This is a genomic window from Kitasatospora sp. NPDC036934, from assembly GCF_055608425.1.
Genome location: NZ_JBVJQR010000017.1, coordinates 133,538 through 186,043, shown reverse-complemented (window position 1 = coordinate 186,043; position 52,506 = coordinate 133,538). Strand labels below are relative to the sequence as shown.

The window sequence follows — 52,506 nt, the reverse complement described above, 5'->3', positions numbered from 1 at the left end:
CGATCCGACAACCGCTCACCCGCAGGCGACTTGACCTGCCCCACCCTCGCCACACCACCATCAACGAGGCAGAGACAGCAAAGTCACCGGCATTGAGTCTAGGGCCTGTCCGGCGGGCCCGGGCGCGCCTACGGCACCCCGTACTCGTCGGGCCGGTTCGTCACGCCGGTCCTTGCGATCGGTTCATCGGAGTGCGGCGTCGAACGGTAGCGGATCTTGGTCCGGGTGGGCGTGGCAATTTCGGCGGGCGGGAGTCACGCGCTCTCCGGGGTGCCGTCGACCACTCTCGCGACCGTGATAAAAATACCGGTATAAGAATTGGATCCAGGGGAGTGGTTCACCATGGTCGAACTCAAGTCGGACGCCGGCCTCGCCGCGATGCGCGAGGCCGGGCGGGTGGTCGCCAACGCGCTGGCCGCGGTGCAGCGGGAGGCGGCGGCGGGCGTCAGCCTGCTGGAGCTGGACGAGGTGGCGCGGGGCGTGCTCGCGGCGGCCGGGGCGACCTCGCCGTTCCTCGGGTACCGCCCGTCCTTCGCGCCGGTGCCGTTCCCCGCCGTGATCTGCGCCTCCGTCAACGACGCGGTGGTGCACGGCATCCCGAACGGCTACCGGCTGCGCGACGGCGACCTGGTGAGCATCGACTGCGGCGCCGTGCTGGACGGCTGGTGCGGCGACTCCGCGGTCAGCTTCACCGTCGGCACCGCCCGCCCGGAGGACACCGCACTGATCGCCGCCACCCGGCGGGCCCTGGAGGCCGGGATCGCCGCCGCCGTGGTCGGCAACCGGATCGGCGACATCGCCCACGCCGTCGGCACGGCCGCCCGGGCCGGACGCTACGGGCTGCTCGACGGCTACGGCGGGCACGGCATCGGCCGCCGGATGCACGAGGACCCGCACGTTCCCAACGAGGGCCGCCCGGGCCGGGGTTACCCGCTGCGCCCGGGCCTGGTGCTGGCCATCGAGCCGATGCTGACGGCCGGCGGCCGCGACGACTACGCCACCGACCCGGACGGCTGGACGCTGCGCACCACCGACGGCAGCCGCGCGGCCCACATCGAGCACACCGTCGCCGTCACCGAGGACGGCCCGAGGATCCTCACCCTGCCGTGACGGACGTTACGCGGTGCCCGTCGCCCGGCCGGAGTAGCGTGCGGGGCATGACCGATCAGGACTTCAGCACGCGGGTCACCGTACGCGGCTACGAGACCGACACCCAGGGGCACCTGAACCAGGCCGTCTACCTGCAGTACGCCGAGCACGCCCGCTGGGAGTACCTCCAGGCGGCCGGGATCCGCCAGTCCGAGCTGCTCGCCAAGGGCGTGGGTCCGGTGGTGCTGGAGACCACGGTGAAGTACCTCCGGGAGCTGCGCGCCGGGGACACGGTGGAGATCAGCTGCGCGTTCAGCTGGCGGGAGGGCAAGACCTTCCGGGTGGTGCAGCGGCTGACCCGCGAGGACGGTGTGCCGGCCGCGGAGATCACCGGGGTGGGCGGCATCCTCGACCTGGCGGCCCGCCGGCTGGTCGCCGACCCGCGCGAGCCGCTCCGCGCCCTCGCCTCGGACCCGGGGCTGCTCGGTCTCTGACCCGGTGCCCCGCGCAGACCCTAGACGCGCTGATACTGCCCGTGCTGCCCGTGCTTCCCCGTCGGCCCGGCGGGCGCGGGAGCCGGGCGGCGGGGGAGGTCGGCGGCCGCGATCAGGGCGGCCAGGCCGGTGGTGACGGGCACGGCGGCGACCAGGCCGATGCTGCCGACCAGGGTGCGGGCGATCTCCTCGGCCACCAGTTCGCTGGTGGCCACCGAGACGACCGTCCGGTGCGCGACGGAGAACAGCAGCAGCAGCGGCAGCGCGGCGCCCGCGTACGCGAGCACCAGGGTGTTGACGGTCGAGGCGATGTGGTCGCGGCCGATCCGCATGCCCGTCCGGTAGAGCCGGCCGGCGCCCATCGTCGGGTCGGCCTCGTGCAGTTCCCAGATCGCCGAGGTCTGGGTGACCGTCACGTCGAAGAGCACGCCGAGCGAGCCGATCACGAACCCGGCCAGCAGCAGGCCGCGGATCTCGATGCCGGGGTAGAGGTCGTGCACCAACCCGGTCTCCTCGGAGGTGTCGCCGGTCAGGTGCGCCCAGGCGGCGAAGACCAGGCTGAGCACCCCGATCAGCACCAGGGACACCAGCGTTCCCAGCACCGCCACCGACGTCCGGGCGGACAGCCCGTGGCACAGGTAGAGGGCGATCAGCATGATCGCGCTGGCGCCGACGATCGCCACCAGCAGAGGGTCCGAACCGCGCAGGATGGCGGGCAGGATGAACAGCGACAGCACGGCGAAGCTGATCGCCAGCGCGAACAGCGCGGCCACCCCCCGCCAGCGCCCGATCACCACCACGACCACGGCGAACAGCCCGGCCAGCACGCCCATCGGCAGGTTCCGGTCCACGTCCGCCACGCTGTACCGGAGGTCCGCCGGGGCGTTCGGGGCGTACGTCAGGACGACCTGCTGGCCGACCTCGTACTGCCGGGGTTCGGCCGGGTGGACGACCACGGTGAAGGTGCGGCCCCGGTCCGGACCGTCGGTGACCTCCACGGTGTCCTGCCGGCAGGTGCCCCGGTCGGCGGGATCGGGGGCGCCGCAGGGCAGTTCCCGGACGGCGGTGACCCGGCCGTGCCGGATCTGCTGGTCGAAGCCGACCCCGGTGTGCTGGTGCCGCGGGACGCCACCCGGCCAGAGCACCACCAGACCGACGGCGACGGCCACCGCGAACGGGATCAGCACGGCCGCGATCACCTTCCGCAGGTGTGCGGAGACCGGCGCGGCCGGCCCGTGGGCGTGCGAGTGCGAGTGCGCGGGCGGGTGCGAGGGCCCCGCGGACCCGCCCGCGCCGCCGTGATCGTGTCCGTCATCCGGTGTCCCGGCTTCCACCCTGACGCCTCCTCGCTTCTCCTGCACAGCATCCGAAATCATCGGCGCCCGACCGGGCGCCATCCCGCAGGGCACGAACCGTGGGCGCGCCGCAACCGGCCACCGGGGGATTGCCCCACCCCCGACCGACCGGCTGCCCGCATGGGCCCAAGTCCACTGCCGCAGCAGACTCTTGGGCATGCCGAACACCATGCGCCGCACCGCCGCCGCCACCGTGGCCGCCGCTCTCGCCGTCACCGCGTTCACCGCCCTGCCCGCCGCGGCGGACCAGGGGCACCCCCGCCGCGACCACCTCGACTGGTCCGCCTGCCAGGGGCAGGTCGACCCCCGCCAGGAGTGCGCCACCGTCACCGTCCCGCTGGACTACAACGACCCGGACGGCCAAGGGATCACGGTCGCCGTCTCCCGGATCGCCACCGCCAAGCCGGGCCAGCGCCGGGGCGTGCTGCTGATCATCCCCGGCGGCCCCGGCGACAACGGTCTGGACCGGCCGAGCGGCGCCGTCGGCCGACTGCCGCAGCAGGTGCTGGACGAGTTCGACCTGGTCGGCTTCGACCCGCGCGGCGTCGGCCGCTCCACCCCGGTCAGTTGCGGCCTGGACCACGCCGACCTGGCCATGGTCAGGCTGCGCCCCTGGCCCGCCGCCGACGGCTCGATCGACGGGAACACCGCCACCGGCCACCGCTTCGCCGACGCCTGCGCCCGCAACGGCGGCCCGGTGCTGCGCAGCCTGTCCACCGCCAACGAGGCCCGCGACATCGACAGCATCCGCCGCGCCCTCGGGGAGCGCCGGCTGTCCGCTTGGGGCACCTCGTACGGCACCTACGCGGGCGCCGTCTACGCCACGATGTTCGCCGGGCACACCGACCGGATCGTGCTGGACAGCAACGACGACCCGGACCCGATCCGGGTCGGCCGCGGCTGGCTGGCCGCCTTCGGCCAGGGTGCGGAGGACCGCTTCCCGGACTTCGCCAAGTGGGCCTCGGCGCCGGGCAATCCGGACCGCGTCGCGGACACTCCCGAGCAGGTGCGCCCGCTGTTCCTGCAGCTCGCCGCCCGCCTGGACGCCGCACCGCTGCCCTGGCCCGGCGCCAACCCGGCCGAGCTGGACGGCAACGGGCTGCGCGAGTCCATGCTGACCAGCCTGTACGCGGACGCCCAGTTCCCCGGGCTGGCCCGGCTGATGCTGGCCGCCCAGGGGCTGCGCCCGCTGCCGGCGCCGCAGGCGGCCCCGGACGAGGTGCTGCAGAACCACATCGCGGCCTCGGCCGGAACCCTCTGCAACGACGTCAGCTGGCCCTCCGACCCGGCGGGCTACGCCAAGGACGTCGCCGCCGACCGGGCCGCCCATCCGCTCACCGCGGGCATGCCGGTGAACGTGATGCCCTGCGCCTTCTGGCCGTTCGCGCCCGCCGAGCCGCCGGTGCGGGTGACCGGCCGCGGCCCGGCGAACGTCCTGTTGGCGCAGAACCTGCGGGACCCGGCCACCCCGTACGGGGGCGCGCTCAAGCTCCGAGCGGCCTTCGGGGACCGCGCCCGGATGGTCACCGTGGACTCCGGCGGCCATGACGTCTACCGTGCCAACGGGAACGCCTGTGGGGACGCGGCGGTGACGGACTTCCTGGTGACGGGCCGTCGCCCGGCCGAGGACGTGTTCTGCCCGGCGAGTCCGGCGGCCCCGGCGGGACCAGCGGCGGGCTGAGCAGGACGGGCACGGAGACGAAGGTCACCCGTGGGCAACCGGCACCCGGAGGCAACCGGCCGTGGACGAACGGCCGTTGCTTCCGCGTGTACCTCCATTCGACCCTCGCACATGAGTCGAACCTGTCGCGATTTTGTGACAATAGTTCGCCAACAGGCCCTCCACGGTGGGGATTCACGGCCGTAGTGTTCGATCTATGTCACCGAAGAGCCGCATACCTGCCCGGGACCCGGGCGACACCTGGGTGCCACGCCCGAGGCGCCGTGAGACCCCGCTCGGAATCCTGCGCCATGCGGCCACCTTCCTCGGCTCCAGCGTGCTGGGCGGCGTCCTGCTGGCGGGCCTGATCCTGCCGGCGGCGGGCGCGGTCGGACTGGGCGCGAAGAGCGGTGCCGAGAGCTTCGAGAGCATCCCCGACGACTTCAAGACCCCGCCGCTCACCCAGGCCACCCAGATCTACGACGCCAAGGGCGGCCTGATCGCCAAGGTCTACGAGCGCGACCGCACCGTCATCACGGCGGACCAGATGTCGCCGCTGATCCGCCGGGCCCAGGTCGACATCGAGGACGCCCGGTTCTACGAGCACGGCGCCGTCGACCTCAAGGGCGTGCTGCGGGCGATCACCAAGAACGCCGAGAGCGGCGCCGCCGTGCAGGGCGCCTCCACCCTGACCCAGCAGTACGTGAAGAACGTCAACGTCGAACTGGCCGGGGACGATCCGGTGGCGGTCCGCGAGGCCCAGCGCAAGACCCTCGGCCGCAAGATCCAGGAACTGCGCTACGCCATCAAGCTGGAGGAGGACCTCCCGAAGGAGCAGATCCTCACCAACTACCTGAACATCACCTTCTACGGTCACCAGGCGTACGGCATCCAGGCCGCCTCCCAGCGCTACTTCGGCAAGGACGCCAAGGACCTCACCCTCCCCGAGGCGGCGACGCTCGCCGGGCTGGTGCAGAACCCGTCGCAGTACGACCCCAAGCTGCACCCGGTGGCCGCCCAGAAGCGCCGGGACACCGTCATCGACAAGATGCTGGAGAACAAGCACATCACCGCCGAGCAGGCCAAGGAGGCCAAGGCCGCCCCGCTCGGCCTCGACTACCGGGACCCGCAGAACGGCTGCATCACCGCCCAGGCCGGCATGGGCTTCTTCTGCGACTACGTGCGGCACGTGGTCAAGCAGGACCCGGCCTTCGGCAAGAGCGCCGCCGAACGCAAGAAGCTGTGGGACACCGGCGGGTTGAACATCTACACCACCCTCGACCCGGACAAGCAGGCCGCCGCCCAGAACGCCGTCTCCACCAAGGTGTACGTCACCGACCCGGTCTCGGCGGCCATGACGATGGTCGAGCCCGGCAGCGGCAAGATCCTCGCGATGGCCCAGACCCGCCCGTACGGCCTGGCCAAGGAGAAGAACCAGACCGTCGTCAACCTCAACGTGGACGCGGCGATGGGCGGCGGCATCGGCTTCCAGCCCGGCTCCAACTTCAAGCCGATCGTGGCCGCCGCCGCCCTGGAGGCCGGGCTGCCGCCCACCCAGCAGTACGACTCGCCGAACCGGATGGACTGGCCGACGATGACGACCTGCGGCGGCACCTGGAAGAACCTCAGCAAGGGCAAGAAGGACGGGGTCATTCCCAACGAGAGCCCGAGCGAGAAGGGCCCGTACGCGCTCAAGCAGGCGATGGCCCTCTCCGTGAACACCTACTTCGTGCAGATGGAGCAGGAGATCGGGCTCTGCGCCGTCAAGCAGATGGCCGACAAGCTGGGCGTGACCGGCAAGGCGAGCGGCGACCCGCTGCAGGAGGTGCCGGCCCTCGGCCTCGGCACCCAGGAGGTCAGCCCGCTGACCATGGCCAACGTCTACGCGACCTTCGCCGCCCGGGGCAGCTACTGCGCGCCGCTGGCGATCAACCGGATCACCACCGTGGACGGCAAGGACGTCCCGGTGCCGCCGGCCCGCTGCAACCAGGTGATGTCCACCGACACCGCGGACGTGATCAACAGCGTGCTGCTCGGGGTGACCGAGAAGGGCGGCACCGCCCGGGACCTCCGGCTGGACGACGACCGCCAGATCGCGGGCAAGACCGGCACCACGGACGAGAAGAAGTCCGCCTGGTTCACCGGCTACACCGGCAACCTGGCCGGCTCGGTCTGGCTCGGCAGTCCGGGCACCAAGGTGCCGATGCGCAACATCCGGATCGGCGGCCAGTACCAGGCCGAGGTGTTCGGGGCGACCGGCCCGGGGCCGATCTGGCAGCAGGCGATGAGCGCCGCCGTCCGGACCATGCCGGAGAAGGACTTCGCCACCGTCTACATCCCGGACCCGGTCAAGCGCGATCCGGGCTGCGGCACCGCCACCGGCTCGCCGGGATCGGCCACCTGCACCGGGTCGCCCACCGCGGGGAACACCGGCCGGCCGCGCGGCACCAACCCGCCGGCCGGCGGTGTGATCGGCGGCGGGTACGGAGCCCCGGCCGGCGGTCCGACCAGCGGTCAGACCTGGGGCCAGACCGGTGGCGCGATCGGCGGTCTGATCGGCCGCTCGGCCCCGTCCACCACTCCGCCGGGCGACCCCGGGGACCAGTGACGGGCCAGTGACCGAGCCCCGCCCGCGGCCCCGCCCGAGTACCCGTGCTCAGGCGGGGCCGCGGCCCGTCGGCGGACGATGGGCGCCGTGCCGCACAGCTTCCTCGGACTGTCGCAACCCCGCGCGAGCCACCGCCGCCCCGCCCTCGGGCTACCGCGCCTCGACCGGCTCGCCGCTGTCCTGGTCGAGGTTGAACACCCGACGGTAGGAGTCGGTGACCACGGTGATCTGGGTCCGCCCGGTCCAACTCGCCTCCAGCAGCCGGGCGTCGTCCGGAGTGCCGCCGACGTCCACCAGCAGCCAGCGCCGGGCCGACCAGCCCTGGCCGCTCTCCAGCAGCACCTGCCAGTGCTCACCGGCCTGCGGCCCGGAGGCGTACGAGCGGTGCACCACCACCAGGGAGCGCTCCGCGCCGGCCGGGGCCTCCTCCCGGCTGCGGGTCTCGGCCGCCGACACCTTGTGGGCGGCCAGCACGCCGAGCAGGAACACCACCCCGGCGGTCACCGTTACGGCCCGGGTGGCGGCCCGTACGGCGGTGCGGCGGTCGCTCAGCCAGGCGGCCGCGATCAGCGCGGCCAGCGCGCCGCCGAGCAGCAGCTCCGGCCGGTTCAGGAGGTCGGCGACCAGCATCAGACCGCCCGAGCGGCTCTCCCACTGGCCCTCGGTGTACAGCAGGACGGCCGCCGCCCCGGTGGCCAGCAGCACCCGGATCAGGGTGCGCCGGGCCCGCCGCGGCCGGTTGTGCGCTCGCTCGTTCATCGTCCCCCCGGTCATCCGGTCACAGCTCTGCAAGGAGCTTCCTGCCCTCCGGCCAGTCGCCCAGTCCGGAGTCCGAGTTGAGGTGCCCGTACGCGCCCGGCTCGACGTGGCGGGCGCCCCAGGCCCGGGCGAACTCCCGGGCCCGCTCGGGGCTCACCCACGGGTCGTCGGTGGAGGAGACCACCACGGTGGGGAACGGGAAGCGCTCCAGCGCCACCGGCCGGAAGCCCAGCAGCTCCGGCACCTCGGCGGTGTCGACGTCGGCCGGGGCGACCAGCAGCGCGCCCCGCACGGCCGCCGTCCGTCCGGCCGGGGCCCCGGCCGCCCAGCGGGCCGCCGTGACGCAGCCCAGGCTGTGCGCGACCAGCACCACCGGCCCCGCGGCGGCGGCCGCGGCCACCGCCGCGTCCACCCGGGCCACCCAGTCCCGCTGCTCGGGGTGGTCCCAGTCGGCCTGTTCGACCCGTCGGAAGGCCTCCGGCTCGGCGGCCTCCCAACGGGTCTGCCAGTGCGCGGGGCCCGAGTTCTGGTAGCCGGGAAGGACGAGGTAGGTGGTGCGGGCGGGCATGGGCTCCTCCGGAGCGGGTCGGACCGGCCGGTGCCGAGGCAGCGGTGGGGCAGTGGCGCGGCGGTTCGGCCGCGTTCGGTGGACGGGTCGTGGACGGTCGGTGGGCAGCACGAGAGTCTAGGCCTCGGGCACGAGGGCTTCGCAGCCGGGCGCCGCACCCCGCACCGGGCCCAGCGCGCACGGATCCCGACCGGCGCGCGATCCGGATCGCGCGCTGCCGTACGCCCGGTGCGCCCTGTTGCCAACGGTGCGGCCGGTACGGGAGGTTGGACCGGGCCCGGGGCTCGGCCGCCACCGCCCCGGGCCCGCCGCCAGGACCGCCCATCGATCACGTGGAGGGATGTCGGGGATGACATCGAAGATCCTGCTCGTCACCGGGGACGCCGCCGAATCGCTGGAGGTGTTCTACCCGTACCAGCGGTTGCGCGAGGAGGGCTACCAGGTCGACATCGCCGCCCCGACCAAGAAGCGCCTGCAGTTCGTGGTGCACGACTTCGTGGACGGCTACGACACGTACACGGAGAAGCCCGGCTACACCTGGCCCGCCGACATCGCCCTGGCCGACGTCGACCCGGCCGACTACGTGGCCCTGGTCATCCCCGGCGGCCGCGCCCCCGAGTACCTGCGCAACGACCCGGACGTCCAGCGGATCGCCCGGCACTTCTTCGCCGGGGACAAGCCGGTCGCGCAGATCTGCCACGGCCCGCTGATCACCGCCGCCGCCGGAGTCCTCGACGGCCGCCGCACCTCCGCCTACCCCGCGCTCGCCCCCGACATCAAGGCGGCCGGCGCCGAGTTCGTGGACGGCGAGGCGGTGGTGGACGGCGTGGTGGTCTCGGCCCGCGCCTGGCCCGACCACCCGGCGTGGCTGCGGGCGTTCATCGAGGTGCTGCGCGGCAAGGCCCCGCTGGCCTGACGTGAGCCGGCCTGCCCGGCCTGCCCAACCGGCCCGGCGGTGACCCGGCCCCGGCGGTGACCCCGAGGCCTCTCGGGGGCACCGCCCTCCCTGAGGGTGACGCCGGCCGCCGGCCGTGCTGCCAAAGTGTCAACAGCCGTGCACAGCACGGACGTTGATCACCTCGCAAGGCCAGGGAGGATGGCATGACCGCCACCGACCGCACCGCCCGGAGCCGCAGGCCCGCCCGGCGCGCCGCCGTCGTCACCGCCGTCGGCGCGGGCCTGCTGGCCATGCTCGCCACACTCGCCCCGGCCGCCCTCGCCGCGCCCGCCGACCGCTCCTCGTCGGCCGGCTGCCACGGCTCCGTCCACCGCACCGCCGCCGACGGCGCCGACCGGACGAGCAGCGCCGAGGGCCGGGCCGAGTGGTCGGCCGCCGACGCTGCCCTGGGCGGCCTGACCGGCCCCGGCTACGCCACCTCCGCCCTCGGCGCCGTCCGGGAGGACGGCCGGCTGGTCTGGCGCAACGCCACCGGCGTCGCCGCCCTCGGCGGCCTGCCCGCCGACCCCGAGGGCCGCTTCCGGATCGGCAGCGCCACCAAGACCTTCGTCGCCACCACCCTGCTCCAACTGGTCGGCGAGCGGCGGCTGGGCCTCGACGACAGGCTGGAGTGCCTGCTGCCGGGAATCGTCCCGAACAGCACCGCGATCACCGTCCGTCAGCTGCTGAACCACACCAGCGGCGTCGCCGACTACACCCAGGACCCGGCCTTCGAGCCCACCGCTCCGGACTGGCAGGCCGCCGGCCGCTTCCGGCCGTACTCCCTCCGGGAGCTGGTGGACATCGCCGACACGTACCCGCCGGCCTTCCCGCCGGGCCAGGGCTGGGGGTACTCCAACACCAACTACGTCCTGATCGGGATGGTCATCGAGAGGCTCACCGGCCGCAGCTGGCAGGAGGAGGTCACCCGCCGGATCATCCGCCCGCTGCACCTCACCGGCACCTCGATGCCCGGCAACTCGCCCTTCGTTCCGGGCTCGCACGCCCACGGCTACCTCAGGACGGCCGACGGCCCGGTGGACGTCACCCTGCTCGACCCCTCGATGGCGGGCTCCGCTGGCGCGGGCATCTCCACCACCGCCGACCTCACCGCGTTCCTGGCCGCCCTGCTCGGCGGCCGGCTGCTACCCGCGGCCGAACTCGCCGAGATGCAGCGGACCGGTCCCTCCGGCGGCGGGCAGTCCTACGGCCTCGGCCTCCAGCGCGTGGACACCCCGTGCGGCACCTACTGGGGCCACTCCGGCGGCATCCCCGGCTACACCACCCTGATGCTCGGATCGGCGGACGGCAAGCGCCAGTTCGCCTCGGACGTCACGGTCTACGACGTCCGGAACTCGGGCGCCGCCCGCGCCGCCTTCAACCGGCTGACCGTCACCGCCCTGTGCGGCCCGCAGGCCGCGACCACCGCGACCGCCCTGCCCGACCTCGCCCACCTCGCGCCCTGACCGGCCGCCTACGCTGACCGGCGGCAGTGCAGCCGATCACCAACAGGAGGACGAGCCATGGCAGAACCGCTGATCGCCACCGTCGGGGGCAGGGCGCCGGACGTCGACCCGGGTGCCTTCCTCGCCCCGAACGCCGTCGTGGTGGGGGACGTCACCGTCGCCGCCGGCGCGAGCGTCTGGTACGGGGCGGTGTTGCGCGGCGACGCCGAGTCGATCGCCGTCGGCGCGGGCAGCAACATCCAGGACAACTGCACCCTGCACGCCGACCCCGGCTTCCCGCTGGTGGTCGGCGAGCGGGTCTCGGTCGGCCACAACGCGGTGCTGCACGGCTGCACCGTCGAGGACGACGCCCTGGTCGGGATGAACGCCACCGTCCTCAACGGTGCCCGGATCGGGGCCGGCTCGCTGGTCGCGGCGGGCGCGGTGGTCACCCAGGGCACGGACGTGCCGCCCGGTTCGCTGGTCGCGGGCGTCCCGGCGAAGGTCCGCCGGGAGCTGACCGAGGAGGAGCGGGCCGGCATCAAGGCCAACGGCGAGGGCTACCTGCTGCTCGCCGAGGCGCACCGCCGGACCTGACCTGTCACCCGTCGCCCGCCCGCCCGCCGGACCTGACCCGCCGCCCGCCGGACCTGACCCGCCGCCCGGCCTAGAGCCGGTCGTAGACGGCGGACAGCCGGCGCAGCACCTCGGCGGCCCGGTCGAGGGCGTCCTCGTCGTAGTCCTCCAGGTCGGTGTGCAGGGCCTCGGCCAGCGCCTGCTGGCGCTGCCGGTGGCGGTCGCGGCCGGCGTCGGTGAGGGAGACCAGGACGGAGCGCTTGTCCTCGGGCGGGCGGGTGCGGGTGACGTAGCCGGCGCTGACCAGGCCGTTCACCAGCTGGGTGGTGGCGGCGCCGGTGGTCTCGGTGCCGGCGGCGAGCTGGGTGATGGTGAGCGGCCCCTGGTCGGCCAGGGTGCGCAGGGCCCGGGCGTGGGTGAGGGAGAGGGCTCCGGGGGTGCGGGTGGCGCGTCCGCGCAGCCGGGAGTCGGCGGCGCTGAGGCGGTAGGCGGCGCGGGCCAGGCGGTCGAGGGCCTGGGCGCGCCCGGGGGTGGGCGGCGGTTCGGTCATGGGGGCGTCCTCCTTCGGCAGTTGACAACAGCCTAACCTCAGTACTTAATGAATAAGTACTTAGTCGCTAAGTACTTATCTATCTCTCGCACCCATCCCGTTCCGGGAGGAGACCGTCATGACCACTCGTTCGACCGGCCAGAACTGGGCCCTGGACATCGCCCTCGCACAGGGCGGCTTCGACGCGCTGCACCCCGAGGCCGTCGGGACCATGGAGCAGCTCGGCCACGACCACACCGACTTCGCGAAGGTCTTCGCGCTGGTCCGGAGCGGTGCCATGCTGCCCAAGGCCTGGGCCACGGTGGCCGGCCAGGCCGAGCAGCGCGCCGCCCACCACGAGCGCGCGGGCTTCGCCCAGACCGCCGCCGACCTCTACCTGCGGGCCGCCGTGATGTGGGGCCGGGCGCAGTACTCGATCTTCGACGCCGCCGACCCGCGCAAGACGGCCATGCGGGCCCACGCCAACCACTGCGTGGAGCGCCTGGGCGCACTGCGCGACGGCCGGGTCCGCCGGGTGGAGCTGGACTTCGAGGGCTCGCGGATCTTCGCCCTGCTGCACCTGCCGGCCGGCCGGGTCGAGAACGCGCCCGCCGTCATCCTCGGCCCGGGGATGGACATGATCAAGGAGGACTACATCTGGGCCGCCGAGCGCTACTACACCGCGCGCGGGATGGTCGCGCTGTCCATCGAGGGCCCCGGCCAGGGCGAGAGCCGGGCCGGCGGACTGACCGTCGACCTCGGCAACTACGAGCGGGCGATCGGCCGCTACCTCGACCACCTGGCCGCGCTCCCGGAGGTCGACGCCGAGCGGATCGGCATGTTCGGCATCTCGATGAGCGGCTACTGGGGCTCCCGGGCGGCCGCCACCGACGGCCGGCTGCGCGCCCTCGCCGCCTTCGAGGCCGTCACCGGGGACTTCGCGACCATCTTCGAACGCGCCCAGCCGACCTTCAAGAACAACTACATGTACATGGCCGGATACACCGACGAGGAGGCCTTCGACCGCGACCTGGCGCACCGGATGCCGCTGGGCGACCTGGTCGCCGACATCACCTGCCCGGTGCTGTACGGCATCGGCGAGTTCGACGAGCTGACCGACCTCGGCCAGGCCCTGGAGAGCTTCGAGCGCGTCCGGGCGCCGAAGGAGCTGCGGGTCTACGAGGACGAGTTCCACCCGCTGGGCGGGGTGGCCGCCGAGGCCTTCCGGTTCGGCGCGGAGTGGCTGGAGCGCGCCCTCGGCGGTGACTTCGCCGACCCCGGCCGCGACGTGCGCCACTACGTCCACCGCGACGGCCGCACCACCGACGGCACCGCCGACCCGACCTGGTGGCTGGGCGCCGCCCCGGCCGCGCTCGCCGAACTGCGCCGCGGCTAGGCGTCGGAGCCAGGAAGCCGGGGTCAGGACGTCGGGGTCCGGACCCAGGGGTCAGGGCACCGAGGCTAGGACGCCGGGGCCAGCGGCACGCCCGTCCGGTCCGCCGCCGGCTCCACCGGCGCCGGGACGGGCGGGCGCCGGTCGGCCGTCCAGGCCAGCAGGGCGACCACCGCGCCGGCGGCGGCCAGGCCCGCACCCACCAGGGTGGGGGAGGTCCAGCCGAGCCCGGCGTCCAGCGCCAGCCCGCCGAAGTACGCCCCCTGGGCGTTGGCCAGGTTGAAGGCCCCCTGCACGGTGGCCGAGGCCAGGGTGGGCGCGCTGCGCGCCTTCCGCAGCACCAGGGTCTGCACCGCGGGGACGATCGCGAAGCCGAACAGTCCGATCAGCACCACCGTGACGGCCGCCGACCAGCGGGCGTGCGCGGTCACCGCGAACAGCGCCAGCGTCGCGGAGAGCAGCAGGAAGGACCCGCAGACGGTCGGGCGCAGCGCCCGGTCGGCGGCGAACCCGCCGAGCACGTTGCCGATCGTCATCCCCACCCCGAACAGCGCCAGCACCCCGGTCACCGAGCCGCTCGCGTACCCGGAGACCTCGGTGAGCAGCGGCGCGATGTAGCTGTAGCAGGCGAACATGCCGCCGCAGCCGACCACCACGGTGGCCAGCGCCAGCCACAGCTGCCCGCTGCGGAAGGCCCGCAGCTCGTGCCGGAGTCCGGACTGGCCGGGGGTGGGGAGGGCGGGCACCAGCCGGGCGATGGCGAGCGTCCCGGCGGCGGCGATCAGCACCACCACCAGCATGGTCGCCCGCCAGCCCAGGTGTTGGCCGAGCAGAGTGGCGGCCGGGACGCCGACGATGTTGGCGACGGTCAGTCCGGAGAACATCACGGCCACCGCCCGGGCCCGCCGCTGCGGGGCCACCAGCTCCGCGGCGGCCACCGCCCCGGCGCCGAAGAAGGCGCCGTGCGGCAGTCCGGTGATCAGCCGGGCGGCGGCCAGCGTCCAGAAGTCCGGTGCCAGCGCGCACAGCAGGTTGCCGGTCGCGAACAGCCCGGCCAGTGCCACCAGCACCGTCTTGCGGGGCTTCCCGGCAGCGAGCGCGGTGAGCAGCGGGGCGCCGATCACCACCCCCAGGGCGTATGCGGAGATCAGCCAGCCCGCCTGCGGGATGGAGACGTGCAGACTGCCGGCGACCTGGGGGAGCAGCCCCATGGCGGCGAATTCGGTGGTGCCGATGGCGAAAGCGGTGACGGCCAGCGCGAACAGCGCGAGAGGCAAGGGGGTGACTCCGGGGTGATGCCCGCGCCCGGGAGGCGCGCGGCGGGGTGATTCGTTCGTCGGGAATCCTAATCCGGTCGGATGACGCCCCCATGAGGACCGTGTGACGAAACGGGGTCCCGCGCGGGAAGGGGCTCGCCTCGTCGGCCGCAGCGCGCGAGACTGGGGTCATGTGCCGCAACATCAAGACGCTGCGACCGCCCGTGACGCCGGACGCCGACGAGGAGGACTTCCACGCCGCCGCACTGCAGTACGTCCGCAAGGTGTCCGGCTTCCGCGCCCCGGCGGCGCACAACCGCGAGGCCTTCGACCGGGCGGTGGACGCGGTCGCCGAGGCCACCGCCCGGCTGCTCGACGAACTGGAGGTCCGCGGCTCGCACGCCCGGGCCGCCGAAGCCTCGGCCTAGGAGCCGAGGCCGCGGCCTGGAGGAAGTCACGCCCTGGGACACGTGCCGTCGAGGAACAGGAGCTGGTGATGGACCCCGCCGACCGTTACGCCCTCACCTTCCCCGGAACCCCTGGTACCCAGGCCCCGCAGGACGTGGTGGTGGTCACCCGGACCAGCGCCAAGGGCCCGGGGGGGCACCCCGTGTACGAGGACCCCAGCGGGATCGTCCGGGCCGAGATCAGCGACGCGGGCGAGGTCCGGATGCTCGCCAGCGGCGGCCACCAGAGCCCGCACCTGCCGGTTGCCGCCCACCCGCTGCCGTGAGGCCGCCAAGGCCGTGGCGGAGAGGCCGCGACCAGGCTGCCGTACGGCGCCCGGATTCCCCCCCCGAAGCACCGGCGGCGGTCCAGTCGGTGGGGCACAATCGCCTCATGACCACAGCGAGTTGGCAGGGGACGGTCGTCGCCGAGAGCGCGGACACCGTCGTCGTCGAGGGCAACCACTACTTCCCGGCCGAGTCGGTCCGGACCGAGTTCCTGCGGCCCTCCGGCACCACCACGGTGTGCGGCTGGAAGGGCACCGCCGGCTACTACACCCTGGAGGTGGCCGGGCAGACCAACCCGGACGCCGCCTGGTACTACCCGGACCCGAAGCCCGAGGCCGAGCACGTGCGGGGTCGGGTGGCCTTCTGGCGGGGCGTGGAGATCACCGAGTAGCGCCGCCCGGCCCGTCTGGCCGGTCGCGGCCGGCCAGACGCCGACGGCCGGGCGAGCCACCGCGACCCGTCGGCTCGGGCGGGTTCAGCCGCCGAGGGCCGCGGGCGGGGCGACGGCCCCGTGTCCCGTCTTGACGCCGTTCACCATCGTCTGGTGGATGGCCCGCGCAGTGCTCTCGTCCGCGGCGGCCACCGGACTGCCGGAGACGGTGTACCAGTCCAGCGCGCCCGTGTACTGGACGGTCAGGCGGGCCTCGCCGTCCACCCACGTGGTGTGCACGGTGAGGTCGCCGGAGATCGGGCCGACTTCGGTGGTGGTGACCCCGCCGGGGCCGCTGATGATGGACTGGGTGGTCCAGGTCGCCCACGAGGTGCGCGGGTCCGTGGGCGGCTGGGCCTGCCAGTCGGTTTGATCGTGTTCGGTCATGCGCCTATCCTCCCCCGCCGGTGAGCCGCCGCCCGGGCAGCGACACCTGCGGTCGCAAGGACCGCCCGGTTCCGCCGGGCGGTCGGATCGGTGTGGCGGGACGGTCAGCTGTCGGCGTCGGGCTCGTCCAGCATGGAGTCGCCCTCGGCCTGGGAGGTGTCCTGGGCGTGCAGGTTCTGCATCGAGGTGATGCCCTCCTCCGGATCCGCGGCGCGGACCTCCTCCTCGCGGTCGGTGCTCACCTCGGAGCGATCGCTCATGTCGGTCATCGCGGGCTCCCGTCTCCTGGGCCGGTCCCGGCGCGCCCCTCACCGCGGGCGCGGCCGGGCCGGGGCCGTCCTTCGCCCTTCAAGCCTGCCCCCGCCCCGGCTCCGGGGCCAGCCGGGTGACCCCCGCCCGCCCGGTCCCGCCCGCGCCCGCCCGGTCCCGCCCGGTCCCGGGCCAGGGGCCGGGTCACCAGGCCACGGGCAGCGACCGCATCCCATAGATGAACGACTCGGTACGGAACTCGCGCTCGCCGGTCAGCTGCAGCCCCGGCAGTCGGCGGAACAGCGTCTCCAGGGCGATCTGGAGCTCGGCGCGGGCCAGTGGCTGCCCCAGGCACTGGTGCACGCCGAAGCCGAAGGCCAGGTGCCGCCGGGCGTCCCGGTCCAGGTCCAGTTCGTCCGTCGACCGGTGCCCGGCGCCGCCGAACACCGCCTCGTCCCGGTTGGCCGTGGACAGCATCGCGATCACGCCCTCCCCGGCCCGGACCGTCACCCCGCCCAGCTCGACGTCCTCCAGCGCCACCCGGGGCAGCCCGGTGTGCACGATGGTCAGCAGGCGCAGCAGCTCCTCCACCGCGCCGGGCAGCGCGGCCGGGTCGGCCAGCCTGGTGATCTGCTCCGGCTGCTCCAGCAGCAGCGCGGTCGACAGCGCGATCATGTTCGCGGTCGTCTCGTGCCCGGCGATCAGCAGCAGCACGCCCGTGCTGGCCACGTCGTCCGGGGTCAGGTCGTCCCGCACCGCGAGCCGACTCAGGACGTCGTCCTCCGGCTGCGCGCGCTTGCGGGCCGTCAGGTCACGCAGGTAGTCCAGGACCTCGTCCTGGGCCACCCGGAGCTCCTCCAGGGTGCTCTCCTGGCTGAGCAGCGTGCGGCTCAGCCCCTGGAAGCGGTCGCGGTCCTCGTACGGCACGCCGAGCAGCGAGCAGATCACCAGCGAGGGCACCGGCAGCGCGAACTCGGTGACCAGGTCGGCCGTGGTCCGGCCCGCGGTCATCCGGTCCAGTGCCTCGTCCACGATCCGCTGGATCTCCGGGCGCAGCGCCTCCACCCGCTTGACCAGGAAGTCCCCGGTGACCATGCGGCGCTGGCGGGCGTGCTCGGGGTCGTCGAGCCGCAGGAAGGTCGGGTTGTCGGTGACCAGCTTCTCGCGGGCGCCGGCGACCAGCAGCGGGAAGGCCGGGTGGCGCACGTCGGCGCTGAACCGGCGGTCGGACAGCACGGTGCGGACCTCGGCGTAGCCGGTGACCAGCCAGCAGGGGTCGCCGTCGGGCAGCTCGGCCCTGGTCATCGGCGCGGTGGCGGCGGCCTCGGTGTACGCGGGCGGCGGGCCGAACGGGCAGCCGCTGGAGTGCGGGGCCGGCAGCAGCGGGACGGCGGGGGCGGTGGGTACGGCGGTCACGGCGGGGTTCTCCTCATGTCGCGGGTGTCCTCGTGGGGTTGCCGGGGTGCAGGGGAGCCGCCCAGCGGCCTGCGAGGCCGACGGTGGAGCCCGTCAGGCTCCCGCCTGCGCGGGCTCGTCCTCGGTGACGGTGATCGCCCGGCCCGGGCAGAGCTCGGCGGCGAGCCTTACGTCGTCGAACTGCTCGGGCAGCAACACGGTCTGACGGAGCCTCACCAGACTGTCGTGGTCGTCCTGGTCGAAGACCGCGGGCGCGTTCATCACACACATTCCGGAGCTGCAGCAACGGTCCCGGTCGACGCTCACCTGCATGTCGGGCACCTTTCGCCAGGGCGCCGCCGACTGCCCGGCGGCCGCCTCTCGTTGTCACGGTCAACCTAGCCGCCGCTGGTCCGTCCACGGAGGGTGCGGTGGCCGGATCGTCGAGAATGGCTGATTCGGCGCCACGGCGTGAACGCCCTTGCGGTGCAATGCGTTTCAAGTGACGGTACTTCGCCGGACGGGGCCGGCGGGCCGGGCCGCGCAGGCAGCCTCACAGGCCTTCGGTGGCGGCCAACTCCCTTACGGTGGCCACGGTGTCGGCTTCGGCGGCGCTCTTGTCCGGCCGGTAGCGCACCACCCGGGCGAACCGCAGGGCCAGCCCGGCGGGGTAGCGGGGGCTGCGCTGGAGGCCGTCGAAGGCGATCTCGACGACCAGTTCCGGTCGTACTCGTACCGTCCGGGCGTCCCGGTCGGTCTCCCGGGCGAGCAACTCGGCGGTCTGCCGGGCGAGCGTCTCGTCCGTCAGCCCCTTGAAGGTCTTGCCGAGCATCACCCATGGCCCGAGGCCCGGCTCACCCGCCGCTCGGGCCCCCAGGTGCAGATTGCTCAGGAACCCCTGGCGCCGCCCGCTGCCCCACTCGGCGGCCAGCACCACCAGGTCCAGGGTGTGCCGGGGCTTCACCTTGATCCAGCCCGCCCCGCGCCGCCCGGCCGCGTACCCGGCCGCCGGGTCCTTCACCAGCACGCCCTCGTGGCCCAGTGCCAGCGCCTCGCGGAGGAACGCCGACGCCTGCGCGCCGTCCCCGGTCTCGGTACGGGCCACCCGCAGCCCGGCTGGCACCGTCCTGTCCAGCGCCGCCCAGCGCTCCCGGCCCGGCCGGTCCACCAGGTCCTCGCCGTCCAGGTGCAGCAGGTCGAAGAAGTAGACGCTGAGCGGCACTTCGGCCCGCAGCCGGTCCGTCTCCCGCCGGGAGGCGGTGCGCGCGGCGGTGACCTGGAACGGACGCGGCCGCCCCCGCGGATCGAGCACGATCGCCTCACCGTCCAGCACCGCCGACCGCAACGGCAGCGCCAGGGCCGCCTCCACCACCTCGGGGACACGGGCGGTGATGTCGTCCAGGCTGCGGGTGAACACCGCGACCTCTCCGCCGTCCCGGTGCACCTGCACCCGGATCCCGTCCAGCTTCCACTCCACCGCGGCCGCTCCGATGCGCTCCAGTGCGGAAGCCACGTCCGGCGCCGAGGCCGCCAGCATCGGCCGCACCGCCCGCCCCACCTCCAGCCGGAACCCCGCCAGCGCCGCCGCCCCACCGCCCAACGCCGCGGCCGCCACCGCCCGCGCCGACCCCCGGAACATCAACGCCCGACGCACCGCCGCCACCGGCGCCCCGGCGGCCTGCGCCACCGCCTCCCCGACCAGCGCGTCCAGCGCCCCCTGCCGCAGATCCCCGATCAGCACCGCCCGCAGGAACCCCTGCTCCACCTCCGTCGCCCGCCCGAACAGGCCCGCCAACAGCCGTCGGCGCTCCGCCTGCGCCCCCGCCCCGTGCACCCCGGCGATCCGTTCCAGCTCCCGCTCCACCTCCCGCACCCCCAGCGAGGGCGCGGCGGCCGGTGCCGGCAGGTCCCGCAGGGCCGCCCAGCCGACCCCGGTCCGCAACCGCTGCGCCTCGCCGGACAGCAGCACCACCGCCGCCGCCCCCTCTTCGGCCCCCAGCTCCCGCAGGCACCCGGCCAGCAGCCCGACCTTCGCCCGCCGCCCCGGCTCCGCCGCCACCTCCCGGGACACCACCGCCAACCGCCACAGGCCCATCCGCCGACACCTCCACCCCCAGCATCGACGCTCACCCCCGCCCGGCGCACCCCGGCTCCCACGGGTCGGAGCCAGGGGCCGGCCGCCGACGTTACTGCTTGACAGGGTGCGTAATACTGTAACGCGCGCGGCCCGAGAGGCCGTCGGAACGGGCACCGCCCGCGTTCCTCCCCAGCAGCTCGGAGCACCACATGCACCCCTTCCTCGACCATCCGGGTCCGCTGGCCTTCGCCCACCGCGGGGGCGAGCTCGGCCACCCGGAGAACTCGCTGGCCGCGTTCGAGGCCGCCGTGGCGCTCGGCTACCGGTACCTGGAGACGGACGTGCACGCCACCGCCGACGGCGTGCTGGTCGCCTTCCACGACTCCCGCCTGGACCGGGTCACCGACCGCACCGGCACGCTGGCCGAACTGCCCTGGGAGAGCGTCCGACGGGCCCGGATCGGGGGCACCGAGCCGGTGCCTCTACTGGAGGACCTGCTCGGGGCGTTCCCCGAGGCCCGCTTCAACGTGGACGTGAAGGCCGCGCTCGCCGTCGCCCCGCTGGTGGCGGCGATCCGCCGGACGAACGCCTGGGACCGGGTCTGCGTCGGCGGGTTCTCCGACAGCCGACTCGCCGCCGTGCGCGCCGCAGCCGGCCCCCGGCTGGCCACCTCGCTGGGCCCGCGCGAGGTGGCCCGGCTGCGGCTGCGCTCCCTGGCGGGCCCGCTGCTGTCCGGCCGCGGGGCGCCGTTCGGCGGGATCTGCGCCCAGGTGCCGGAGCGGCACCGGGGGATCCCGGTGGTCGACCGGGCCTTCGTCCGGGCCGCCCACCGCCTCGGCCTGCAGGTCCACGTGTGGACTGTGGACGATCCCACACGGATCAGGGCTCTCCTCGACCTGGGTGTGGATGGCATCATGGCGGATCGCATCGACGTCCTGCGGGACGTCCTCGGCGAGCGCGGCTGCTGGACGGACGGCAGCACCGGCTCCAGCACAGTGAAATAGGAGCCCATGAGCACCACGGACCACGTGCCGGACGACGTTTCGTCGCCCCCGGCGGCAGCCGACGACGGCCGCGCCCTGCGCCGGATGCAGTTCGGCTGGTACATCAGCGACTGGGCCAACGCCGCCTTCACGACCACCGTCCTGACGGTGTTCCTCGGGCCGTACCTGACCGAGGTGGCCAGGAACGCGGCCGACGCCTCCGGCGACGTGCACCCGCTCGGCCTGTCGATCCGCGCCGGATCGTTCTTCCCGTACACCGTCTCCTTCTCCGTGCTGATCTCGGTCGCGGCGATGCTGCTGACCGGCACGGTGGCCGACCGCACCGGCCGGCACAAGGAGCTGATGTGCGGCTTCGCCTACGTCGGCGCGCTCGCCACCACGGGGATGTTCTTCCTCGACGGCGACGGCTACCTGCTCGGCGGCGCGCTGCTGGTGGTCGCCAACATCTCCTACGCGGTGTCGGTGGCGCTCTCGTACGCCTACCTCCCCGGCCTGGCCTCACCGGACGAGCGCGACAAGATCTCCTCCAAGGGCTGGGCCTACGGCTACGCCGGCGGCGGACTGCTGCTGATCGCCAACCTGGCCCTGTACGAGGGCCACGAGGCGCTCGGCCTGTCCTCCGGCACCGCCGTGCGGATCTGCCTCGCCTCGGCGGGCCTGTGGTGGGCGCTGTTCACCGTCGTCCCGATGCTGCGGCTGCCCTCCCGGGCCGGCGTCGCCCGCGACCGCGCCGCGACCGGCCCCGACCAGCCCGCCGCCGGCAGCCTGCGCGAACTCGGCCGCACGCTCAAGGGGATGCGCAAGCACCCGCTGACGCTGCTCTACCTGGCCGCCTTCCTCTGCTACAACGACGGCATCCAGACCGTGGTCTCTCAGGCCTCGCTGTACGGCAGCGAGGAACTCGGCATGGAGCAGGGCACGCTGGTCATCGCCGTGCTGATCGTCCAGGTCGTGGCGATCGGCGGGGCGCTGCTGCTCGGCCGGATCGCCCACAGCCACGGCGCCAAGAAGACCATCCTGGGCTCGCTGGTCGGCTGGGTGATCACCCTGGCCCTCGGCTACTTCATGCCCGCCCACCAGCCCGTCTGGTTCTACGCCCTGGCCTGCATGATCGGCCTGGTGCTCGGCGGCAGCCAGGCGCTCTCCCGTTCGCTGTTCTCGCACCTGATCCCGGCCGGCAAGGAGGCCGAGTACTTCAGCCTGTACAAGGTCAGCGACCGCGGCACCAGCTGGATGGGCCCGCTGGTCTTTGGCCTCGCCTACCAGATCACCGGCAGCTACCGTTCGGCGATCATCTCGCTGCTGATCTTCTTCGTGATCGGCTTCCTGGTGCTGGCGAAGGTGCCGGTCCGCCGCGCCATCGAGGCGGTCGGCAACCCGGTGCCCGAGCGCCTCTGACCCCGCCGCTCCCGGCTCCCGGCTCCCGGCCCGGGCACCGGGAGCCGGCCCGGGGTTCACCGGTCGGCGATCAGCCCGCCGATCTCCCGGAGGAAGTCCTCCAGGGTGCCGGCGACGAGCTCGAAGCCGCAGTTCACGGAGGCCGTGGCCGACCTCCAGACCCGCCCGGTGTGTCCGGTCGCGAACAGGTGGCCACCGCCGTCACTGCCGAAGACCAGGGGCAGCCGCTCGCCCTCGATGGCCGGGACGCCGTAGTCGCGCAGCTGCGCCGTGACCGTCTCCGGCGCATGGATGAAGTAGCCGTTGTCGACGTCCGGCAGGGACGCCCCGGCGAGCGCCCGGTGGAGCGTGGCCAGATCGGCGGGGAGCGGCAGCAGTTCGGCGAGCGCGTCCGCGGCCCGGAGGCTTCGCTCCGTGGCGGGGGCCAGCGCGTTCTCGCCGGGCGGGAATCCGTACCGCTCGGCGAAGGAGCGGGTGAACCCGGCGAGGGCCGCCTCGGTCTCCGCGCACCAGGCGCGGAGCCACTCCGGGTCGAGCCGGGGACCGGGCAGCGGTGTGGCATCGCCGAGGTTGACGGTGACGGAGCGGCGCCACCCGCCGGGGCCGGGTTCCGCCCCGTCCCGCTCCGCCGCCTTCCGCTCCCGGAGGGCCGCCAACTCCCGGGCGCCCATCGCGCGCAGCCGCGCCTCGCCCTCCTCGTCGGCCTTCTCGGAGCCCGGGTAGAGGATGATGAACCGGCCTCCGTTCTCGTCCTCCCAGGTGTGGCTCTGGTACTCCGTCATCGGCTCGTCCACCGCAGGGAACCTCCGCTCCGTGCCATTGGGGTGACCCACGGTAGGGGATGGGCCCCGACACGGGAAAGCGCTTCACCCTCCCGGGTGGGCCCGCGCCCGCCGGACTGGAGTACCGGCGGGTGGTTGTTGGCCACGACGGCGGTCGGCGGGCGCCCGGCGGTCCGTCATGCTGGGCGGGTCCGTCCGACCTTGCGAGGAGACCGAGTTGAGCAGCGCCGCCGCGAACCGTTGGAGCATCGGCGTGCCGGAGGCCGGGGACTACCCGCGCTGGCGCGAACTGTTCCGCGGGTACTGCGAGTTCTACCGGGTGCCGATGCCGGAGCAGAAGGCCGAGCTGGTGTGGTCCTGGCTGAACGACCCGGCGCACGAGCTGGAGGCGCTGCTGGCCCGGGACGCGGACGGGACGCCGGTAGGGTTCGCTCACTTCCGACCGTTCTCCCGGCCGCTGCACGGCGCGGTCGGCGGCTTCCTGGACGACCTGTTCGTGGCGCCCGAGGTGCGCGGCGGCGGGGCGGTGGACCAGTTGCTGGCCCGGCTGCGGGAGATCGCCGCCGAGCGCGGGTGGAACACGGTGCGCTGGATCACGTCGGACGACAACCACCGGGCGCGCAGCAAGTACGACCAGGTCGCGACCCGGACGATGTTCGTCACGTACGACATGGCCCCGGACGGCACCGCCCGCTGAGCCCGCAAGAGCCGCCCGGGTCAGCCTGGGTCCCTCCGGGCCCGGCCGGGACCCGACTCGGACGAGTGATCGGGTCACGTGACCCAGGATCTGTCCGGCGGACATTCGTTCGGACTTTCTGTTATCGGCGTTCCGCCGGGGGGTCTCCCAGGTGTCGGCACCCGACCAGCCGACCTGGACAGAAAGCAGTGGCGACGTGAACAGCGACGACAGGACGACCATCATCCCGGTGAACGGCGGCGGGAGCGGCGGCCACGGCCGCCCGGGTGGCCGGGCCGCGCGGCGGGCGGCCGAGCGGCATGCCGGCCGTGGCCGTCGGGGTCGCAGGCGCGGCGCGTTCCTGCCGGTGACCGCGGTGGTCGCCGCGGTGGCCGGGACGGGCCTGATCGCCGCACTGGCCGGGGCCGGGTACGCCGCGTACGGCGGCAAGCAGGCCGACCGCGACCTGGCCGGCCAGTCGACCGCGGCCGATTCGCTGATCGCCGCCGAACTCGGGACGCACGAGGGCATCCAGGTGCCGGGCGCCGGGGCAGCGGGCCCCGTGGGCGCCGGGGCCGGTTCGGGCAGCCCGACGGCGACGGACCCGGCGGCCACCCCGAGCGCGACCTCCACCGCGACCGCCACCGCCTCGCCGACGGCCCCGCCCACCGCCACGACGAGCGCGACGGCCCCGCCCACCGCCACCGCGAAGCCGAGCCCGACGGCCGCCCGCCCGACCGCCAACGGCGCGGCGGTCGCCGCCCAGCGGGCCGCCGCCGCACCGGCGGGCGGCGGACCGAACGCCTCGTACGCCCAGCAGGTCGTGGACCTGGTCAACGCCGAGCGCGCCAAGGCCGGGTGCGGCCCGGTCAGCGCCGATCCCCGGCTGGCCAGCGCGGCCCAGTCGCACAGCGACGACATGGCCGACCGCAACTACTTCGACCACGCCAGCCCGGAGGGCTATCACGCCGACCACCGGATCGAGGCGGTCGGCTACCGCTGGAGCACCTGGGGCGAGAACATCGCCCGGGGGCAGAAGGACCCGGCGGCGGTGATGGAGTCCTGGATGAACAGCCCGGGCCACCGCGCCAACATCCTGAACTGCGCGTTCAAGCAGCTCGGGGTGGGCGTGCGGACGGGTGCCGACGGCCCGTGGTGGACGCAGGTGTTCGCCGCCCCGGCCTGAGCCGCCCCGCCGCCGCGCCCCGCCCGTGTCCCGCCCGTGTCCCCCGTCCCCCCACCTCCGCCCCTCGTGTCGCCTCCGCCGGTGGCCGGTACTCCCGGCCACCGGGAAGTCCGATTTTCCGATTCCGCGCACATTGTTGTTATCTGATCACTCCCCACAGGTCTCCGAGGAGGCAGCGGCGGACGGAAACACGGCAAGACGGAGTGCGGACCATGAACGCTGATGTGCAGAACAGGACCGGGGCGACCCTGGTGCTCGCGGCGCAGGCAGGTGACCGGCAGGCCCAGGAGGCCTTGGTCGCCGCCTGGCTGCCGCTCGTCTACAACGTGGCCGGCCGCGCCCTGCGCGGCCACGCCGACGTGGACGACGTCGCCCAGGAGACCATGATCCGCGCCCTGGACGGCCTGGACGGGCTCCGCGACCCGGAGTCCTTCCGGTCCTGGCTGGTCGCCATCACCATGAACCAGGTCCGCCGCCGCCACGCCGCCGGGCAGCAGCCCATCGTCGGCGGCCTGGACGAGACCTGGGAGGTCCCCGACCCCCGGGCCGACTTCACCGACCTCACCATCCTGCGCCTCGGCCTGTCCGGCCAGCGGCGCGAGGTGGCCGAGGCGACCCGCTGGCTGGACCCGGACGACCGCGAACTGCTCGCCCTGTGGTGGCTGGAGGCCAGTGGCGAACTCACCCGCGCCGAACTCGCCGAAGCCCTGGGCCTGACCCCGCAGCACGCCGCCGTGCGCGTCCAGCGGATGAAGAAGCAGCTGGAGGCCGGCCGGGTCGTCGTCCGCGCCCTCGGCGCCTACCCGCGCTGCCCCGAACTCACCGAGGTCACCACCGGGTTCGACGGCACCCCGAACTCGGTCTGGCGCAAGCGGATCGCCCGGCACATCCGCGGCTGCGCCAACTGCGACGGCCTCGGCCGGGACCTCTTCCCCGCCGAAGGGCTGCTGGCCGGCCTCGCGATGGTGCCGATCCCGTCGGCCTCGCCCGCGCTGCTGCACCTCCAGCACACGGCGGCCACCGCCGCGCACTCGGCCGCCGCCGGCAGTGGTGCGGGCGCGGCGGGTGCCGGTTCCGGTGCGGGCACTGGTTCGGGCGCCGGTGCCGCCACCGGCGGTGGCGCGCACGGGAGTTGGGCCGGGATCGCCGCCCGCAAGGCCGTCCTGGCGGGCGGCGCGGCCGCCGCGGTGGCCGTCACCACACTGGCCCTGGTCTGGACGAACCCCAGCGAGCCGCCGACCACGGCGGCCCCCGAGCCCACTGCCCCGGCCGCCGCCCTGGATACCCCGGCGGCCCTCCTCGCGACCCCGTCCGCCACCCCCACGCCCACCCCGACGCCGACCCCCGCCGACACCCCGACCGCCACGCCGACGCCCTCGCCGACCGCGTCCCGCCCGACCCCCGCCGCGCCGCAGCCCAACCCGGAGCGGCAGCTGGTGGACCTGGTCAACGCCGAACGGGCCAAGGCGGGTTGCGCCCCGCTGCGGATCGACCCCCGACTGCACAACTCGGCCCAGAAGCATGCCGACGACATGGCCGCCCGGGGCTTCTTCGACCACGTCAACCCCGACGGCGTCCGCGCGGACGCCCGGATCACCGCGGCCGGCTACCGCTGGTCCCAGTGGGGCGAGAACCTCGACCGGGGACCGACCACGGCGGCGAGCGTCTTCGCCCGCTGGATGGACGGCGGCATCCACCAGTCCAACATGCTCGACTGCGGTTTCAAGGACATCGGCGTCGGCGTCGCCGCCGGCCCGGCCGGCACCCTGTGGACCCAGGACCTCGGCGCCCCGCTGTCCTGACCGTGACCGGCCGGGCCGCCGGGGCCGACCCCCGGCGGCCCGGCCGGTCACGGGAGCGTGCTTCCTGCTCACCCAGCACCCCGGCAACGGGATGGGCTGTGCCAACATCGACGCCTGGTTCACGCAGCAGGTCCGGGACGACATCTGGACCTGTGCCGGCTCGCCGATCCCGCCCGGCTACATCCATACCAACCACCAGCTACAACAGCGGCTACTGCGGCGGGTCGGGAGCCTGGCTCCTCGTGCGCGACTGACCCCGGACCGGCTCGGGGAGGGGACCGCACAGCGGCGCGCCCATCCCCTCCCCGAGCCCGAAAGACCACACGGCCCGGGGCCGGACAGGGCCTAGACCGGAGTGACCGGCACCAGGCCGTCAGCCGAGCCGGTCACGTACCCGGTGGCCTGGCCGACCACGCCGCCCGCGTCCCCGACCTGCCCGGGCGCCGAGTCCGGCGCGCCGACCGTCGGCCCGGGCATCCCCTCCTGGCCGCCGACCGCGCTGGCGTGGGCACTGGGAGCGGTCAGGGAGGCGACCACGCCGACGGCGAGCGAGGCGACGGCGAGCATGCTGCGCTTCTTCATGGCCGGTCCAACGACGCTGCGCCGCAAGGGTTACGGTCGCCACCGGCGCGTTTCAGCGGGCCGGCGCCCGGCGTCCCCCATCACCACCACCGGGCGCAGCGCCGGATCGAGCGCCAGCAGCAGTTCCCGTATCCGGTCGGTGGTCATGCCGACGCAGCCGTGGGTCGGCCCGCCGTGGTCGACGTGCAGGGCGGTCCCGCCGCCGTACCCGTTGCCGCGCGGGCGGCGGGAGCCGAGCGGGGTGGAGCCGGGGACGCGGTTGTAGTCGATGGCGACCACGTAGTCGAAGGAGCCGGCCAGCGGCTCTCCCTCGAACCCGGTGCCGGGCACCACGAAGGCGTCGGACCGGTTGTACCGCAGTCGACTGCCCGGGTCGGGCAGCCGACCGCCCGCGTCGATGAGGGTGAACACCCCGACGGGGAGCGCAGATCGCCCTGGCGATGGTCGGCGGTCCAGCCCTTCAGGGGGTGCCTCCCGACCGCGAACATTTTCGCAGGTGGTGTCCGGGGGCAGTGGAGGAGGGTGGACGGCCCGCGTGCCGGCCGGGGCTAGGCCGGGCGGCAGGCGGGCCGTGGGGACCACCATGGCCCGCCCCGCCGCGGAGGGCCAGGGGCGCACGGGGGCGCCCGGACGCGCGGTGCGGCGCGATCCGGCGGGCGAATGGCGGCAGAGCGTGCGAAAGCCGATCAGAGCCCGCGAAGCGCGTCAGACCGTCCCCGATCCCTCCGGCGCGTCGGGCCCGACCGGTCGTGCGCCGGCGGGCGGGGTGGTGGTCACCGGCGTCACCGTCCAGTCCGGGTGCCCGGGCATCGGCGGGGTGTGCCGCCCGTAGAGCCAGTCGTCCAGGAAGCCGCGCAGGTCCTGGCCCGACACCTCGGAGGCGGTGCGCACGTAGTCCCGGGTACTGGCGTTGCCGTACCGGTGCTCGCGCAGGACGGCGCGCTCGATCCGGTCGAAGGTCTCCGGGCCGACCTTCTCCCGCAGGGCGTAGAGCACCAGGGCGCCGCCGGTGTAGCGCTGGTCGTCGAAGAGGTTCGCGGCGGTGGGGGAGGCGACCGGGCCGGAGTCGTGCCGCCACTGGTCGGCGAGTCCGTAGAGCCGGCGCATCCGGGCGACCAGGGTGGTGTCGCCCCAGGCGTCGGGCCAGCCGCGCTCGTAGCGGTAGGCGAGGCCGTAGAAGTCGGCGTGGCCCTCGTTGAGCCACAGGTCGGCCCAGGTGGCGGGGGTGACGCTGTCGCCGAACCAGGAGTGCACCAGCTCGTGCATCATGTGCGAGCCGATCTTCGGCTCGGGCTGGCGCAGGAAGCCCGGCTTGTAGAGGGTGAGCGTCTGGGTCTCCAGCCCGGTGAAGGCGAAGGCCGCCGGGTCGTCGGTGTCGGCCGGCAGGATGCCGTAGGACTCGAACGGGAACAGGCCCAAGTGCTGCTCGGCCCAGTCGAGTTGGTCGGCGGTGAGGTCGAGGGCCGGGGCGAGGTCGGCGACCCGCGCGGTCGGGACGACGTCGCGCAGCCGCAGCCCGTGCGGCCCGGGGCGCTCGCGGACGGTGTAGTCGCCGACGGACACCTGGACGAGCTCGGTGGCCATCGGCTCGCGGGAGACGTACCGCCGGGTGGTGCGGCCGTCGCCGCGCGGTTCGGTCTCCGTCAGCTCCCCGTTGGCGACGCCGCGCAGCGCGTCGGGGGCGGTGACCGCGATGGTGAAGCGGGCCTTGTCGCCGGGGTGGTCGTTGCAGGGGAAGACGGTGTGCGCGCTGGCGGGCTGGCCGGCCACCGCGAAGCCGTCCGGGGTGGGGACCCAGCCGGTGTGCGGCAGCGCGGCGCGCGGGTCGGCGGAGTACTCGACGGCCAGCCGGGCGGTGGCGCCGCGGTGCAGCGGGTGCGCCGGGGTGACGGTCAGCTTCTCGTCGTGGACGGCGAACCGGGCCGGGCGCCCGTCGACCCGGACGGCGCGCACGTTCAGCCCGAGCGCGTCCAGCGACAGCGATGCGAGCGTCCGGTCGAGCCGAGTGGTGATCACCGCGCCGGCGTCCACGGTCCGGGTGTCGGCCCGGTACTCGAAGGACAGGTCGTAGGCCAGGGCGCGGTACCCGGTGTTGCCGAGCGAGGGGAAGACCGGATCGCCCAGCCCGTCCGTGGCGGTGGCCGGCGGGGCGGCGGCGGACAGCAGCGCCGCGCTGAGCACGAGCACCGGGACGAGAGCGCTACGGGGCCTGAGCAGGGTGATCACCACTTCGGGAGCCGGGACCGGGGCGGCGGAGCGCCGGGGTACGTGCGCGACGCACCGGGCAAGGACCCTAGTGGACCGTCAGCTCCGGCCGACGGGATTCGACCCGGTCGGGGACGGGGCGCGACACGAGGCCGTCCCCCGGACGGCCCACGGTGCTGGCGGCGCCCCCCGGCCGGGCCTAGTGTTCGTAGTGCTTCGTCCCCTGACGGACGAGGCCACGGCCGTCGGAGAACCTGGCCAGGTCCGGCGGCCGTACTCATGTGCCCGGACGGCTCCCGGACGCACCCCGTAGGCTGGCGCCCCGCACACCGCCCGCCCACCGGACGCCAGGAGCCGCCGAGTGACCAGCCCCGCCGCACCCCTCCTGGTGATCGGCGAGTGCGTCGCCGACATCGTCCGCACGGACGGCGCCCCCGATCTGGTCCACCCCGGCGGCAGCCCGGCCAACCTCGCGTACGGCCTGGCCCGGCTGGGCCACCCGGCGGTGCTGCTCACCGAGTTGGGGTCGGACGCCAACGGGCGGCTGATCCGTACGCACCTGGAGTCGGCGGGTGTGGTGGTCCGGGCTGCCGAGGTGGCGCGGACGCCCTCGGCGGTGGTGCGGCTGGACGGGCAGGGACGGGCCGAGTACACCTTCGACATCGGCTGGACGCTGCCGCCGACCGAACTGCCCGCCGCCCCCGCCGCGATCCACCTGGGCTCGATCGGCGCGGTCACCGAACCGGGCGCCGCCGCGGTGCTCGCCCTGGTGGAACGCTGGCGCGACCGGGCCGCGGTCAGCTACGACCCCAATGTGCGCCCCGCGCTGATGGGCGAGCGGGCGGAGGCCGTCCGCCGGGTCGAGCGCTGGGTGGCGCTGAGCGACCTGGTCAAGGCGAGCGACGAGGACCTCGACTGGCTCTACCCGGGCGAGCCCGCGGAGGCGGTCGCCGAGCGCTGGCTGGCCCTCGGCCCGGCCGTGGTCGCCGTCACCCTGGGCGCGGAGGGCGCGTTCGCGCTCACCGCCGAGGGGCGCCGGGAGCGGACGGCGGCCGTCCCGGTGGTGGTCGCGGACACCGTCGGCGCCGGCGATTCCTTCATGGCCGCCTTCCTGCACGCCCGAACCTCCGGCGCCGACCTCGCCGACTGCCTCACCCGGGCGGTGACCGCCGCCGCCCTCACCGTCTCCCGGCCGGGCGCCAACCCGCCCTCGGCCGCCGAACTGGCCGCGGCCCTGGCCTGAGATCCGTCAACTCCCCATCCTGGCAGCCTCGGTGAGGTCCTTGCCGTACCAGACCTCGGAGTAGGGCCCGGTGTCGCCGTACGCCGGGATCTCCCGGTAGCCGTTGCGCAGGTAGAGGGCGCGGGCCTCGACCAGGTCGAGGCGGGTGTCCAGGACGATCCGCTCGGCGCCCAGCGAGCGGGCGGCCTCGTCGACGGCGGCGAGCAGCCGGGCGCCACCGCCGGTGCCGCGCGTGCCGGGGCGGACGAAGACCCGGGTGAGCTCGACGGTGGTGGCGTCGAGGCGGCGCAGCCCGGCGCAGGACTGGGCCGCGCCGTGGTGGCGGCCGAGCAGGAACACGCCGGTGGGGGCGGCCAGGTCGTCGCTGGGGGTGTCGGCGAGGCCGGACTCCAGCTCCTCCGGGGTGCCCTCCCTGCCCAGGTGGAGGCGGTAGTAGCGGTTGGCCACGTCGTAGTAGTACTCGCGCAGCAGTTCGGCGGCCTCGGGAGTGTTCACATCGGCCGAGGTCACGGTCCAGGGGTCGGTCATGCGCGCATGATCCGTTTCCGGGTGCCGCGGCCGCAAAGGGTTTTCGGGCCGGTCGCCGCGGATTCGGCAAAGGAACGGCAAGGCGGGCGGCGTGCCGTTGCCCCGGCCGGGTGACGGGGGGTTGGCGGGGGCGCCCGGCGGGGGAGCAGTAGCAGCTATGAACGGACCATCAGCTTGTCGCATTAATGGGGACCTGAGTCGAGGTCAGAAGCGGAGCGGCGCACGCACCGGACTGCTGGCCGCCGTCTGCCTCGCCGCCGTGGTCACCGGCTGCGCCGGCCCCGCCGCCCAGCCGAAGCCCGCCCTGGCCGCCGGAGCACCCGCCGCCGGAGCCGCCGCACCGCCCGAGGCCGCCCCGGCGCGGCTCCCCGGCCTGGCCCACCAGGAGGAGGAGACCAGCGGCGAGGCCGCGGCCCGCCAGGAGAACGCGGCCCGCGCCGCCGTGGAGACCGCGCAGCGCTGGGGCCTGGACCGCCCGCCGCTGAAGGCCCCGCCCCGCCCGGCGACCAGGGCCGCGCTCACCCCGGTCCAGGGCGTCAAGCTGAAGGACGGCCGCCCGCCCGTGGTGTTCCGGGTGCCGACCCAGGACAAGGTGGTCTTCCTGACCATCGACGACGGCTTCGAGAAGGACCCGGAGTTCTCCCGGATGGCCCAGGAACTGGGCATCCCGGTCAGCGCCTTCCTCTCCGACTACCTGGTCCGCGACAACTACGGCTACTTCCGGGACCTGCACAAGCAGGGCGTGGAGATCAACAACCACACCATCAACCACCGCAACCTCAAGGTCCTCGACTACGAGACCCAGCGCCAGGAGATCTGCAACCAGCAGGACCAGCTGGAGCAGCAGATCGGCGTCCGCCCCCGGCTCTTCCGGCCCCCGTACGGCGAGTACAACGACGACACCCTGCGAGCAGCCGCCTCCTGCGGCGTCCAGGCGGTGCCGCTGTGGAACGAGGAGGCCTTCCCGGACCACATGGAGTGGCGCTACGACGACCGCACGCTCCACCCGGGCGACATCATCCTCACCCACTTCCGGGGCGTCTCCGACTGGAAGGCCACCATGCCGGACCTGCTGCGCAAGGTGGTCAACGACGTCACCGCGGCCGGCTTCTCGCTGGGCCGGCTGGACGACTACCTGTAGGGCGTGGCCTACGGTGCGCGTCGCGCGCCCGGCGGGAGTCGTCAGCCACGCCCTGGCCGGCACCCGTCGGCGGGAGCCTCAGCCGAGCGAGAGGGCGTCCAGGTACACCCAGGCGCCCTCGTGCCGCACGAACCGGCTGTGCTCGCTGAGCACGCCCTGCTCGCCGCCCTCGGTCCAGTGCGCCCGGAAGGCGACCGTGCCCTCGGCGTGGAAGGCACCGCCCTCGCTGGTGGAGACCACCTCCAGCGAGGTCCAGCGCAGCGCCGGGTCGAAGTCCACCTCGGCGGGCCGGGTGTCCGGGTGCCAGGTGCGCAGCAGGTAGGCCTCGTCCTGGGCGGCGAAGGCGCTGAACCGGGAGCGCATCAGCGACTCGGCGGTGGTGGCCTTCGCCTGGCCGCGGTGCAGTCGGCCGCAGCAGTCGCCGTAGGTGGCGGGCAGGCCGCACGGGCACGGGGAGGACGGCAGCAGCCGGGGAGCGGCGGGGCGGGGCGCGGAACGACGTCGGGACATGCCGTCCATTGTCCCCCAACGGTCGGGAGGGTACGGCCGGGAGGCCCATGAAGGGCCCGCCCCTACCGGTGGAGGGGCGGGCCCGGTCCCGCTACGCGGGGCGCCGGAAGGAGTAGTTGAACTCGGCGTTGCCGAAGTGGCCCATCATCCGGAGCCAGAACGGCATCATCATCTCGGTGGCCCGGGCGCCGGTGATGTCCCCGAGGTCGACGATCCACTCGGCCGGCCAGCCGAACTCGCCCAGCAGCGCGACCGTCTCGGCCTTGGCCCCGGCGTCGTTCCCGGCGATGAACAGGTTGTGCTCACCGGCCAGCCTCCCCGGCGCGACCATCAGCTCGCAGTTCAGCGTGTTGAGCGCCTTCACCACCCGGGCCCCGGGGAACTCGCGCTGGATCTGCTCGCCCACGCTGTCGGTGTTCACCGGGGCGAGGGTGACGCCCTCGGGGCCGAACACCAGCGGGTTGGAGACGTCGATCAGCAGCTTCCCGGCGAGGTGCTCGGCCCCGGCCGCGCGCAGCGCCGCCAGCGAGACCGTCCCGCCGGTGGCGTTCAGCACCACCTCGCCGAAGGCCGCCGCCTCGGCGAAGGTCCCGGCGCCGCCGGCGGGGCCGGCCTGCTCGGCCCAGGCCCGCCCCTTCTCGTTGTCCTTGGTGCGGGAGCCCAGGGTCACCTGATGGCCGAGTGAGACCAGCTTGTCCGCCAGGGTCTGCCCGACCGTGCCGGTGCCGATGATTCCGATGCGCATGGTTCCCCGTTCGTCCCGTGGGTGCCCGCCCCCCGGTGGAGCGGGCCGCGACGACCCTAGTTGACGCACCGTCATCGCGCGCGGATGTTCCGGCTCGGGGGGTGTTCCCCGGGCTCGGGATCAGCCGCGCGGCTCGCCGAACCAGTCGCGCAGCGCCCGCTCCAGCCCCTGCGGGTCGGCGTCGTCCGGGGCGCAGGCCCAGGCGACGTACCCGTCCGGGCGCACCAGCAGCGCGCCGGCCGGGGCCTGCACCGGGTGGGCGGTCACCACGTCGACCCGGTCCTTCCAGGGCGCCGCCCGGTCGGCGAGGCCGAGCGCGCCGCCGGTCAGGTCGAGCACCAACGGCCTTCCGCTGCGGGCGAGTTCGGCCAGCCGGGAGCCGTCGAGGGAGAGCTCCGGGGCGAAGCCGCCGGCGAGCGGGTGCGGGCAGCCGGTGTCGTAGCGGACGTCGCTGCCGGCCATCAGGGCGGCGATCCGGGCGAGGTTGTCGTCGTGGGCCAGCAGTTCGCCGACCAGCGCGCGCAGGGCGGTGACCGCGGGGCCGGGGGACATCAGGGCGGTCTGCGCCTGGGAGTGCATGAACACCCGCTCGCCGACCGGGCGGCGCTCCCGCTGGTAGCTGTCCAGCAGGCCGGGCGGGGCCCAGCCCTGGAGCTCGGCGGCGAGCTTCCAGCCGAGGTTGGCGGCGTCCTGAAGACCGAGGTTGAGGCCGGGGCCGCCGGTCGCGGCGTGCACGTGGGCGGAGTCGCCGACCAGCAGCACCCTGCCGTCGCGGTAGCGCTCGGCGAGCCGGGTGTTGTGTCCGACGGTGCGCCGCGGGGTGTGCCGGCCGGAGGTGCGGGCCGGGGCGAGCGCCAGGTCGGCGCCGGTGACCCGGTGGATGCTGGCGCGCAGCTCGTCCAGGGTGAGCGGGGCGCGCTCGTCCACCGGCGGGCCGCCCCACTCCAGGGTGGCGACCATGACGGCGTCCGGGGAGAAGGGGGCGATCACGAACACGCCGTGGTCGGTGCGGGTGTGGGTGTACGGGCGGAACGGGGTCGGGCAGCCGGGCAGCAGGAACGCGCCGTCGTCGGTGCCGCGGATCCCTTCGGGCGGCAGCACGTGCGCGATCCGGGAGACCGGGTCGGGCGAGGTGACGCCGGGGAAGTCGATCCCGGTGAGCTTGCGGACGGTGCTGCGGCCGCCGTCCGCGCCGACCAGGTAGCGGGTGCGCAACCGCCCGGCGCCGTCCGGGCCGCGGAGGTCGAGCGTTACCCCCGCGGGATCCTGGGTGAGGCCGGTGACCTCGTGGTCGCGGCGCACGGTGACGCCCAGTTCGCGGGCCCGCTCCTCCAGCACTTCCTCGATCCGGTGCTGCGGTACGGGCACGGCGTGCAGCGGGTTGGCGTCGAGGCGGTGCAGGTCCAGCGGGAAGGCGCCGAACACGAAGCGCGGCACCGGTTGCGGCACCCCCGGGGCGCCGCTGAGCGGCTGGTGGAGGCCGCGGTGGTCGAGCAGCCGGAGCACTTGGCCGACCAGCCCGTTGGCCTTCTGTTCGCCTGAGCGCTCGGGCAGCCGGTCCAGCACCACCGGCCGGACTCCGGCCAGCGCCAGTTCGCAGGCCAGGAACAGCCCGACCGGGCCGGCTCCGACGATGACGACGTCGTTGGTCATCTCGATTCCCCCTCTGGGACGGTTGGTTCGTCACGACGACGGATCGGGCAGTCCGGCTGCCAGCTGCCGCAGTGCCTCGGCGAACACCGCCTTGAACGGCAGTGCGGGATCGGCGCTCAGGTACTGCTCGTTGGAGGCCTGCAGTGCGGAGAGCACGGCCGAAGCGACCAACTTCGGGTAGAGGTCCCGGTCGGCGTCGGTGCCGGTCCGGGCGGCGATCGCCGCGGTGAGTTCGGCCCGGGTCTCGGCGCCGCCGCGGAAGAACTCGGCCTGGAGCGAGGGTTCGCGCAGCAGCAGCCGTACGGCGGCGACCCAGCGCGCGTCGGGCGCCTGGTCCGGGCCCTCGAAGGGCTCGACCAGGGACTGGGTCAGCGCCTCCCACAGTGGTTCCCCCGCCGGGCGGGCCCGCAGGGCCTCGGCGGCCCGCAGGACCCGGTCGCGGTGCCGGAAGACGATCGCCTCGGCCTTGCTGGAGAAGTAGTTGTTGTAGGTGCGCGGGGACACTCCGGCCGCGGCTGCGATGTCCTCCACCCGGACGTTCTCCAGCCCCCGCTCCACCGCCAGGCGCAGTGCGGCCCAGCTCAGTGCCTCCCGCGTCGCGGCCTTCTTCCGTTCCCGCAGGCCGGGCTGCCCGTTCGTCATGTGCTCCACTCTCCCGAAAAGGTGCGTGGTGCGCAATAGTGCGTGGCACGCAAGTTTTTCCGGGCATCCGGAGCCGTGGCGAGCCGCCTGCCACCTGCGGTTCGTCGCTGGTAGTAGTTGCGTGGTCGCGGAGCGATGCCCCGCAGGAGCCCGTTCCCGCAGGAATCCGGCGGGACGACCCGACAGGAACTGAGGAGCGGTCATGGGTGGCAGACAGCGTCCGCCGCGGGCGCGGAGCCCGCGCCAGGGCGGGCCGGCCGGCGGCGGCCGGGTGAACTCCCGGGTTGAGATCGCCCGCATCGAGGGCTTCCTGGCCTGGGAGGCGGAGGTGGCGGCCGCCGAACGGGACGCCCGGGCCTTCGCCGCGCAGTTCCCCTGGCTGCCGGACGCGGAGCGGGAGGGCCTGGAACAGGCCTACGCCGCCGACCGGCTGCGCTACGCCGAGGAGGTCGTGGACCGCGCCGTCGACCGCTGCCGCCGGCTGGCCGCCCGCTACCGCGCCGAGTGCCGCCGGATCTGCACCCGCTGGGCGGCGCTCTGCCTCGCCGTCACCCTGGCGGCGGCGCTGTTCGCCGTCCTCCCGGCGGCCCTGGGCGGCTGACGGCGCGCACGAACGACGAGGGCTCGCCGCCGGTTCCGGCGCAGCGGGCCCTCGTCGTCCCAGGAGGGTGATCAGTGGTGGCCGTGGCCGCTGGTGATCTCCTCGTGCTCCTCGGCGGTGGGCTTGGGGATCTGGCTGCCCTGGCCGTAGAAGCCGCGGGACAGCTTGGCCCGGGTGCGGGTCCACAGCCCGGCCTTGCGGACCACGCCGTTCTCGTCCACCTCGGGCGCCAGCTCGACCGGCTCGGGCTGCTCGTGCGAGGTGAGGGTGTACAGCCGGCCCTGCGGCAGCGGCGCGTGCACCTCGACGAACTCACCGTGCTGGAGCCGGTTGATGACGCCGGTCTCCCGGCCGTGCAGCACCTTCTCCTTGTCGCGGCGCTGCAGGCCCAGGCACCAGCGCTTGGTGATCACGAACAGGGCGACCGGCACGGCGAAGAAGCCGGCCCGCACGGCGTAGGTGATCGCGTTGATCGACAGGTGGAAGTGGGTCGCCAGCAGGTCGTTGCCGCCGCCGGCCAGCAGGATCAGGTAGAGGCCCATCCAGGCCACGCCGAAGCCGGTGCGGACCGGGTGGTTGCGCGGCCGGTCGGCGATGTGATGCTCGCCGCGGTCCCCGGTGACCCAGGCCTCCAGGAACGGCCAGCACCAGATGGCCAGCAGCACCGTCGGAAAGATGATCAGCGGGATGAACACCCCGAGGTTCAGGGTGTGGCCGCCCCAGACGCTGATCTCCCAGCCCGGCATCACGCGGATCAGGCCCTCGGAGAAGCCCATGTACCAGTCCGGCTGGGCGTCCGTGGACACCTGGTCGGGCCGGTACGGGCCGTACGCCCAGATCGGGTTGATCGTGGCGATCGCCGCCATGAACGAGATCACGCCGAAGACCAGGAAGAAGAAGCCGCCGGCCTTGCCCATGTACACCGGCATCAGCGGCATGCCGACCACGTTGTCGTTGGTGCGGCCGGGCCCGGCGAACTGGGTGTGCTTGTGGTAGAAGACCAGGATCAGGTGCGCCGCGAGCAGGCCCACCATGATCCCCGGGATCAGCAGGATGTGGACGGTGAACAACCTCGGGATGATGTCGGTGCCCGGGAACTCGCCGCCGTAGATGAAGAACTGCAGGTACGTGCCGACGATCGGGACGGCCAGGACCGCGCCCTCCATGAACCGGATGCCCGTGCCGGAGAGCAGGTCGTCCGGCAGCGAATAGCCCATGAAGCCGTCGAACATGCCCAGGAACAGCAGCAGCGCGCCGAAGATCCAGTTGATCTCGCGGGGCTTGCGGAAGGCGCCGGTGAAGAACACCCGCAGCATGTGGGTCAGCATCGAGGCGATGAAGACCACGGCCGCCCAGTGGTGGATCTGGCGCATCAGCAGGCCGCCGCGGACCTCGAAGCTGATGTTGATGGTGGAGGCGTAGGCCTCGGACATCCGGATGCCCTTGAGCGGGACGTACGAGCCGTCGTAGACGACCTCACCCATGCTCGGGTTGAAGAAGAGGGTCAGCCAGACGCCGGTCAGGATGATGATGACGAAGGTGTAGAGCGCGATCTCGCCCAGCATGAAGGACCAGTGGTCCGGGAAGATCTTGCGCAGGTTGGCCTTGGCGAGGGAGTAGATGCCGAGCCGGCCGTCGGCCCAGTCGGCGAGGGCTTCGGCCGGGTTGGCCGGTTTGGCGCGGGTGCTGGTCACCGGTCCCGGCTGCGACTGCTGGTCGGTTCTCACGACGGGCTCCCCGGCGTTCTCGGCGTGCCGGCGTGGAGGCCCGTCGGCGAGGACGCCGGCCGGCGAAGTGTTGTGATCATGGGACCTCTCGATACGGGCCCGCCGGGCGGACCGGCGCACGGACCTGGGGGTTCGCTGGACCCGTTGCTCAGGGTGATGGAGCGCTTACTCTGTCATGCTGTCGGCAGGGGGCCGACTGTGCACGTCCATCGGGCCGTCCGGCCGCTCGTGTCGGGCCGGACGGGGGGCCCTGACGCCCGATCGGCTGGCCGCCGCCGGGGTGGGCGGGGCGATGCTGCGCCCGGGTGCAGCTGAAGCGTTTCGGCGCGCGCCGCGTCCGGGCGCCGCGCGGGCCCGGGCCTACGCTGCGCCAATGGTGGATCACCGTGAACTCTTCGAGGACGTCATCGAGGCCCTGGCCCGCGCCGGGTTCGACACCGCGTCGGGCGCCTCACCGCTGTCGATCGACCGTCACCCCGAGGGGGTGGCGGTCGGCTGGTCCCCCGGCCCGGAGGCGGACGGGCCGCCGTCCGGACCGGCGCGGGCCGCGGTGACCGGGGCGGCCGCGCTCGTCCTGCGGGAACGGGGCTTCCTGGTCACCGAGACGGAGGACGGGGAGCTGCTGGTGTGCTGCGCCGAACCGGTGACGGCCCCTCCGGGGCCGGAGCCCGGGGCGGCACCCGAGCAGTGGTGGGGGTGACGCAGATCTCCCCGTCGGGCCGGTGGCGTGCGGAGTTGGCCGACGCATGGGTGTTCCCATACCGAACCCTTACCTGAACCGGGGGTGCAGTTGACTGCGGCCGCTCTAAGGTTTGCCTAAGCTAAGCGAAGCGCCCTGGACCCTCGGGTCCGGGGCGTTCGCCGTGCCGTTCCACCGTCACCCCCGGCGGAGCGGTCGAGGACAGGTACAACCCGGGGCGGCCCGGGGGAGGAGCCCGCTGCATGTGGGATGAGGCGTTTCCCAGCTTTCTGATCGGGCTGCGCGAAGGGCTGGAAGCCGGCCTGATCGTGTCGATCCTGGTCGCCACGCTGGTGCGGGCCGGCCAGCAGGGGCGACTGCCCCAGGTCTGGACGGGCGTCGCGGCGGCCGTCGCACTCAGCCTCAGTTTCGGCGCGGTGCTCACCTTCACCGCCGCCAACCTCTCCGGCCACGCCCAGGAGGCGTTCGGCGGAGCGCTGAGCCTGATCGCCGTCGGCTTCGTCACCGTGATGGTGTTCTGGATGCGCCGCTCCGCGCGCACCCTCTCCGCCGACATCAAGGAGAAGGTCCAGGCCTCGCTGGCGATGGGCGCGGGCGCGCTGGTGCTCACCAGCTTCCTCGCCGTCGCCCGTGAGGGCCTGGAGACCTCGCTCTTCCTGTGGACCAACGCGCGCACCGCCGGCGAGTCCACCGGGCCGCTGATCGGCGCCGCCGTCGGGCTGCTGCTCTCCGTCGGCCTGTGCTGGGGGCTGTACCGCCGGGCCCTGAGGATGAACCTCACCAAGTTCTTCACCATCACCGGGGCTGGGCTGATCGTGGTCGCCGCGGGCGTGCTCGGCTACGGCCTGCGGGACCTCCAGGAGTCCGGGCTGGTCGGCGGCGGCGGCACGTACGCCTTCGACCTGAGCGGGCACCTGGACGCCTCCTCCTGGTACGCCACGCTCGTCCAGGGCACCCTCAACCTGACCGTCACCATGACGGTGCTCCAGGTCGTTGGCTACATCGCCTACCTGAGCATCGTGATGACCCTGTTCATCGAGGGGGTGCGGGGCGGCAAGGCGGCTCCGGCGGCGTCGGCCCCGGCCCCGGCCTCGGGTCCGGCTGCAGGTGCGGCTTCGGGTACGGCCTCGGCTGCGGGGAAGGCGGAGGAGAAGGCCGAGCCGGTGCGCGGCGGGCGGCCGCGCTGGGTGCTGCCGACCGCGGCGATCGCCGTCCCGGTCGTGGTGGCCGGCGCCGTGATCGCCGTCAGCGGCGGCAAGCAGGACAGCTCCGCCACCGTCGCGGTCTCCGAGAAGGAGTGCGGCAAGGGCTTCGGCAGCCCCCAGCCGGGCCAGCAGGTGTTCCAGATGCACAACACCGGTGACAAGGTGTCCGAGGTCTATCTCGTCAACCCGGGCAGCGGCGCGGTCTACGGCGAGATCGAGGGCCTGGCCCCCGGCACCACCCGAGCGCTGACCGCCACCATCGGCTCCGGCGACTACGCCTGGCGCTGCGTGCCCGCCGGAGGCACCGCCGTCACCTCCGCCACCGTGCACCTCACCGGCGGCGCCGAGGTCAAGGCCGTCAAGCCGGTCTCCGAGGACGACCTCAAGGCTCCGCTGGACAGCTACAAGGACTACGTCATCAAGGGCCTCGCGACCCTGATGACGCAGACCCAGAAGATCCAGGTCGACATCCACTCCGGTGACCTCGCCACCGCCAAGGCCGACTGGCTCACCGCCCACCTGCAGTACGCCTCGCTCGGCGCCGCCTACGGCACCTTCGCCGACCTCGACAAGAAGATCGACGGCCGTGCCGACGGCTACGCCGACCGGGCCCAGGACCCGGGCTTCACCGGCTTCCTGCGGATGGAGTACGGCCTCTGGCACGGCCAGTCCGCCGCCGAGCTGACGCCCGTCGCCGACGAACTCGCGCAGAACGTCGCCAAGTTGGTGCATGACTTCCCCACCCAGGACTTCGACCCGGGCGACCTCCCGCTGCGCGCCCACGAGATCCTGGAGAACACCCTCCAGTTCGAGCTGACCGGCGACACCGACATGGGCAGCGGCACCAACCTGGCCACCACCCAGGCCAACCTGGCCGGCACCCAGGAACTGCTGACCCTGCTGCAGCCGCTGCTCGACGAGCGCGACCCGCAGGTGCTGGTCCGGGTCAACGCCGGGATGAAGCGGGTCGGGGACCTCGTCGCCGCCGCGCACACCGGCGACGGCTGGACCCCGCTCGACAAGCTGCCCGCCGACAGCCGCCGTCAGCTGAACGGCGCCACCGGCCAGCTGCTCGAAGACCTCTCGCCCGTCCCCGCCCTGCTCGAGATCCGGAAGGCCGCCTGATGTCCGACCGCACCGCAGCCACCGGCTCCTGCCCGTTCCCGCACGCCGCCGCCGCGGCAGCCGCCCAGCCGGTCGCCGACCAGGGCGGCTGCCCGGCCGGCCCGGCCCGCCGCAGCTTCGTCCGGGCCGCGCTCGGCGCGGGCGCCGGGGCCGCCGTACTGGCCGGCGGGGCGTTCACCCTCGGCGCCGAGCCGGCCGCGGCCGGCGACGGCCGCCAGTCGAAGACCGGGGCCGTGCCGTTCCACGGCGACCACCAGGCCGGCATCACCACCCAGGCCCCCGGCTACGCGGCCTTCGTCTCCTGCCAGGTGATCGCCCAGGACCGCAAGGGCTTGGAGGACCTGTTCCGGACCCTCACCGACCGGATCCGCTTCCTCACCGCCGGCGGCACCCCGCCCGACCTCGGCGTCGGCGCCCCGCCGTCGGACAGCGGCATCCTCGGCCCCACCGTGCCCACCGACAACCTCACCGTCACCGTCGGCGTCGGCGCCTCGCTGTTCGACGACCGCTACGGGCTGGCCAAGGCCAAGCCCGTCAAGCTGACGCCGATGAAGACCTTCCCCAACGACAACCTGCAGCCCGCCGAACTGCACGGCGACCTCTCCCTGCAGATCTGCGCCGACCAGCAGGACACCGTGCTGCACGCGCTGCGCGACATCACCCGGCACACCCGGGGCGCGATGCAGATCCTCTGGCGGGTCGACGGCTTCCAGAACCAGTCCCGCCCGGACGGCGCCCAGCGCAACCTGCTCGGCTTCAAGGACGGCATCGTCAACCCGGACACCAAGTCCGCCCGGGAGATGGACAAGCTGGTCTGGGTCACCGACGGCACGGGCGAGCCCGCCTGGGCCACCGGTGGCAGCTACCAGGTGATCCGGATCATCAGGATGCTGATCGAGTTCTGGGACCGGGTCAAGCTCAGCGAGCAGGAGAAGATGTTCGGCCGCCGCCGCGACACCGGCGCGCCGCTGGACGGGCACCAGGAGAACGACGCGCCGGACTACGGCAAGGACCCGGACGGCACGGCGATCCCGCTCAACGCCCACATCCGGCTGGCCAACCCGCGCACCGCCGACACCGACACCTCGCGCATCCTGCGCCGCGGCTTCAACTACGACCGGGGCGTCGACAAGGCGGGCAACCTGGACATGGGCCTGGTGTTCTGCTGCTACCAGCAGGACGTGGTGCGGCAGTTCGAGGCCACCCAGACCCGGCTGATCGACGAGCCGCTGGTGGACTACATCTCGCCGACCGGTGGCGGGTACTTCTTCGTCCTGCCGGGCGTGAAGGACGACGCCGACTGGCTCGGGCGGGGGCTGCTGGCCGCCGGCTGAGACCGATCGCGGAACGGGCCCCGGCATCGTGCCGGGGCCCGTTCGTCGTGTTCGCCGGCTCTCGCCGGCTCTCGGCCGCGTCAGCCGCTTCAGCCGCCGAGGGTGAAGCCGATCACCGCGCCGCCGCCGTCGCGGTTGGCGGCGAAGGCGGTGCCGCCGTGCGAGCGGGCCACCTCGGCGACGATGGCCAGGCCGAGGCCGGAGCCGGGCAGGCTGCGGGCGGCGGTGGCCCGGTAGAAACGGTCGAAGACCCGGTCGAGGTCGGCCTCGTCGATGCCCGGGCCGCGGTCGCGGACCTCGACCCGCGGGCCGCGCGCCACCACCTCGATCGGGGACGTCCCGGCCGGGTCGAACTTGGCCGCGTTGTCCAGCAGGTTGCCCACCGCGCGGGCCAGTGCGTCGGGGCGGGCCATGACGACCGTGGCGTCCACGGTCACGGTGATCTCCCGGTCGCTGCGCCGGCGGGCCTGGGCGGCGGCCTCCCGGACCACCTCGGCGAGCAGCACCTCGACCGGGTCCTCGTCCGCCTTGCGGTCCGCCGCCAGCGCCACCAGCTCCTCCACCAGCTGGGTCAGCTCTCTGGCCTCCTCGGCCAGGTCGGCGAGCAGCGCGGCCCTCTCGGCGGGCGGCAGCCGGTCGATGCTGGGCAGCACCGAGAGGTTGGTGCGCAGGCTGGTCAACGGGGTGCGCAGCTCGTGGCCGGCGTCCTGGACGAGGCGGCGCTGGTTCTCCTTCGCGGTGGCGAGCCGGACCAGCATCCGGTCGAAGGCGCGGCCGAGCCGGCCCACCTCGTCCGTCCCGGAGGCGGGCACCGGGACGTCCAGCCGGCCGCTGGCGGCGACCCGTTCGGCGGCGTCGGTGAGCCGGACCAGCCGGCCGGTGATCCGGCCGGCGACCAGCCGGCCGGCGCCGCCCGCCACCAGGACGACGGCCGCCACCACGGCCACCATCTGGTGCCGCAGCACCTCCAACAACTTCTCGATGTCGTCGAGTTGCTGGACGATCTGGACGGCGCCCCGGCCGCCGCCGAGGGACACCACGCCCACCCGGCAGGTGACGCCGCCGAGGTGGCGCATGTCCGTCACCGTTCGGGCCGGGGCGTCGGCGCCGGCCAGCTCGCGGTCGTCCGCGGTGGTCGGCAGGGCGAGCCGGGCGGTGCCCGGGAGGATCGTGCCGGTGGCGTCCAGGGGCTGGGCGGTGACCCGGATCGGGTGCAGCAGCTGCTCGCTCAGCCCGCCGGGGCCGTTGAAGTCCCCCGGGTAGAGCTTCTCCCGGTCGACCTGGCCGCTGACGGCGTGGACGGCCGAGTTGAAGTCGTCCGACTCGTCGTCCCGGATCAGCGCGGCGGCGGCGTGGTAGCCGAGCGTGCCGATCACCACCGCGACCAGGGCCGCCATCGCCGCGAAGGCGAGCGAGAGGGTGGTGCGCAGGCCCGGGCGCGGCAGGGGGCGGCCCGCGGGGCCGGTCACGGCTCGCGCAGCGTGTAGCCGACGCCGCGGACGGTGTGGATCAGCGGGGACAGGCCGGGGCGGTCGAGTTTTCGGCGGAGGTAGCCGATGAAGACCGCGAGGTTCTTGGAACCGGGGCCGAAGTCGTAGCCCCAGATCCGCTCGTACAGGGTGGTCTGGTCCAGGACGGCGCCGGCGTTGCGGGTGAGCAGCTCCAGCAGGTCGAACTCGGTTCGGGACAGCTCCAGCTCCTGGCCGTCGCGCCAGGCCCGGCGGGCGGGCGGCTCGACCCGCAGGTCGGCGACGGTCAGAACGTTCTCGGTGGTCTCGGCGGGCGGGTTGCGGCGCAGCAGGGCGCGCAGGCGGGCGAACAGCTCGTCCACGTCGAAGGGCTTGACCAGGTAGTCGTCGGCGCCGGCGTCCAGGCCGGCGATCCGGTCGGGGACCTCCACCCGGGCGGTGAGCATCAGTACCGGGGTGCGGTCCCCGGCGGCGCGCAGCCGGCGGCAGACCTCCAGGCCGTCCGGCGCGGGCATCATCACGTCGAGTACCAGGACGTCCGGGCGCTGCTCGGCGAGGACGGCCAGGGTCTGGGTTCCGTCCGCGGCCATCCGCACCCGGTAGCCCTCCAGCGTCAGGGCGCGGGTGAGCGATTCGCGGATGGCGCGGTCGTCCTCGGCGATCAGCACGGTGTGGGTCATGGGGGAGATTCTCCCTGGCGTGCTCACGGCAGTGGAGCGCCGGGGGTCGGGTTCCCGGGGGCCGCGGGTTTCGTCCGCTGCTTCGTGGGCGTACCGTGGCCACACGGTGGCGCGCCGGTGGGTGGGCCCGGTGCGGCGGGCCGCCGACCGGAGTCGATGCGCACCGCCGGAGGCCGTGATGGCAGATCCGATGGCAGGGCGGATGGCCTTCCTCACCACCCCGCGCGAGGAGCGGGCGCGGCGGGAGGCCCGGGAGCGGCTGGCGGACTGGCGGGAGGTGTACCGGGCGGGGACGCCGCCGCCGGTGGTCGGCGGGCAGGCGGCCCGCTGCATGGACTGCGGACTGCCGTTCTGCCACGCGGCCTGCCCGCTGGGGAACCTGGTGCCGGAGTGGAACCGGCTGGTGGCGGACGGGGACTGGCGGGCCGCGGCCGCCCGGCTGCTGGCCACCGACAACTTCCCGGAGTTCACCGGGCGGCTCTGCCCGGCGCCCTGCGAGAGCGCCTGCGTGCTGGCCATCGACGGCGCGGCCGTGACCATCCGGAACGTGGAGCTGGCGATCGTCGAACGGGCCCTGGCCGAGGGCTGGGACCGGCCGCAGCCGCCCGAGCGGCCGGAGCCCGGCGGACGGGTGGCGGTGATCGGCTCGGGCCCCGCCGGGCTGGCCGCCGCCCAGCAGCTGACCCGGGCCGGGCACGCGGTCACCGTCTACGAACGGGCCGACCGCGCGGGCGGGCTGCTGCGCTACGGGATCCCCCCGTTCCGGCTGGAGAAGCACCGGCTGGAGCGTCGGCTCGACCAACTGCGGGCCGAGGGAACCGAGTTCCGTACCGGGGTGTGGGCCGGGCGAGACATCACGGGCGAGCAGCTGCGGGCGGAGCACGACGCGGTAGTGGTCGCGGTGGGTGCCGGCGCCCACCGGGAGCCGGGGGTGTCCGGCCGCGGGCTGGCCGGGGTGCACCCGGCGATGGAGTACCTGACTTGGGCGAACCGGGTGGACGAGGGGGACGTCGGCGCCTCGCCGCTGTCCGCGCGGGGCCTGCGGGTGGTGATCGTCGGCGGCGGGGACACCGCATCGGACTGCCTGGGGACGGCGCTGCGCCAGGGCGCGGTCTCGGTCACCCAGCTGGACATCAACCCGCGCCCGCCGGAGCGGCGTTCACCGGGGCAGCCGTGGCCGGTCGACCCGAAGGTGTACCGGGAGACCACCTCGCACGAGGAGTCGGGCGCGGTCGGGGCCTCCTCCGGGGCGGACGACGGGCGGGTGTTCGCGGCCGTCACGGTCGGGTTCGAGCCGGGACCGGACGGGCGGCTGGGTGCCGTCCGCTTCGCCGAGGCCGCGCCGGACGACCGCAGCCCCCGGGCGGGCACCGAGCGGGTGCTCCCGGCGGAGCTGGCGCTGCTCGCGCTGGGCTTCACCGGGCCGGAACCGGACCAGCCGCTGTACGCCCAACTCGGCCTGGGCATCGGGCCGGAGGGCACGCTGGAGCGGGACGACGGCTTCGGCACCGCCGCCGACGCCGTGTTCGTCGCCGGGGACGCCGGGCGCGGCCAGTCGCTGATCGTCTGGGCGATCGCCGAGGGCCGGGCGGTGGCCGCGGCGGTGGACCGCCGCCTGCGCGGGCGGACCGAACTGCCGGCGCCGGTCCGGGCGTCGGCGCGGGCCCTCAGGCTGTGAGGGCCCGCGACGGTTGCGGGTTCTCGGCGGAGGGTTCTCGGCCGCGGGTTCTGAGTCGCGGGTTCCGGGTCGAGGGTTCTCGGCTGCGGGTTCTGAGTCGAGTGTGCTCGGTCGAGGGTTCTCGGCTGCGGTTTCTCGGCTGTGGTCCCTCAGCCGAGGCCGAGGACGGACACCGCGGTGGTCCAGTTGGTGGCGATGGCCTGCTGGGCGGGAACCAGGTCCACCTGGTGGTTGCAGACGGCGCGGTAGAGCTTGTACTCCACGGTGTCCTTGTCGGTGGAGGTCAGGCCGCTGGAGTCGGTGGTGTAGTGCGGCTCGGGCCAGAGGTTGCCGGGGTCGGTGGGGTGGCCGCCGAGGGACAGCGGGATGAAGTGGTCCTCCTCGTAGTCCGCCGTGCTGGTGTCCGCGTAGCCGTACTGGGCGATCTGCTGGACCTTCAGGCGGTTGGTGTACGAGGTGGAGGGGCGGATCGAGGTGCTGTAGCCCGGGACGCAGATGGTGGAGTCGATGGTGTCCTGGGTGACGTCCGGGTTGGTGACCCCCGGGGTGCAGGCGGAGTCGGGCAGCGGGAGGTAGGCCTGCGAGCAGCTGGTGTCGAGGGCGGCGCTGGTGCGGGTGGGGGCCGCGTGGGCGGTACCGGCGGTCGCGAGGGCGGCCGCGGCGAGCACCACGGTGGCGACGGCAGGGGCGAGGCGGTGGGCGCGAAGCATGGGGGAGCTCCCTGTCACGGGCTCGGCACGGAACGCCGGGCGGTGGGTGTCCATGTCACCATCCGTCGATCTATGCGGGTAGACAGGGAGCGGTGAACGGTTGGCGAAGCGTCAGTCGACGTGGTCGGGGCAAGAGTTCGCTTGACGCGGACCTGACGGAGAGGGGAGCGGCCGGGCCGGGCCGACCTGTTCGGTACGCCCGGTCTGCTGGGTGCGCTGGTCGTAGCGCCAGAGCGCGGGGAGGGCGGCGGCCAGGACGGCGCTGCCGCCCAGGCAGAGTAGGCCGCCGGTGCCCAGCGCGGCCCGGATGCCCCGGCGGGCGGCCAGCCCACCCGCGCGGAGGTCGCCGAGAGCCGGCCCGGCGGAGCCGATCAGCAGCTCCAGGCCGGCGGTCCGGCCGCGGAGTTCGTCCGGAACGGACCGGTTCCAGATGGCGCTGCGGAAGGTGTCGCCGATCCAGTGGGCGGCGCCCGCGAGGGCCAGGCAGGGCAGTACGGCCCACAGGCCGGGGGCGACGGCGGCCGCCGCGGTGGCCGCGCCGACCAGGGCGGCCGAGAGCAGGACCAGCCGTCCGTGTCGGTGCACCCGACCGGTCCAGCCGCCGGCCGCGGCCGCGAGCAGGGCGCCGGCGGCGGACGCGGAGTAGAGCAGCCCGAGCGCCCACGTCGCGTTCAACTCCGCGGCCAGGAAAGGGAACAGCGCGGTGGGCAGGGCCAGGACGGCGGCGGCGAGGTCGGCCAGGTAGGTGCCGAGGAGGTCCGGCCTGCGGGCCGCGTACCGGACGCCCTCGGCGAACTCGCGCAGCGGCGGCCCTTCGGCGTCCCGCTCGGAGGGGGCCGGCCGCAGCCGGGCGAGCAGGGCGATCGACAGCAGGAAGGTGGCCAGGTCGACCAGGTAAGCCACCGGGACGCCGGCGCTCGCGATCAGCAGTCCGGCGGCCGCCGGGGCCGCCACCCCGCCGACGCTCCAGCGCAGCGAGAGCAGCGCTCCGGCCGCCACCAGCTGCTCCGGCGGCACCAGCCGGGGGACCATCGCCTCCAACGAGGGCTGCTGGAGGCCCTGGATCGCCGCCGCGAGTGCCGCGGCGAGGTAGAGCGGCCAGACGGCGGGCGTGTCGAGCAGCGCGTTGGCCAGCAGCAGGGCGCTGAGCGCGGCGAGCGCGACCTCGGTGGCCAGGGCGACGCTGCGGCGGTCGGCACGGTCGGCGAGGACGCCGCCGTAGAGGCCGAACAGGACGGTGGGCAGGAGTTCGGCGGCGCCGACGGCTCCCACGGCGAGCGGTGAGCCGGTGAGGTCGGCGATCTGCAGGGGGATCGCGGTCATGGTGAAGACCGAGCCGAGCAGGGTGACCGTGCCGGAGGTCCAGATCAGGCGGAAGTCCCGGGAGGAGCGCCAGGGGGTGGTGTCGGGCAGGAGGCGGTGGCGGAGGCGCTGAGGCTCCGGGGCGGTCGTCGGTGAGGTCATGCGGGGTCCTTGGTCATCGCGTCCGTGTTTCCTTATCAGTGATAAAGTCCGGGCTCGGAACTTAGCGGCGATAAGGTGGGCCCCGCAAGCGGATAACCGGGAGGCCGATCGCATGGCGCTGCAACGCGACGAGGTGGTGCGCACCGCGCTGCGGGTGCTCAACGAGGAGGGCATCGACGGGCTCAGCACCCGCCGGCTCGCCCGGGAACTCGGCGTGCAGTCACCGGCGCTGTACTGGCACTTCAAGAACAAGCGGGAACTGCTCGACCTGATGGCCGAGGCGATGCTCGCCGACGCCCTCCCGCCCGACCGCGAACCCGACCCGGAACACTGGCCCGAATGGATCGCCGCCGACGCCCGGGCCAAGCGGAGCGCCCTGCTCGCCTATCGCGACGGCGCCCGGGTACACGCCGGTACCCTGCCCACCGAGGACGAACTACCCGCCGTCGAAGCACAGTTGAGTGCACTGTGCCGGGCCGGGCTGCGCCCGCGCACCGCGCTGCGACTGCTGCTGACCGTCGACCGCTACATCATGGGCTGGGTCACCGAGGAACAGGCCTGGCGGCAGGACGCCGCCGAACGCACCCGGCCGCCCTTCCCTGACGAGGCGCTGCGCGAGCTCCCGCTGCTGCGTGAAGCGGCCGACGTCCTGCGGATGACCGACCACGACGCCGACTTCGACTACGGGCTGCGGGTGCTGGTGGAGGGCTTCCGGGCGGAGATCGGCCGCGAGGCGGCGGAGGGTCAGGGCTGAGGGAGCGGATGGTTCGGCCTGAGGTGGCGGAGGGTCAGGGCTGAGGGGACTGGCATGAGCAGGGGATGGGCTGAGGGGACTGGCATGAGCAGGGGATGGGCTGAGGGGACTGGCATGAGCAGGGGATGGGCTAGCGTGAGCGCAATGACCACCCTTGATCCCCGAACCGCGGCCCTGGTCCTGGTCGACCTGATGGACCGGATCGTCGCCCACCAGCTCGCACCGCACACCGGCCCGGACGTGGTGACCGCCTCGCTGCGCCTCGCCGAGGGCTTCCGTGCCGTCGGCGCCCCCGTCATCGCGGTACGGGTCGAGCGGCCGGGCGTCGCCGAGCAGCCGCCCGGCAGCGAACTGGTCGCCGAGGTCGCGGCGGCGGCCGACGAGGTCGTGGTGAAGCGCACCATCGGGGCCTTCCAGGGCACCGGACTGCACGAACTGCTCCAGGCCCGCGGCGTGCAGACGCTGGTGTTCGCCGGGATCGCCACCAACCTCGGGGTGGAGTCCAGTGCCCGCGCGGCCGGTGACCTCGGTTACCGGCTGGTGTTCGTCGAGGACGCGACGACCGGGCTGACGGAAGCCGAGCACCGGGCCTCGGTGGAGTTGGACTTCCCGCGGCTGGGGGAGGTCGTGGCGGCGGCGGACGTGCGGTTGGGATAGCCGGGAGGGCGGGCCGGGGATCGGTGGGACGCGGGTCCTGCCCATTCTCCGCCGATCCGGCCGCTGTGCGCTGACGCTCGCTCCATCGGCACTGTGCAGACTTCCAGTGCCGGGGCGGCGTCTTTTTCATTTCCTGACGTTCCCGTTCACCGGCGTACCCGGTGGCAGGTGGCAGGTGACATCAAGCGGCCGGGCCCATTGCGGACAGTCCTGAGTCGTTCCGGGGGGCTGGCGGGTCCAGCAGGATGGTGATCACCGGGACGGCGGGGAGGCAGACTCCCCGGCCCGGGGCCGCAGCGGGCCGTACCGGCCTGCCTCGCCATCGACGTGTCCGGGGGGCTTCTGTGTTCCGCACCGCCTGTTCGACCGACGCCTGTGTCCGGTTCGCCGGCTCGGGCATGCCCTCCCGGTCTTCGTAGGCCTCCGTAGGTCTTCGTAGGTCATCGGGTCGGAGTTGTCGCTCCAGCTCAACTTCTTTCGCTGCCAATCTGATTGGGCGCATCGCGGCGCCCGCACGGTCTCGTTCGGGCGCCGCTGACCCCGTCGCCTGCTTTCCAGGCAACTCGACGACCACACCCGCACCCGCGCCCACGCCCGCGCCCACGCCCGCACCCGCGCCCACGCCCGCCATGCGTGGGGAGTGTCATCGGTGTGCGCTCGGCGGTCTCTTCTCTGCCTTCCTGTCCTCCTCACCTCATGGGAGCCGTCATGCCCGGACGCACTCGACGATCGACGTTCACCGCCGCCTCGGCGGTCCTGGCCCTGTGTGCCGCGGCCGTGGTGACCGGTTGCGGGGCGGCCGACCGCAGCGCGCCCACGGCTGCCGCGTCGAGCGTGGGCGCCCCGAATGCCAGTCCAACGTCCGTAACGAGTAAGGGAGTCGAGACGGCAACCGCGACGCCGACGTCATCGGCGAGCACCCCGACAGTCGACGCGAGTCCCTCCGGTGGGCCCGAGCCCGCGCCGGCGGCGGGGGCCGCCCCCGCCGCCGCTGCGCCGTCGGCCAAGGGCGACCCGGGGGCCGCCCTCACTCCCGCCGTCCAGCCGGCCGGCCTGGCGCAGCTGCCGATGGCGCCGAAGCTCGGGTGGAAGCCCGACGGCCCGCTGAGCAGCGAGGACGTGCAGGGCCGGGAGATCACCCTCAATGAGTGCGCGGCCGTCACCGGCGCCACCACCTGGCAGCAGCAGGGCTACCTGAGCGCGGCCCGCAACCCGGCGGGGCAGCAGCTGTTCTCCTTCCCCGGTCCGGAGGTCGCACACGCCGCCTACCAGAAGCTGCTGGCCGACATGGACGCCTGCCAGACGTCCTCCCGGCAGCTCCAGGCCCGTCAGGGCGTGGCCCAGGACGCCACCGTGACCCGCACGGCGTCCACGGCCGATGGAACGTCATGGTCCAGGGCCTGGACGGGAGTGGGCGGCATGTCGGCCCCCGATCACCAGACCAATCACCTCTACGCGCTCCAGCAGGGAGCTGTTCTCACGCTCTTCGAGTTCGACGAACTCCAGGAGCGTCCCGCCCCGGCGCACGACACCGGTCCGACCCGTCGGTACTGGCCGCGCTTGCCGCGCTCGCGGTCCGGCACTGAAGCCGCACCGGTTCCGCTTTCCGTCTCGTCCTCTCGCTTCCGCATTCTCCATTGAAGGGAAACACGTCCGTGCCACTGAAGAAGTCACCGCGACGCCTGGCCGGTGTCCTGGTCGCCGCCTGCGCCGCCTCCGCGGTGCTGGCCACCGCGCCCGCTCGCGCCGACAGTGTCCTGTCCACGTACATAGCCGCTTCGTCGACCGGTTCGCTGGGCGACAACGCCGCCCCGGGTGGCAAGGTCACGCGCGGCCAGGTCCTGGCGCGCGCCCAGGCCTGGGTGAACCAGAGCGTTCCGTACAGCACCAACGGGCTCGTGGCGCCGTTCAGTTGGTGGTCCGACTCGCAGACGGGCGGTCGCTACCGCCAGGACTGCTCGGGATACGTCTCCATGGCCTGGGAGCTGCCCGAGAGTCCGAACACGGGCGGCCTTCCCTCCTACGGGTCCGTCATCGACAGGTCGGACCTCCAGCCCGGTGACATCCTCAACAGCGCGGAGCATGTGGTCATCTTCGCCGGCTGGCGGGACAAGGGCGCGGGGACGTTCAACTACTACCAGGAGAGCGGACGTTCCAGGCCGACGAACTACAACACCGACGGCGACCTGAACGCATCCAAGCTCTCCTCGCACGCGATGAGCAGCTACACCGCCTACCGCTACAAGAACATCGTGGACGACGTTGCGGCGCCGTCGGCTCCGGGGTCGATGGTCACGGCGTCGGCGATCGGCAATCAGGTGCATCTGAACATCGTGGGTTCGGATGGGCAGTTGTGGTCGACGG

General features: G+C 73.9%; 50 protein-coding genes and 1 pseudogene. 27 read left to right on the top strand and 24 right to left on the bottom strand.

The window, feature by feature from the left end:
* Positions 1–342: 342 nt before the first annotated feature.
* Both map and ACZ7BZ_RS25985 read left to right on the top strand, forming a co-directional pair.
* Positions 343–1,110: a type I methionyl aminopeptidase gene (gene map, locus ACZ7BZ_RS25990; protein ID WP_380458803.1), complete on the top strand. Its 768-nt coding sequence runs from the start codon at positions 343–345 to the stop codon at positions 1,108–1,110.
* A 47-nt stretch (positions 1,111–1,157) separates the two neighbouring features.
* On the top strand, positions 1,158–1,583 hold the full coding sequence (locus ACZ7BZ_RS25985) for an acyl-CoA thioesterase (RefSeq protein WP_470360390.1): 426 nt from the start codon (positions 1,158–1,160) through the stop codon (positions 1,581–1,583).
* A gap of 20 nt (positions 1,584–1,603) precedes the next feature.
* On the opposite strand, the gene ACZ7BZ_RS25980 is transcribed toward ACZ7BZ_RS25985, so the two are convergent.
* A complete protein-coding gene (locus ACZ7BZ_RS25980) occupies positions 1,604–2,959 on the bottom strand; it encodes a YibE/F family protein (protein ID WP_470360389.1) in 1,356 nt (451 codons plus the stop codon).
* A gap of 136 nt (positions 2,960–3,095) precedes the next feature.
* Between ACZ7BZ_RS25980 and ACZ7BZ_RS25975 the strand changes: the two genes are divergently transcribed.
* Entirely contained in the window at positions 3,096–4,619 is a 1,524-nt protein-coding gene (locus tag ACZ7BZ_RS25975) for an alpha/beta hydrolase (RefSeq protein WP_470360388.1), read from the top strand.
* Positions 4,620–4,815: 196 nt separating this feature from the next.
* Complete coding sequence (locus tag ACZ7BZ_RS25970; RefSeq protein WP_470360387.1) at positions 4,816–7,206, top strand: transglycosylase domain-containing protein; 2,391 nt, start codon at positions 4,816–4,818, stop codon at positions 7,204–7,206.
* Between the two features lie 150 nt (positions 7,207–7,356).
* Here the strand turns inward: ACZ7BZ_RS25970 and ACZ7BZ_RS25965 are convergent, their stop codons facing one another.
* Entirely contained in the window at positions 7,357–7,965 is a 609-nt protein-coding gene (locus tag ACZ7BZ_RS25965; protein WP_380458793.1) for a hypothetical protein, read from the bottom strand.
* A gap of 19 nt (positions 7,966–7,984) precedes the next feature.
* Positions 7,985–8,533, bottom strand: a complete 549-nt coding sequence (locus ACZ7BZ_RS25960) for an RBBP9/YdeN family alpha/beta hydrolase (protein ID WP_470360386.1) — start codon at positions 8,531–8,533, stop codon at positions 7,985–7,987.
* Positions 8,534–8,882: 349 nt separating this feature from the next.
* On the opposite strand from ACZ7BZ_RS25960, the gene ACZ7BZ_RS25955 reads away from it, so the two are divergent.
* The 3 genes from ACZ7BZ_RS25955 (at position 8,883) to ACZ7BZ_RS25945 (ending at position 11,512) form a co-directional block, all read left to right on the top strand.
* Positions 8,883–9,449 carry a DJ-1/PfpI family protein gene (locus tag ACZ7BZ_RS25955; protein WP_470360385.1) on the top strand — a complete coding sequence of 189 codons (567 nt, stop codon included), beginning with the start codon at positions 8,883–8,885 and terminating at the stop codon, positions 9,447–9,449.
* A 185-nt stretch (positions 9,450–9,634) separates the two neighbouring features.
* Positions 9,635–10,936 (top strand): serine hydrolase domain-containing protein, encoded by a 1,302-nt coding sequence (locus ACZ7BZ_RS25950; RefSeq protein ID WP_470360384.1) that lies wholly within the window; start codon positions 9,635–9,637, stop codon positions 10,934–10,936.
* A 57-nt stretch (positions 10,937–10,993) separates the two neighbouring features.
* Complete coding sequence (locus ACZ7BZ_RS25945; protein ID WP_470360383.1) at positions 10,994–11,512, top strand: gamma carbonic anhydrase family protein; 519 nt, start codon at positions 10,994–10,996, stop codon at positions 11,510–11,512.
* 70 nt (positions 11,513–11,582) lie between these two features.
* On the opposite strand, the gene ACZ7BZ_RS25940 is transcribed toward ACZ7BZ_RS25945, so the two are convergent.
* On the bottom strand, positions 11,583–12,041 hold the full coding sequence (locus ACZ7BZ_RS25940) for a MarR family winged helix-turn-helix transcriptional regulator (RefSeq protein ID WP_470360382.1): 459 nt from the start codon (positions 12,039–12,041) through the stop codon (positions 11,583–11,585).
* Positions 12,042–12,159: 118 nt separating this feature from the next.
* On the opposite strand from ACZ7BZ_RS25940, the gene ACZ7BZ_RS25935 reads away from it, so the two are divergent.
* Positions 12,160–13,416, top strand: a complete 1,257-nt coding sequence (locus ACZ7BZ_RS25935) for an alpha/beta hydrolase (RefSeq protein ID WP_470360381.1) — start codon at positions 12,160–12,162, stop codon at positions 13,414–13,416.
* A gap of 65 nt (positions 13,417–13,481) precedes the next feature.
* Here the strand turns inward: ACZ7BZ_RS25935 and ACZ7BZ_RS25930 are convergent, their stop codons facing one another.
* A complete protein-coding gene (locus tag ACZ7BZ_RS25930; RefSeq protein WP_470360380.1) occupies positions 13,482–14,690 on the bottom strand; it encodes an MFS transporter in 1,209 nt (402 codons plus the stop codon).
* Between the two features lie 170 nt (positions 14,691–14,860).
* Between ACZ7BZ_RS25930 and ACZ7BZ_RS25925 the strand changes: the two genes are divergently transcribed.
* From ACZ7BZ_RS25925 to ACZ7BZ_RS25915, 3 genes are all read left to right on the top strand, one after another.
* On the top strand, positions 14,861–15,097 hold the full coding sequence (locus tag ACZ7BZ_RS25925; protein ID WP_380458777.1) for a DUF2277 domain-containing protein: 237 nt from the start codon (positions 14,861–14,863) through the stop codon (positions 15,095–15,097).
* Positions 15,098–15,165: 68 nt separating this feature from the next.
* Entirely contained in the window at positions 15,166–15,402 is a 237-nt protein-coding gene (locus tag ACZ7BZ_RS25920) for a DUF6296 family protein (RefSeq protein ID WP_470360379.1), read from the top strand.
* 107 nt (positions 15,403–15,509) lie between these two features.
* A complete protein-coding gene (locus ACZ7BZ_RS25915) occupies positions 15,510–15,794 on the top strand; it encodes a DUF427 domain-containing protein (protein WP_380458773.1) in 285 nt (94 codons plus the stop codon).
* Between the two features lie 84 nt (positions 15,795–15,878).
* Here the strand turns inward: ACZ7BZ_RS25915 and ACZ7BZ_RS25910 are convergent, their stop codons facing one another.
* The 5 genes from ACZ7BZ_RS25910 to ACZ7BZ_RS25890 all read right to left on the bottom strand — a co-directional run bounded on the left by ACZ7BZ_RS25910 (position 15,879) and on the right by ACZ7BZ_RS25890 (position 19,959).
* Entirely contained in the window at positions 15,879–16,220 is a 342-nt protein-coding gene (locus tag ACZ7BZ_RS25910; protein WP_470360378.1) for a hypothetical protein, read from the bottom strand.
* Between the two features lie 104 nt (positions 16,221–16,324).
* The gene (locus tag ACZ7BZ_RS25905; RefSeq protein ID WP_470360377.1) at positions 16,325–16,489 is read right to left on the bottom strand and encodes a hypothetical protein; all 165 of its coding nucleotides are present in this window, start codon (positions 16,487–16,489) and stop codon (positions 16,325–16,327) included.
* 184 nt (positions 16,490–16,673) lie between these two features.
* Positions 16,674–17,885: a cytochrome P450 gene (locus ACZ7BZ_RS25900; RefSeq protein WP_470360376.1), complete on the bottom strand. Its 1,212-nt coding sequence runs from the start codon at positions 17,883–17,885 to the stop codon at positions 16,674–16,676.
* Positions 17,886–17,978: 93 nt separating this feature from the next.
* The gene (locus ACZ7BZ_RS25895) at positions 17,979–18,197 is read right to left on the bottom strand and encodes a ferredoxin (RefSeq protein ID WP_465745490.1); all 219 of its coding nucleotides are present in this window, start codon (positions 18,195–18,197) and stop codon (positions 17,979–17,981) included.
* A gap of 220 nt (positions 18,198–18,417) precedes the next feature.
* The gene (locus ACZ7BZ_RS25890; protein WP_470360375.1) at positions 18,418–19,959 is read right to left on the bottom strand and encodes an ATP-dependent DNA ligase; all 1,542 of its coding nucleotides are present in this window, start codon (positions 19,957–19,959) and stop codon (positions 18,418–18,420) included.
* A 191-nt stretch (positions 19,960–20,150) separates the two neighbouring features.
* Between ACZ7BZ_RS25890 and ACZ7BZ_RS25885 the strand changes: the two genes are divergently transcribed.
* Positions 20,151–20,945, top strand: a complete 795-nt coding sequence (locus tag ACZ7BZ_RS25885) for a glycerophosphodiester phosphodiesterase (RefSeq protein ID WP_470360374.1) — start codon at positions 20,151–20,153, stop codon at positions 20,943–20,945.
* A gap of 6 nt (positions 20,946–20,951) precedes the next feature.
* Complete coding sequence (locus tag ACZ7BZ_RS25880) at positions 20,952–22,343, top strand: MFS transporter (RefSeq protein ID WP_470360373.1); 1,392 nt, start codon at positions 20,952–20,954, stop codon at positions 22,341–22,343.
* A 56-nt stretch (positions 22,344–22,399) separates the two neighbouring features.
* Here the strand turns inward: ACZ7BZ_RS25880 and ACZ7BZ_RS25875 are convergent, their stop codons facing one another.
* Positions 22,400–23,125 carry a hypothetical protein gene (locus ACZ7BZ_RS25875; protein ID WP_470360372.1) on the bottom strand — a complete coding sequence of 242 codons (726 nt, stop codon included), beginning with the start codon at positions 23,123–23,125 and terminating at the stop codon, positions 22,400–22,402.
* A 217-nt stretch (positions 23,126–23,342) separates the two neighbouring features.
* Here ACZ7BZ_RS25875 and ACZ7BZ_RS25870 point away from each other — a divergent pair, with 217 nt between their 5' ends.
* From ACZ7BZ_RS25870 to ACZ7BZ_RS25860, 3 genes are all read left to right on the top strand, one after another.
* Positions 23,343–23,822 carry a GNAT family N-acetyltransferase gene (locus ACZ7BZ_RS25870; RefSeq protein ID WP_470360371.1) on the top strand — a complete coding sequence of 160 codons (480 nt, stop codon included), beginning with the start codon at positions 23,343–23,345 and terminating at the stop codon, positions 23,820–23,822.
* Positions 23,823–24,018: 196 nt separating this feature from the next.
* Positions 24,019–24,987 (top strand): CAP domain-containing protein, encoded by a 969-nt coding sequence (locus tag ACZ7BZ_RS25865; RefSeq protein WP_470360370.1) that lies wholly within the window; start codon positions 24,019–24,021, stop codon positions 24,985–24,987.
* 212 nt (positions 24,988–25,199) lie between these two features.
* Positions 25,200–26,789, top strand: a complete 1,590-nt coding sequence (locus ACZ7BZ_RS25860; RefSeq protein ID WP_470360369.1) for a sigma-70 family RNA polymerase sigma factor — start codon at positions 25,200–25,202, stop codon at positions 26,787–26,789.
* A 345-nt stretch (positions 26,790–27,134) separates the two neighbouring features.
* Here ACZ7BZ_RS25860 and ACZ7BZ_RS25855 read toward each other — a convergent pair whose 3' ends face one another.
* From ACZ7BZ_RS25855 to ACZ7BZ_RS25845, 3 genes and pseudogenes are all read right to left on the bottom strand, one after another.
* Entirely contained in the window at positions 27,135–27,371 is a 237-nt protein-coding gene (locus tag ACZ7BZ_RS25855; protein WP_470360368.1) for a hypothetical protein, read from the bottom strand.
* 30 nt (positions 27,372–27,401) lie between these two features.
* Positions 27,402–27,835 (bottom strand): annotated as a pseudogene (locus ACZ7BZ_RS25850) (L,D-transpeptidase family protein); the annotation flags it as partial.
* 241 nt (positions 27,836–28,076) lie between these two features.
* On the bottom strand, positions 28,077–29,600 hold the full coding sequence (locus tag ACZ7BZ_RS25845; protein WP_470360367.1) for a M1 family metallopeptidase: 1,524 nt from the start codon (positions 29,598–29,600) through the stop codon (positions 28,077–28,079).
* Between the two features lie 337 nt (positions 29,601–29,937).
* On the opposite strand from ACZ7BZ_RS25845, the gene ACZ7BZ_RS25840 reads away from it, so the two are divergent.
* The gene (locus ACZ7BZ_RS25840; protein ID WP_470360366.1) at positions 29,938–30,819 is read left to right on the top strand and encodes a carbohydrate kinase family protein; all 882 of its coding nucleotides are present in this window, start codon (positions 29,938–29,940) and stop codon (positions 30,817–30,819) included.
* 6 nt (positions 30,820–30,825) lie between these two features.
* Here the strand turns inward: ACZ7BZ_RS25840 and ACZ7BZ_RS25835 are convergent, their stop codons facing one another.
* The gene (locus tag ACZ7BZ_RS25835; protein WP_470360365.1) at positions 30,826–31,347 is read right to left on the bottom strand and encodes a GNAT family N-acetyltransferase; all 522 of its coding nucleotides are present in this window, start codon (positions 31,345–31,347) and stop codon (positions 30,826–30,828) included.
* A 157-nt stretch (positions 31,348–31,504) separates the two neighbouring features.
* Between ACZ7BZ_RS25835 and ACZ7BZ_RS25830 the strand changes: the two genes are divergently transcribed.
* Positions 31,505–32,488, top strand: a complete 984-nt coding sequence (locus ACZ7BZ_RS25830) for a polysaccharide deacetylase family protein (RefSeq protein WP_470360364.1) — start codon at positions 31,505–31,507, stop codon at positions 32,486–32,488.
* Positions 32,489–32,566: 78 nt separating this feature from the next.
* Here ACZ7BZ_RS25830 and ACZ7BZ_RS25825 read toward each other — a convergent pair whose 3' ends face one another.
* From ACZ7BZ_RS25825 to ACZ7BZ_RS25810, 4 genes are all read right to left on the bottom strand, one after another.
* Positions 32,567–32,998, bottom strand: coding sequence for a YchJ family protein (locus ACZ7BZ_RS25825; RefSeq protein WP_470360363.1), 432 nt, complete (start codon positions 32,996–32,998; stop codon positions 32,567–32,569).
* 91 nt (positions 32,999–33,089) lie between these two features.
* A complete protein-coding gene (locus ACZ7BZ_RS25820) occupies positions 33,090–33,743 on the bottom strand; it encodes an NADPH-dependent F420 reductase (RefSeq protein ID WP_470360362.1) in 654 nt (217 codons plus the stop codon).
* Between the two features lie 120 nt (positions 33,744–33,863).
* The gene (locus tag ACZ7BZ_RS25815; RefSeq protein ID WP_470360361.1) at positions 33,864–35,396 is read right to left on the bottom strand and encodes an FAD-dependent monooxygenase; all 1,533 of its coding nucleotides are present in this window, start codon (positions 35,394–35,396) and stop codon (positions 33,864–33,866) included.
* A gap of 30 nt (positions 35,397–35,426) precedes the next feature.
* Complete coding sequence (locus ACZ7BZ_RS25810) at positions 35,427–36,038, bottom strand: acyl-CoA-like ligand-binding transcription factor (protein ID WP_470360360.1); 612 nt, start codon at positions 36,036–36,038, stop codon at positions 35,427–35,429.
* A 202-nt stretch (positions 36,039–36,240) separates the two neighbouring features.
* On the opposite strand from ACZ7BZ_RS25810, the gene ACZ7BZ_RS25805 reads away from it, so the two are divergent.
* The gene (locus ACZ7BZ_RS25805; protein ID WP_470360359.1) at positions 36,241–36,639 is read left to right on the top strand and encodes a cytochrome C oxidase subunit I; all 399 of its coding nucleotides are present in this window, start codon (positions 36,241–36,243) and stop codon (positions 36,637–36,639) included.
* A gap of 71 nt (positions 36,640–36,710) precedes the next feature.
* Here ACZ7BZ_RS25805 and qcrB read toward each other — a convergent pair whose 3' ends face one another.
* On the bottom strand, positions 36,711–38,333 hold the full coding sequence (qcrB, locus tag ACZ7BZ_RS25800) for a cytochrome bc1 complex cytochrome b subunit (RefSeq protein WP_470360396.1): 1,623 nt from the start codon (positions 38,331–38,333) through the stop codon (positions 36,711–36,713).
* A 406-nt stretch (positions 38,334–38,739) separates the two neighbouring features.
* Here qcrB and ACZ7BZ_RS25795 point away from each other — a divergent pair, with 406 nt between their 5' ends.
* The 3 genes from ACZ7BZ_RS25795 (at position 38,740) to efeB (ending at position 42,730) form a co-directional block, all read left to right on the top strand.
* Positions 38,740–39,066: a hypothetical protein gene (locus ACZ7BZ_RS25795; protein WP_470360358.1), complete on the top strand. Its 327-nt coding sequence runs from the start codon at positions 38,740–38,742 to the stop codon at positions 39,064–39,066.
* A gap of 242 nt (positions 39,067–39,308) precedes the next feature.
* The gene (gene efeU, locus ACZ7BZ_RS25790; RefSeq protein ID WP_470360357.1) at positions 39,309–41,396 is read left to right on the top strand and encodes an iron uptake transporter permease EfeU; all 2,088 of its coding nucleotides are present in this window, start codon (positions 39,309–39,311) and stop codon (positions 41,394–41,396) included.
* Complete coding sequence (gene efeB / locus ACZ7BZ_RS25785) at positions 41,396–42,730, top strand: iron uptake transporter deferrochelatase/peroxidase subunit (protein ID WP_470360356.1); 1,335 nt, start codon at positions 41,396–41,398, stop codon at positions 42,728–42,730. The genes efeU and efeB overlap by 1 nt, the downstream gene beginning before the upstream one ends.
* 89 nt (positions 42,731–42,819) lie before the next feature.
* Here efeB and ACZ7BZ_RS25780 read toward each other — a convergent pair whose 3' ends face one another.
* Together ACZ7BZ_RS25780 and ACZ7BZ_RS25775 are read right to left on the bottom strand one after the other, a co-directional pair.
* Entirely contained in the window at positions 42,820–44,199 is a 1,380-nt protein-coding gene (locus tag ACZ7BZ_RS25780; protein WP_470360355.1) for a sensor histidine kinase, read from the bottom strand.
* Positions 44,196–44,879 (bottom strand): response regulator transcription factor, encoded by a 684-nt coding sequence (locus ACZ7BZ_RS25775; RefSeq protein WP_470360354.1) that lies wholly within the window; start codon positions 44,877–44,879, stop codon positions 44,196–44,198. Before ACZ7BZ_RS25775 ends, ACZ7BZ_RS25780 begins: the two co-directional genes overlap by 4 nt.
* Before the next feature lie 190 nt (positions 44,880–45,069).
* Here ACZ7BZ_RS25775 and ACZ7BZ_RS25770 point away from each other — a divergent pair, with 190 nt between their 5' ends.
* Complete coding sequence (locus ACZ7BZ_RS25770) at positions 45,070–46,557, top strand: glutamate synthase subunit beta (RefSeq protein ID WP_470360395.1); 1,488 nt, start codon at positions 45,070–45,072, stop codon at positions 46,555–46,557.
* A 149-nt stretch (positions 46,558–46,706) separates the two neighbouring features.
* On the opposite strand, the gene ACZ7BZ_RS25765 is transcribed toward ACZ7BZ_RS25770, so the two are convergent.
* Positions 46,707–47,267 (bottom strand): hypothetical protein, encoded by a 561-nt coding sequence (locus ACZ7BZ_RS25765; RefSeq protein WP_470360353.1) that lies wholly within the window; start codon positions 47,265–47,267, stop codon positions 46,707–46,709.
* 111 nt (positions 47,268–47,378) lie between these two features.
* Entirely contained in the window at positions 47,379–48,731 is a 1,353-nt protein-coding gene (locus ACZ7BZ_RS25760) for an MFS transporter (protein WP_470360352.1), read from the bottom strand.
* Between the two features lie 112 nt (positions 48,732–48,843).
* On the opposite strand from ACZ7BZ_RS25760, the gene ACZ7BZ_RS25755 reads away from it, so the two are divergent.
* The 4 genes from ACZ7BZ_RS25755 to ACZ7BZ_RS25740 form a co-directional block, all read left to right on the top strand.
* Entirely contained in the window at positions 48,844–49,485 is a 642-nt protein-coding gene (locus ACZ7BZ_RS25755; RefSeq protein ID WP_470360351.1) for a TetR/AcrR family transcriptional regulator C-terminal domain-containing protein, read from the top strand.
* A gap of 144 nt (positions 49,486–49,629) precedes the next feature.
* Positions 49,630–50,142, top strand: a complete 513-nt coding sequence (locus tag ACZ7BZ_RS25750; RefSeq protein WP_470360350.1) for an isochorismatase family protein — start codon at positions 49,630–49,632, stop codon at positions 50,140–50,142.
* Positions 50,143–51,210: 1,068 nt separating this feature from the next.
* Positions 51,211–51,783, top strand: coding sequence for a hypothetical protein (locus ACZ7BZ_RS25745; RefSeq protein WP_470360349.1), 573 nt, complete (start codon positions 51,211–51,213; stop codon positions 51,781–51,783).
* Between the two features lie 14 nt (positions 51,784–51,797).
* A partial coding sequence (locus tag ACZ7BZ_RS25740) for an NlpC/P60 family protein (protein WP_470360348.1) occupies positions 51,798–52,506 on the top strand: 709 nt, incomplete at its 3' end.

Coding starts and splice junctions, on each gene's coding strand:
- ACZ7BZ_RS25925 (WP_380458777.1), top strand. CDS start 14,861: ATGTGCCGCAACATCAAGACGCTGCGACCGCCCGTGACGCCGGACGCC.
- ACZ7BZ_RS25965 (WP_380458793.1), bottom strand. CDS start 7,965: ATGAACGAGCGAGCGCACAACCGGCCGCGGCGGGCCCGGCGCACCCTG.
- ACZ7BZ_RS25860 (WP_470360369.1), top strand. CDS start 25,200: ATGAACGCTGATGTGCAGAACAGGACCGGGGCGACCCTGGTGCTCGCG.
- ACZ7BZ_RS25985 (WP_470360390.1), top strand. CDS start 1,158: ATGACCGATCAGGACTTCAGCACGCGGGTCACCGTACGCGGCTACGAG.
- ACZ7BZ_RS25915 (WP_380458773.1), top strand. CDS start 15,510: ATGACCACAGCGAGTTGGCAGGGGACGGTCGTCGCCGAGAGCGCGGAC.
- ACZ7BZ_RS25970 (WP_470360387.1), top strand. CDS start 4,816: ATGTCACCGAAGAGCCGCATACCTGCCCGGGACCCGGGCGACACCTGG.
- ACZ7BZ_RS25895 (WP_465745490.1), bottom strand. CDS start 18,197: ATGCAGGTGAGCGTCGACCGGGACCGTTGCTGCAGCTCCGGAATGTGT.
- ACZ7BZ_RS25875 (WP_470360372.1), bottom strand. CDS start 23,125: ATGACGGAGTACCAGAGCCACACCTGGGAGGACGAGAACGGAGGCCGG.
- ACZ7BZ_RS25935 (WP_470360381.1), top strand. CDS start 12,160: ATGACCACTCGTTCGACCGGCCAGAACTGGGCCCTGGACATCGCCCTC.
- ACZ7BZ_RS25760 (WP_470360352.1), bottom strand. CDS start 48,731: ATGACCTCACCGACGACCGCCCCGGAGCCTCAGCGCCTCCGCCACCGC.
- ACZ7BZ_RS25855 (WP_470360368.1), bottom strand. CDS start 27,371: ATGAAGAAGCGCAGCATGCTCGCCGTCGCCTCGCTCGCCGTCGGCGTG.
- ACZ7BZ_RS25745 (WP_470360349.1), top strand. CDS start 51,211: ATGGCGCCGAAGCTCGGGTGGAAGCCCGACGGCCCGCTGAGCAGCGAG.
- ACZ7BZ_RS25945 (WP_470360383.1), top strand. CDS start 10,994: ATGGCAGAACCGCTGATCGCCACCGTCGGGGGCAGGGCGCCGGACGTC.
- efeB (WP_470360356.1), top strand. CDS start 41,396: ATGTCCGACCGCACCGCAGCCACCGGCTCCTGCCCGTTCCCGCACGCC.
- ACZ7BZ_RS25775 (WP_470360354.1), bottom strand. CDS start 44,879: ATGACCCACACCGTGCTGATCGCCGAGGACGACCGCGCCATCCGCGAA.
- ACZ7BZ_RS25975 (WP_470360388.1), top strand. CDS start 3,096: ATGCCGAACACCATGCGCCGCACCGCCGCCGCCACCGTGGCCGCCGCT.
- ACZ7BZ_RS25750 (WP_470360350.1), top strand. CDS start 49,630: ATGACCACCCTTGATCCCCGAACCGCGGCCCTGGTCCTGGTCGACCTG.
- ACZ7BZ_RS25960 (WP_470360386.1), bottom strand. CDS start 8,533: ATGCCCGCCCGCACCACCTACCTCGTCCTTCCCGGCTACCAGAACTCG.
- ACZ7BZ_RS25950 (WP_470360384.1), top strand. CDS start 9,635: ATGACCGCCACCGACCGCACCGCCCGGAGCCGCAGGCCCGCCCGGCGC.
- ACZ7BZ_RS25825 (WP_470360363.1), bottom strand. CDS start 32,998: ATGTCCCGACGTCGTTCCGCGCCCCGCCCCGCCGCTCCCCGGCTGCTG.
- efeU (WP_470360357.1), top strand. CDS start 39,309: ATGTGGGATGAGGCGTTTCCCAGCTTTCTGATCGGGCTGCGCGAAGGG.
- ACZ7BZ_RS25835 (WP_470360365.1), bottom strand. CDS start 31,347: ATGACCGACCCCTGGACCGTGACCTCGGCCGATGTGAACACTCCCGAG.
- map (WP_380458803.1), top strand. CDS start 343: ATGGTCGAACTCAAGTCGGACGCCGGCCTCGCCGCGATGCGCGAGGCC.
- ACZ7BZ_RS25805 (WP_470360359.1), top strand. CDS start 36,241: ATGGGTGGCAGACAGCGTCCGCCGCGGGCGCGGAGCCCGCGCCAGGGC.
- ACZ7BZ_RS25955 (WP_470360385.1), top strand. CDS start 8,883: ATGACATCGAAGATCCTGCTCGTCACCGGGGACGCCGCCGAATCGCTG.
- ACZ7BZ_RS25820 (WP_470360362.1), bottom strand. CDS start 33,743: ATGCGCATCGGAATCATCGGCACCGGCACGGTCGGGCAGACCCTGGCG.
- ACZ7BZ_RS25905 (WP_470360377.1), bottom strand. CDS start 16,489: ATGACCGACATGAGCGATCGCTCCGAGGTGAGCACCGACCGCGAGGAG.
- ACZ7BZ_RS25795 (WP_470360358.1), top strand. CDS start 38,740: ATGGTGGATCACCGTGAACTCTTCGAGGACGTCATCGAGGCCCTGGCC.
- ACZ7BZ_RS25810 (WP_470360360.1), bottom strand. CDS start 36,038: ATGACGAACGGGCAGCCCGGCCTGCGGGAACGGAAGAAGGCCGCGACG.
- ACZ7BZ_RS25980 (WP_470360389.1), bottom strand. CDS start 2,959: ATGATTTCGGATGCTGTGCAGGAGAAGCGAGGAGGCGTCAGGGTGGAA.
- ACZ7BZ_RS25940 (WP_470360382.1), bottom strand. CDS start 12,041: ATGACCGAACCGCCGCCCACCCCCGGGCGCGCCCAGGCCCTCGACCGC.
- ACZ7BZ_RS25830 (WP_470360364.1), top strand. CDS start 31,505: ATGAACGGACCATCAGCTTGTCGCATTAATGGGGACCTGAGTCGAGGT.
- ACZ7BZ_RS25885 (WP_470360374.1), top strand. CDS start 20,151: ATGCACCCCTTCCTCGACCATCCGGGTCCGCTGGCCTTCGCCCACCGC.
- ACZ7BZ_RS25815 (WP_470360361.1), bottom strand. CDS start 35,396: ATGACCAACGACGTCGTCATCGTCGGAGCCGGCCCGGTCGGGCTGTTC.
- ACZ7BZ_RS25890 (WP_470360375.1), bottom strand. CDS start 19,959: ATGGGCCTGTGGCGGTTGGCGGTGGTGTCCCGGGAGGTGGCGGCGGAG.
- ACZ7BZ_RS25765 (WP_470360353.1), bottom strand. CDS start 47,267: ATGCTTCGCGCCCACCGCCTCGCCCCTGCCGTCGCCACCGTGGTGCTC.
- ACZ7BZ_RS25910 (WP_470360378.1), bottom strand. CDS start 16,220: ATGACCGAACACGATCAAACCGACTGGCAGGCCCAGCCGCCCACGGAC.
- ACZ7BZ_RS25770 (WP_470360395.1), top strand. CDS start 45,070: ATGGCAGGGCGGATGGCCTTCCTCACCACCCCGCGCGAGGAGCGGGCG.
- ACZ7BZ_RS25880 (WP_470360373.1), top strand. CDS start 20,952: ATGAGCACCACGGACCACGTGCCGGACGACGTTTCGTCGCCCCCGGCG.
- ACZ7BZ_RS25755 (WP_470360351.1), top strand. CDS start 48,844: ATGGCGCTGCAACGCGACGAGGTGGTGCGCACCGCGCTGCGGGTGCTC.
- ACZ7BZ_RS25920 (WP_470360379.1), top strand. CDS start 15,166: ATGGACCCCGCCGACCGTTACGCCCTCACCTTCCCCGGAACCCCTGGT.